The 57,485-nt window shown below is 31.2% G+C and carries 60 protein-coding genes (2 of these 60 only partly in view); 26 read left to right on the top strand and 34 right to left on the bottom strand.

Annotated elements, in window-relative coordinates; translation table 11 throughout:
- The 8 genes from ACTTBE_RS03525 to ACTTBE_RS03560 form a co-directional block, all read left to right on the top strand.
- On the top strand, positions 1-462 hold the final stretch of the coding sequence (locus tag ACTTBE_RS03525; protein WP_262590391.1) for an FMN-binding glutamate synthase family protein. 942 nt of this gene lie to the left of the window's left edge; 462 of the gene's 1,404 nt are visible here — the last part of the coding sequence; its start codon lies off the left edge, out of view; its stop codon occupies positions 460-462.
- Positions 463-471: 9 nt separating this feature from the next.
- Complete coding sequence (locus ACTTBE_RS03530; RefSeq protein ID WP_075506197.1) at positions 472-885, top strand: hypothetical protein; 414 nt, start codon at positions 472-474, stop codon at positions 883-885.
- Positions 886-1,012: 127 nt separating this feature from the next.
- On the top strand, positions 1,013-2,413 hold the full coding sequence (locus tag ACTTBE_RS03535; protein ID WP_440618157.1) for an ammonium transporter: 1,401 nt from the start codon (positions 1,013-1,015) through the stop codon (positions 2,411-2,413).
- Positions 2,414-2,424: 11 nt separating this feature from the next.
- The gene (locus ACTTBE_RS03540) at positions 2,425-2,655 is read left to right on the top strand and encodes a hypothetical protein (RefSeq protein ID WP_440614087.1); all 231 of its coding nucleotides are present in this window, start codon (positions 2,425-2,427) and stop codon (positions 2,653-2,655) included.
- Between the two features lie 59 nt (positions 2,656-2,714).
- Positions 2,715-2,864, top strand: a complete 150-nt coding sequence (locus tag ACTTBE_RS03545) for a hypothetical protein (protein ID WP_262590388.1) — start codon at positions 2,715-2,717, stop codon at positions 2,862-2,864.
- Positions 2,865-2,881: 17 nt separating this feature from the next.
- Positions 2,882-4,207 (top strand): type III glutamate--ammonia ligase, encoded by a 1,326-nt coding sequence (glnT, locus tag ACTTBE_RS03550; protein ID WP_440676517.1) that lies wholly within the window; start codon positions 2,882-2,884, stop codon positions 4,205-4,207.
- A gap of 3 nt (positions 4,208-4,210) precedes the next feature.
- A complete protein-coding gene (locus ACTTBE_RS03555) occupies positions 4,211-5,341 on the top strand; it encodes a diaminopropionate ammonia-lyase (protein ID WP_440676518.1) in 1,131 nt (376 codons plus the stop codon).
- A gap of 5 nt (positions 5,342-5,346) precedes the next feature.
- Positions 5,347-6,768: a cryptochrome/photolyase family protein gene (locus ACTTBE_RS03560; RefSeq protein WP_440677157.1), complete on the top strand. Its 1,422-nt coding sequence runs from the start codon at positions 5,347-5,349 to the stop codon at positions 6,766-6,768.
- A 1-nt stretch (position 6,769) separates the two neighbouring features.
- Here ACTTBE_RS03560 and ACTTBE_RS03565 read toward each other — a convergent pair whose 3' ends face one another.
- From ACTTBE_RS03565 to ACTTBE_RS03600, 8 genes are read right to left on the bottom strand one after another with little or no spacing between them, the layout of a single operon-like run.
- Entirely contained in the window at positions 6,770-7,189 is a 420-nt protein-coding gene (locus ACTTBE_RS03565) for a secondary thiamine-phosphate synthase enzyme YjbQ (RefSeq protein ID WP_440618148.1), read from the bottom strand.
- Positions 7,186-8,241, bottom strand: a complete 1,056-nt coding sequence (gene zapE / locus ACTTBE_RS03570; RefSeq protein ID WP_440677158.1) for a cell division protein ZapE — start codon at positions 8,239-8,241, stop codon at positions 7,186-7,188. The genes ACTTBE_RS03565 and zapE overlap by 4 nt, the downstream gene beginning before the upstream one ends.
- On the bottom strand, positions 8,241-8,672 hold the full coding sequence (locus tag ACTTBE_RS03575; RefSeq protein WP_440677159.1) for a hypothetical protein: 432 nt from the start codon (positions 8,670-8,672) through the stop codon (positions 8,241-8,243). The genes zapE and ACTTBE_RS03575 overlap by 1 nt, the downstream gene beginning before the upstream one ends.
- A gap of 2 nt (positions 8,673-8,674) precedes the next feature.
- Positions 8,675-9,973, bottom strand: a complete 1,299-nt coding sequence (locus tag ACTTBE_RS03580; protein WP_440677160.1) for a PQQ-binding-like beta-propeller repeat protein — start codon at positions 9,971-9,973, stop codon at positions 8,675-8,677.
- The gene (locus ACTTBE_RS03585) at positions 9,966-10,610 is read right to left on the bottom strand and encodes a tetratricopeptide repeat protein (RefSeq protein ID WP_440677161.1); all 645 of its coding nucleotides are present in this window, start codon (positions 10,608-10,610) and stop codon (positions 9,966-9,968) included. The genes ACTTBE_RS03580 and ACTTBE_RS03585 overlap by 8 nt, the downstream gene beginning before the upstream one ends.
- 1 nt (position 10,611) lies before the next feature.
- Positions 10,612-13,281 (bottom strand): aconitate hydratase AcnA, encoded by a 2,670-nt coding sequence (gene acnA / locus ACTTBE_RS03590; RefSeq protein ID WP_440677162.1) that lies wholly within the window; start codon positions 13,279-13,281, stop codon positions 10,612-10,614.
- 3 nt (positions 13,282-13,284) lie between these two features.
- Positions 13,285-13,878, bottom strand: coding sequence for a LysE family translocator (locus ACTTBE_RS03595; RefSeq protein WP_440614078.1), 594 nt, complete (start codon positions 13,876-13,878; stop codon positions 13,285-13,287).
- 2 nt (positions 13,879-13,880) lie between these two features.
- Positions 13,881-14,222 (bottom strand): tRNA-binding protein, encoded by a 342-nt coding sequence (locus tag ACTTBE_RS03600; protein ID WP_440677338.1) that lies wholly within the window; start codon positions 14,220-14,222, stop codon positions 13,881-13,883.
- Positions 14,223-14,249: 27 nt separating this feature from the next.
- Here ACTTBE_RS03600 and argE point away from each other — a divergent pair, with 27 nt between their 5' ends.
- Positions 14,250-15,428, top strand: coding sequence for an acetylornithine deacetylase (gene argE / locus ACTTBE_RS03605; RefSeq protein WP_440676525.1), 1,179 nt, complete (start codon positions 14,250-14,252; stop codon positions 15,426-15,428).
- Here the strand turns inward: argE and ACTTBE_RS03610 are convergent.
- Both ACTTBE_RS03610 and speB read right to left on the bottom strand, forming a co-directional pair.
- Entirely contained in the window at positions 15,425-16,858 is a 1,434-nt protein-coding gene (locus ACTTBE_RS03610; protein WP_440677163.1) for an aldehyde dehydrogenase family protein, read from the bottom strand. The genes argE and ACTTBE_RS03610 overlap by 4 nt on opposite strands.
- A 20-nt stretch (positions 16,859-16,878) precedes the next feature.
- The gene (gene speB / locus ACTTBE_RS03615; RefSeq protein ID WP_440618139.1) at positions 16,879-17,838 is read right to left on the bottom strand and encodes an agmatinase; all 960 of its coding nucleotides are present in this window, start codon (positions 17,836-17,838) and stop codon (positions 16,879-16,881) included.
- A gap of 53 nt (positions 17,839-17,891) precedes the next feature.
- Between speB and ACTTBE_RS03620 the strand changes: the two genes are divergently transcribed.
- Together ACTTBE_RS03620 and ACTTBE_RS03625 are read left to right on the top strand one after the other, a co-directional pair.
- On the top strand, positions 17,892-18,620 hold the full coding sequence (locus tag ACTTBE_RS03620; protein ID WP_440677164.1) for a putative zinc-binding metallopeptidase: 729 nt from the start codon (positions 17,892-17,894) through the stop codon (positions 18,618-18,620).
- The gene (locus ACTTBE_RS03625; RefSeq protein WP_440677165.1) at positions 18,617-19,267 is read left to right on the top strand and encodes a peptidylprolyl isomerase; all 651 of its coding nucleotides are present in this window, start codon (positions 18,617-18,619) and stop codon (positions 19,265-19,267) included. Before ACTTBE_RS03620 ends, ACTTBE_RS03625 begins: the two co-directional genes overlap by 4 nt.
- Here the strand turns inward: ACTTBE_RS03625 and ACTTBE_RS03630 are convergent.
- Positions 19,260-21,482 (bottom strand): 3-hydroxyacyl-CoA dehydrogenase NAD-binding domain-containing protein, encoded by a 2,223-nt coding sequence (locus ACTTBE_RS03630; protein WP_440677166.1) that lies wholly within the window; start codon positions 21,480-21,482, stop codon positions 19,260-19,262. The genes ACTTBE_RS03625 and ACTTBE_RS03630 overlap by 8 nt on opposite strands.
- Positions 21,483-21,587: 105 nt before the next feature.
- On the opposite strand from ACTTBE_RS03630, the gene ACTTBE_RS03635 reads away from it, so the two are divergent.
- Positions 21,588-22,715, top strand: a complete 1,128-nt coding sequence (locus ACTTBE_RS03635; protein ID WP_440677167.1) for a thiolase family protein — start codon at positions 21,588-21,590, stop codon at positions 22,713-22,715.
- Positions 22,716-22,717: 2 nt separating this feature from the next.
- On the opposite strand, the gene ACTTBE_RS03640 is transcribed toward ACTTBE_RS03635, so the two are convergent.
- The 6 genes from ACTTBE_RS03640 to ACTTBE_RS03665 form a co-directional block, all read right to left on the bottom strand.
- Positions 22,718-23,572 (bottom strand): ABC transporter permease, encoded by an 855-nt coding sequence (locus tag ACTTBE_RS03640; RefSeq protein ID WP_440614070.1) that lies wholly within the window; start codon positions 23,570-23,572, stop codon positions 22,718-22,720.
- 2 nt (positions 23,573-23,574) lie between these two features.
- On the bottom strand, positions 23,575-24,837 hold the full coding sequence (locus tag ACTTBE_RS03645; RefSeq protein ID WP_440677168.1) for an ABC transporter permease: 1,263 nt from the start codon (positions 24,835-24,837) through the stop codon (positions 23,575-23,577).
- A 69-nt stretch (positions 24,838-24,906) separates the two neighbouring features.
- Entirely contained in the window at positions 24,907-26,028 is a 1,122-nt protein-coding gene (locus ACTTBE_RS03650) for an extracellular solute-binding protein (RefSeq protein WP_440677169.1), read from the bottom strand.
- 116 nt (positions 26,029-26,144) lie between these two features.
- The gene (locus tag ACTTBE_RS03655) at positions 26,145-27,230 is read right to left on the bottom strand and encodes an ABC transporter ATP-binding protein (RefSeq protein ID WP_440618131.1); all 1,086 of its coding nucleotides are present in this window, start codon (positions 27,228-27,230) and stop codon (positions 26,145-26,147) included.
- Between the two features lie 45 nt (positions 27,231-27,275).
- Entirely contained in the window at positions 27,276-28,445 is a 1,170-nt protein-coding gene (locus ACTTBE_RS03660) for a M24 family metallopeptidase (protein WP_440677171.1), read from the bottom strand.
- Positions 28,445-29,191: a maleate cis-trans isomerase family protein gene (locus ACTTBE_RS03665; protein WP_440677173.1), complete on the bottom strand. Its 747-nt coding sequence runs from the start codon at positions 29,189-29,191 to the stop codon at positions 28,445-28,447. The genes ACTTBE_RS03660 and ACTTBE_RS03665 overlap by 1 nt, the downstream gene beginning before the upstream one ends.
- Before the next feature lie 59 nt (positions 29,192-29,250).
- Here ACTTBE_RS03665 and ACTTBE_RS03670 point away from each other — a divergent pair, with 59 nt between their 5' ends.
- From ACTTBE_RS03670 to ACTTBE_RS03680, 3 genes are read left to right on the top strand one after another with little or no spacing between them, the layout of a single operon-like run.
- The gene (locus tag ACTTBE_RS03670) at positions 29,251-30,120 is read left to right on the top strand and encodes a DMT family transporter (protein ID WP_440677174.1); all 870 of its coding nucleotides are present in this window, start codon (positions 29,251-29,253) and stop codon (positions 30,118-30,120) included.
- Entirely contained in the window at positions 30,120-31,061 is a 942-nt protein-coding gene (locus tag ACTTBE_RS03675) for an NAD(P)-dependent oxidoreductase (protein WP_440677175.1), read from the top strand. The genes ACTTBE_RS03670 and ACTTBE_RS03675 overlap by 1 nt, the downstream gene beginning before the upstream one ends.
- A gap of 21 nt (positions 31,062-31,082) precedes the next feature.
- Entirely contained in the window at positions 31,083-32,513 is a 1,431-nt protein-coding gene (locus ACTTBE_RS03680) for an aldehyde dehydrogenase family protein (protein ID WP_440677176.1), read from the top strand.
- On the opposite strand, the gene ACTTBE_RS03685 is transcribed toward ACTTBE_RS03680, so the two are convergent.
- Together ACTTBE_RS03685 and ACTTBE_RS03690 are read right to left on the bottom strand one after the other, a co-directional pair.
- Complete coding sequence (locus tag ACTTBE_RS03685) at positions 32,510-33,649, bottom strand: TauD/TfdA family dioxygenase (RefSeq protein ID WP_440677177.1); 1,140 nt, start codon at positions 33,647-33,649, stop codon at positions 32,510-32,512. The two genes, ACTTBE_RS03680 and ACTTBE_RS03685, sit on opposite strands and share 4 nt — an antisense overlap.
- Positions 33,649-34,380 carry a class II aldolase/adducin family protein gene (locus tag ACTTBE_RS03690; RefSeq protein WP_440647464.1) on the bottom strand — a complete coding sequence of 244 codons (732 nt, stop codon included), beginning with the start codon at positions 34,378-34,380 and terminating at the stop codon, positions 33,649-33,651. The genes ACTTBE_RS03685 and ACTTBE_RS03690 overlap by 1 nt, the downstream gene beginning before the upstream one ends.
- 120 nt (positions 34,381-34,500) lie before the next feature.
- Here ACTTBE_RS03690 and ACTTBE_RS03695 point away from each other — a divergent pair, with 120 nt between their 5' ends.
- Positions 34,501-35,526 carry a quaternary amine ABC transporter ATP-binding protein gene (locus ACTTBE_RS03695; protein WP_440677178.1) on the top strand — a complete coding sequence of 342 codons (1,026 nt, stop codon included), beginning with the start codon at positions 34,501-34,503 and terminating at the stop codon, positions 35,524-35,526.
- 7 nt (positions 35,527-35,533) lie between these two features.
- Here ACTTBE_RS03695 and ACTTBE_RS03700 read toward each other — a convergent pair whose 3' ends face one another.
- On the bottom strand, positions 35,534-35,932 hold the full coding sequence (locus ACTTBE_RS03700) for a GFA family protein (RefSeq protein ID WP_440614058.1): 399 nt from the start codon (positions 35,930-35,932) through the stop codon (positions 35,534-35,536).
- 42 nt (positions 35,933-35,974) lie between these two features.
- Here ACTTBE_RS03700 and ACTTBE_RS03705 point away from each other — a divergent pair, with 42 nt between their 5' ends.
- From ACTTBE_RS03705 to ACTTBE_RS03750, 10 genes are all read left to right on the top strand, one after another.
- Positions 35,975-36,442 (top strand): thioesterase family protein, encoded by a 468-nt coding sequence (locus ACTTBE_RS03705; protein ID WP_440677179.1) that lies wholly within the window; start codon positions 35,975-35,977, stop codon positions 36,440-36,442.
- Between the two features lie 40 nt (positions 36,443-36,482).
- Positions 36,483-37,436: a DMT family transporter gene (locus tag ACTTBE_RS03710; protein WP_440677180.1), complete on the top strand. Its 954-nt coding sequence runs from the start codon at positions 36,483-36,485 to the stop codon at positions 37,434-37,436.
- Complete coding sequence (locus ACTTBE_RS03715; protein ID WP_440677181.1) at positions 37,433-38,401, top strand: 2OG-Fe(II) oxygenase family protein; 969 nt, start codon at positions 37,433-37,435, stop codon at positions 38,399-38,401. Before ACTTBE_RS03710 ends, ACTTBE_RS03715 begins: the two co-directional genes overlap by 4 nt.
- 54 nt (positions 38,402-38,455) lie before the next feature.
- Positions 38,456-39,607 (top strand): glycerol-3-phosphate dehydrogenase, encoded by a 1,152-nt coding sequence (gene glpD / locus ACTTBE_RS03720; protein WP_440677182.1) that lies wholly within the window; start codon positions 38,456-38,458, stop codon positions 39,605-39,607.
- 123 nt (positions 39,608-39,730) lie between these two features.
- The gene (locus ACTTBE_RS03725; RefSeq protein WP_440647454.1) at positions 39,731-40,900 is read left to right on the top strand and encodes an LLM class flavin-dependent oxidoreductase; all 1,170 of its coding nucleotides are present in this window, start codon (positions 39,731-39,733) and stop codon (positions 40,898-40,900) included.
- Positions 40,897-42,600, top strand: coding sequence for a thiamine pyrophosphate-binding protein (locus ACTTBE_RS03730; RefSeq protein ID WP_440677183.1), 1,704 nt, complete (start codon positions 40,897-40,899; stop codon positions 42,598-42,600). Before ACTTBE_RS03725 ends, ACTTBE_RS03730 begins: the two co-directional genes overlap by 4 nt.
- On the top strand, positions 42,597-43,184 hold the full coding sequence (locus ACTTBE_RS03735) for an amino acid synthesis family protein (RefSeq protein ID WP_075506232.1): 588 nt from the start codon (positions 42,597-42,599) through the stop codon (positions 43,182-43,184). The genes ACTTBE_RS03730 and ACTTBE_RS03735 overlap by 4 nt, the downstream gene beginning before the upstream one ends.
- 6 nt (positions 43,185-43,190) lie before the next feature.
- Positions 43,191-43,973, top strand: coding sequence for an alpha/beta fold hydrolase (locus ACTTBE_RS03740; protein ID WP_440677184.1), 783 nt, complete (start codon positions 43,191-43,193; stop codon positions 43,971-43,973).
- The gene (locus ACTTBE_RS03745; protein WP_440677185.1) at positions 43,966-45,447 is read left to right on the top strand and encodes an aldehyde dehydrogenase; all 1,482 of its coding nucleotides are present in this window, start codon (positions 43,966-43,968) and stop codon (positions 45,445-45,447) included. The genes ACTTBE_RS03740 and ACTTBE_RS03745 overlap by 8 nt, the downstream gene beginning before the upstream one ends.
- A 92-nt stretch (positions 45,448-45,539) precedes the next feature.
- Positions 45,540-46,730: an ABC transporter substrate-binding protein gene (locus ACTTBE_RS03750; RefSeq protein ID WP_440618112.1), complete on the top strand. Its 1,191-nt coding sequence runs from the start codon at positions 45,540-45,542 to the stop codon at positions 46,728-46,730.
- Positions 46,731-46,761: 31 nt separating this feature from the next.
- On the opposite strand, the gene ACTTBE_RS03755 is transcribed toward ACTTBE_RS03750, so the two are convergent.
- The 14 genes from ACTTBE_RS03755 to ACTTBE_RS03820 form a co-directional block, all read right to left on the bottom strand.
- Positions 46,762-47,937, bottom strand: a complete 1,176-nt coding sequence (locus ACTTBE_RS03755) for an MFS transporter (protein ID WP_440677186.1) — start codon at positions 47,935-47,937, stop codon at positions 46,762-46,764.
- A gap of 74 nt (positions 47,938-48,011) precedes the next feature.
- Positions 48,012-49,343, bottom strand: a complete 1,332-nt coding sequence (locus tag ACTTBE_RS03760; RefSeq protein WP_440677340.1) for a branched-chain amino acid ABC transporter permease — start codon at positions 49,341-49,343, stop codon at positions 48,012-48,014.
- Positions 49,344-49,378: 35 nt separating this feature from the next.
- Complete coding sequence (locus ACTTBE_RS03765) at positions 49,379-50,389, bottom strand: branched-chain amino acid ABC transporter permease (protein ID WP_440677187.1); 1,011 nt, start codon at positions 50,387-50,389, stop codon at positions 49,379-49,381.
- 1 nt (position 50,390) lies between these two features.
- Complete coding sequence (locus ACTTBE_RS03770) at positions 50,391-51,098, bottom strand: ABC transporter ATP-binding protein (protein WP_440677188.1); 708 nt, start codon at positions 51,096-51,098, stop codon at positions 50,391-50,393.
- Positions 51,098-51,886 carry an ABC transporter ATP-binding protein gene (locus ACTTBE_RS03775; RefSeq protein ID WP_440651772.1) on the bottom strand — a complete coding sequence of 263 codons (789 nt, stop codon included), beginning with the start codon at positions 51,884-51,886 and terminating at the stop codon, positions 51,098-51,100. Before ACTTBE_RS03775 ends, ACTTBE_RS03770 begins: the two co-directional genes overlap by 1 nt.
- On the bottom strand, positions 51,887-52,654 hold the full coding sequence (locus ACTTBE_RS03780) for a pyrroline-5-carboxylate reductase (RefSeq protein WP_440677189.1): 768 nt from the start codon (positions 52,652-52,654) through the stop codon (positions 51,887-51,889).
- A gap of 34 nt (positions 52,655-52,688) precedes the next feature.
- Positions 52,689-53,600, bottom strand: a complete 912-nt coding sequence (gene glaH / locus ACTTBE_RS03785; RefSeq protein ID WP_075506239.1) for a glutarate dioxygenase GlaH — start codon at positions 53,598-53,600, stop codon at positions 52,689-52,691.
- Positions 53,601-53,640: 40 nt separating this feature from the next.
- A complete protein-coding gene (locus ACTTBE_RS03790) occupies positions 53,641-53,964 on the bottom strand; it encodes an AzlD domain-containing protein (protein ID WP_440677190.1) in 324 nt (107 codons plus the stop codon).
- A complete protein-coding gene (locus tag ACTTBE_RS03795; protein ID WP_075506241.1) occupies positions 53,954-54,658 on the bottom strand; it encodes an AzlC family ABC transporter permease in 705 nt (234 codons plus the stop codon). The genes ACTTBE_RS03790 and ACTTBE_RS03795 overlap by 11 nt, the downstream gene beginning before the upstream one ends.
- Positions 54,658-55,443 (bottom strand): ABC transporter ATP-binding protein, encoded by a 786-nt coding sequence (locus ACTTBE_RS03800; RefSeq protein ID WP_440677191.1) that lies wholly within the window; start codon positions 55,441-55,443, stop codon positions 54,658-54,660. The genes ACTTBE_RS03795 and ACTTBE_RS03800 overlap by 1 nt, the downstream gene beginning before the upstream one ends.
- Positions 55,443-56,183 (bottom strand): ABC transporter ATP-binding protein, encoded by a 741-nt coding sequence (locus ACTTBE_RS03805; protein ID WP_440677192.1) that lies wholly within the window; start codon positions 56,181-56,183, stop codon positions 55,443-55,445. The genes ACTTBE_RS03800 and ACTTBE_RS03805 overlap by 1 nt, the downstream gene beginning before the upstream one ends.
- Positions 56,180-57,232, bottom strand: a complete 1,053-nt coding sequence (locus ACTTBE_RS03810) for a branched-chain amino acid ABC transporter permease (RefSeq protein WP_440677193.1) — start codon at positions 57,230-57,232, stop codon at positions 56,180-56,182. Before ACTTBE_RS03810 ends, ACTTBE_RS03805 begins: the two co-directional genes overlap by 4 nt.
- Positions 57,219-57,401 carry a hypothetical protein gene (locus tag ACTTBE_RS03815; protein ID WP_075506245.1) on the bottom strand — a complete coding sequence of 61 codons (183 nt, stop codon included), beginning with the start codon at positions 57,399-57,401 and terminating at the stop codon, positions 57,219-57,221. Before ACTTBE_RS03815 ends, ACTTBE_RS03810 begins: the two co-directional genes overlap by 14 nt.
- Positions 57,398-57,485, bottom strand: partial view of a branched-chain amino acid ABC transporter permease gene (locus ACTTBE_RS03820; RefSeq protein ID WP_075506246.1) — the 3' portion only. The gene runs 806 nt beyond the window's last position; only the last 88 of its 894 coding nucleotides appear in the window; the start codon falls outside the window, past its right edge; it ends in the stop codon at positions 57,398-57,400. The genes ACTTBE_RS03815 and ACTTBE_RS03820 overlap by 4 nt, the downstream gene beginning before the upstream one ends.

The raw sequence follows: 57,485 nt of genomic DNA on the forward strand, positions 1-57,485 counted from the left end.
GGAAAAGTAACGTTAATCTACGCAGGTGGTGTAAGAGATGGTGCTGATATGGCTAAAGCTTTAGCTCTTGGAGCTGATGCAATTGCTATAGGTACCGGATCAATGATTGCACTTAACTGCAACAAAGATATTCCAGAAGCTGATTTCGAAAAAGAAATGGGTGTAAAAGCTGGGGAGTGTTATCACTGCCATACTGGAAGATGTCCAGTTGGTGTTGCTACTCAGGATCCAAAATTAAGAGCAAGATTAAATCCTGATGATGCAGCGTTGAGAGTATATAACTATCTACACTCAATGACTTTGGAAGCTCAATTATTAGCTAGAGCTTGTGGTAAGACGAATATTCATTCGTTAGAACCAGAAGATTTAGCAGCTTTAACTTCTGAAGCTTCTGCATTAGCGAAAGTTCCACTTGCAGGTACAAACTACACTGTTGGTGTTGATAACTATCACAAAATATAAGGGGTAACGATGGCTAAAAAGAAAACTAAAAAAACTAAATCGAAAGCTAAAGTTTCAAAAGTTAAGTTTGGAGTAAAAAAACAAACTGCTAGAGAAAAAATGATAGGCCAGTCGATTGGTTATAGATACGACGTTAACCTGTTGCCTGATTATAAAAAAATAACTCCATTCTTAAAAAAATATATTGAGGCAATGGGATGGGATGATTTAAATTGGTTGGAAGATGTTCACATGGGTTACGAAGAAGGAAGACCTGCAGTGTTTTGTAGAAATGCAAATGGATGGGTAACAATTCCAAAATCAATTAAACTTCCTAACAATCAACAAGACAGAGACATGATTGCAAGAGAGCTTCTGGTTAAGTTTCAAATGTCTCCAAAACATCCTCTTGTTGATTTGAAAAAGGCATATCTAAAATTTTAAATAACAATCAATAGTTGATTTCAATTCTAAAAACCTAGTGACCACACTAGGTTTTTAGTCTCTCTTTATATTTGTAACTAAGCTAATAATTTTATAGGGTTTAGAATAACAAATATGGGGAGAGAATATGACTGATCAGTTAGCTGCTCTTACTACCATATTTACAGAGTTCTACTACTGGGTAACAGTGGTGCTGATGTTTTTAATTCACGTTGGATTCTGTATGTATGAAGTTGGAGCTTCTCGATACAAACACCATCAACATACTCTTATGAAAAACACAATGCTGATACCTTTGGTAACAGTAACTTGGTTTTTATTTGGTTGGTGGATTTACTGGGCTTTTCCAACAGGACCTGGATTGGCACCTTCAATAATGAATGAAAGTACTGCTCTAATCACAGATGAGTCTGCGTTTAGTGCTACTTGGTATACAGCTACAAGTGAACTTATGGCGATCAATCTAGGAGATCACATTTCTGGTGTCTTCTGGGCTGCATTCCTGCTTTTCTCTTGGACAGCTGCTTCTATCGTTTCAGGAGCAATCATTGAAAGAATTACAACATTTGCATTTGGTATTTTAGCAATTGCAATTGGATCTGTATTTTGGACAATTGATGCTGCTTGGGGATGGCACTTTGATGGATGGATGTTAAAACTTTTAGGGTATCATGATGCATATGCATCAGGAGTAATTCACGCAATTGCAGGTGGATTTGCTTTAGGTGTTCTTGTGGTTTTAGGTCCAAGAATTGGAAAATTCTCATCAAGTGGTGAACCTAGAAACATAGGGCCTAGAAATCCTTGGTTAGTAACAGTTGGATTATTTTTAATTTATACTGGTTTCTGGGGATTTTATGCTGCATGCAACATTCCAATTTTCGACTTAGGTCCAGAATATGGAATGGAAGGTATATCTTATTGGACAGCTACAAACATTTACGTAACTCCTACTACACTTAGTGGTATTACCTTTAACTTCTTGATGTCGTTATCAGGAGGATTATTGGCCGGATATTGGATTGCTAAAGGTGATCCTTTCTGGACATACTCTAGTGGACTAGCAGGTGTTATCTGTGCTTCAGCTGGAAATGACTTATATCATCCAATTCAATCAATGATCATCGGTATGATCGGTGTTGTGATTGCATACAAACTACATTACTGGGTTGAACGAAAGTTCAAAATCGATGATGCAGTTGGTGCAGTAGCAGTTCACGGTTATGCAGGATTTGTTGGTCTTGTAATTTGTGGTTTTGTTTTATGGGGCTACCCTTCATCTGGTTATAGTGTGGGTGCTATGTGGGATGGAACTACTTATGCAACAATCAATCCTGTAGGACAGTTCATCGGAGCAATAATTATGTTTGTTGTTCTTGGACTAATACCAGGCTATGTCATAGCTAAAGTACTTCACGGTATGGGTAAATTAAGAATCCCTCGAGAGGTAGAAATAGCTGGACTAGATTATGAAATGATGGAAGCTGCTAAAGAAGATGAAAAAGCAGTTTCATCTGCAACCAGGTAAAGGAGAAATATATGGCTACAGTAACAAACTGGATAGATCACCTTAACAAGCCGGCTGAGGAAGTAGTTGGCGCTGTTTACCCTGGTGCTGGATCTAGTGAAGGTATACTGGTAATCATTGCTATAATTTTATGGATTGGTTGGCACGTCTTAACTGCGAAATCTGAAAGTGATGAACTTTCAAGATTAGCAAAGAAAAGACATGGTGCTAATGATCATAAAAGCAATATTACCGATTGGTAATTAAACTAAAAATTTGGGCGCTGTTTTAATTAATAGCGCCCTTTTTAATTTAAATTTTTATGACAGATGAAAATGAAGAATTAAGACCCTCAAAAATGAGAGGAGTTGCATTTCCAAAGGCTAAATACGGTGTAATTTTAGCAATAATAATTATTATAGTTGTCAATCTAATTTATTATAAAGAAACTATCTTATCTTTTTTTAAATAATTATGTTAAGCTAAGTAATGGCTAAAGACTTATTTAAAATTGCAAAACAAAAAAAAATTAAATATTTTTTAATCAGTTTTGTCGATCTTTTTGGAGTTTTAAGATCAAAACTTGTTCCAGCTCATGCAATCAAAGAAATGCAAACTGCGGGTGCTGGTTTTGCTGGATTTGCAGCATGGCTAGATATGACACCAGCAGATTCTGATATGTTTGGGATCCCTGATCCTGATAGCTTAATTCAATTGCCTTGGAACAAAGAAGTTGGATGGTTAGCATCTGATTTATGGATGAACGGTAAACCGGTGGAAGCCTCGCCAAGAGTAATGTTAAAAAATCAAATTAAAAAACTTAAGAAACAAAATTTAACGATGAAGTCAGGTGTTGAATGTGAATATTTTTTAATATCACCTGATGGAGAATCAATTGCAGATCCAAGAGATACTCAATCAAAACCTTGTTATGATCAATCTGCATTGATGAGAAGATATGATTTAATTAAAGAAATTTGTGACTGCATGATTGAAATGGGATGGGGTCCCTATCAAAATGACCATGAAGACGCAAACGGACAGTTTGAAATGAATTGGGATTACTCTGACTGCTTAGAAACTGCAGACAGACATACCTTTTTTAAATACATGGTAAAAACAATTGCTGAAAAACATGGATTAAGAGCAACATTCATGCCTAAACCATTTAATAATTTAACAGGTAATGGATGTCATGCTCATGTATCAGTTTGGCAAAGTAAGAAAAATAAGTTTCTAGATAAGTCTGATAAACTTGGATTGAGTAAAATTGCATATAATTTCTTAGGTGGGGTAATTAAAAACGCATCATCGTTGTCAGCATTTTTTAATCCAACAATTAATAGCTACCGAAGAATTAATGCACCACCTACAAAATCTGGAGCATCATGGTCACCAAGTAGTATTTCTTACACTGGAAACAACCGAACACATATGATTAGAATTCCTGATCCAGGAAGGTTTGAATTAAGATTAATGGATGGATCTGCTAATCCATATTTATTACAAGCTAGTATTTTGGCTGCTGGCTTAGATGGTATCAAAAATAAAATCGATCCTGGCAATCCTTTGCATTGCAATATGTACGAAGACTTTGCAAAATATCCTGACTTACCAAAATTACCAGATGAGTTAGATCAATCACTTTCTCAATTAAAAGATAATAAAAGAATGAATGAAGCTTTTGGATCAGATGTTATTTCAAGTTATATAAAATTAAGAGATACAGAAATTAAAGAATTTAAATCAAAAGAAAGTTTTGATAAAACCAAAGCAGTCACTAAGTGGGAAAAAGATAATACATTAGATTGTTAGTTTATGAGTATTTTATCTAACGGTCATCAATGGAAATTAACTGAATTTGTAGATAATAAAAAATATTCATTTGATAAAGATCAAATATTTAGCTCATTAACCTCAACAGATATAGATGATGCTTACAACTCTATTTCAAAATGGGAAGGATACTCCCCTACACCACTAATTAAATTAAACAAATTATCTAAAGAATTAAATTTAAAAAATATTTTTTATAAAGATGAAAATAAAAGATTTAATTTAAAATCCTTCAAAGCCCTAGGAGGAGCTTATGCAGTTGAAAAAGTTACTAAAGGAAATAAAGAAATAGTTGTAGCGACCGCTACAGCTGGAAACCATGGTAGATCTGTTGCTTGGGGTGCAAAAAGATTAGGTTTAAAATGTAAAATTTTTATAAGTGAATTTGTAAGTGATGCAAGAGGCAAAGCTATGGAAGCACTTGGTGCAGAAGTTATAAAAGTAAAAGGTAACTACGAAAATTCTTTGATTGAATGCATAAAACAATCTACAGAAAATAATTGGCAAATTGTTCAGGATGTTGCTTGGAAAGATTATATGCTGGTTCCTAAATATACAATGGCTGGTTATTCAGTAATGATGAAAGAAATAGCTGAACAAATTAGTGATGAAAAAATTTCTCATATTATTCTACAAGCTGGAGTCGGTGGTATGGCTGGTGCAATGGTAGCTGGGATAGCGAGATACCTAGATAATATTCCTAAGATAATTGTCGTAGAACCAGATAGTGCAGCTTGCGTAATGGAAAGTATTAAAACTGGAAAAATAGAAAAAATTGATATTAAACGAGAAAGTTTAATGGGCGGGATGTCGTGTGGAGAAGTGTCACTTGTGCCATGGGAAATCTTAAAAAACTCAGTTAAACACTGTATAAGTTTACCGGATGATGATATCGCTAAAACTATGAAATTACTTGGAAATGCAAGCTTTAGTGAAGAGAGTATAATTGCAGGTGAAAATGCTGCACCAGGTGTAATTAGTTTAATTGCAAGCTGTGAAGATGAAACAATTAAGACAAAAATTGATCTTAATGAAAATTCTAATGTATTAATTTTTGGTTGTGAGGGTGATACCGATCAAGAAATGTATCAAAAATTAGTAAATCAAAAATAATTATAATGAAAAGCACTGGAATATTTTGGATTAGAGAAGATTTTAGAATTGATAATAATCCAGCTCTTTCCTTTGCAACTAATAATCATGATAACGTGATTGCGTTATATATTTATAACAATAATGAATTTGACAACAAAAGAGAAGCTCAGAAATGGTGGTTATTTAAATCATTAGAGTCAATAAAAACAGAACTTTCAAAATTTAAAATCAATCTAGAAATTTTAAAAGGTGATGAGTTAGATATTTTTTCAAAGCTTAAAAAAAAAGATAATGTATGTATCTATTGGAATAAAATTTATGAACCAGATGTTATATCTAAAGGAAAAAAAATAAGAGATCTATTCATAAAAAACGAAATAGAATACAAATATTTTAAAGGTAATATTTTAAATGAATTTCAAGAAGTAACCAAAAATGATGGTACACCATTTAAAGTATTTACACCTTTCTGGAGAACTGCTGAACAAATTTATCTAAATCAACCTCCAAGTAAAAATTACACTGTAAAAAAGAAAACTAAAGCCATCAATTTTTTTAAAAATTCTCTAGATCTCAAAAATATTTTACCCAATAAAAAATGGTATGAAAAATTTGATAAATATTGGAAAGTTTCAGAAAATGATTCTCAAAAGATTCTAAAAGATTTATTAGAAAATAAAATTAAAGATTATGGGACTAATAGAGATATCCCTTCTGTAAATGGTACTTCTAGGTTATCCCCATATTTAAAATTTGGTCAAATTCATGTGAATACAATTTGGAAAAAGTGTAGTGAGCTAAAATCAAAAGGAATAGGATATAGAAAATATATAAACGAACTTGGTTGGAGAGAATTTTCTCATAGTCTAATTAATTACTTTCCTGAATTCTTGAAAGGCAACTTTCGAAAAGAGTTTGACAAATTCCCGTGGGCTAAAAATGAAAAGTTTTTAAAAGCATGGAAAAAAGGTATGACAGGGTATCCAATAGTTGATGCCGGTATGAGAGAGTTATACGAAACTGGATGGATGCATAATAGAATTAGAATGGTTGTTGGATCCTTTTTAGTAAAACATTTGAGAATTAATTGGGTAGAGGGAGAGAAGCATTTTAGAAACTGCTTACTTGATTTTAATAAAGCTAATAATGTAGCACAATGGCAATGGGTGGCAGGTTGTGGAGCAGATGCTGCACCATACTTTAGAATTTTTAATCCTATTCTTCAGGGTGAAAAATTTGATAAGGAAGGAATTTATGTAAAAAAATGGGTTCCTGAATTAAATAAAGTTCCTGCAAAATTTATCCACAAACCTTGGGAAATGGAAATCAAATATCAAGAGGCGATTAAAACAATTATAGGTAAAGACTATCCACAACCAATAGTTATTCATGAAAAAGCAAGAGCTGCTGCATTGGATGCATTTCAATCTCTGAAGAAAAAATAACTTATTCTCCCAAAAAATGATGAATTATAGATCTTTTTTGAGACTCTAATCTATGTTCAAACAGATAGAGACCTTGCCAAGTTCCCAGTAGTAATTCTTTATTTTTAATACTAAGAGAAATTTGATTATTCGTTAATGCGGATTTTATATGAGCTGGCATATCATCTTTACCCTCAGTTGTATGAACATAAAGCGAATTATCCATTGGTGCTAACTTATCAAAATATTTAATCAAATCAGTTTGTACATCTGGGTCGGCATTCTCCTGTACAATTAAAGACGCACTTGTATGCTGAATACTTAAATTTAAAATTCCATTCTTAAAATTATTTTCATTTATCCAATTAAGAGTTTGATCTGTAAATTCATATAACTTTTGACCATTTGTGTTTATTTGAAGATTAAAAAATTCTTGTTTCATAAATTCATCACTTTAGATGTTAATTCGTATAATCTACTGATTGTTCTTTCAAATGGTTTTTCTAATAGTTTTGATGATGTAAATTTATCCAAACTTTGATTAGCTGTTACTGCAATTGGAACACTATTATCATAAATTATATCTAATAAAGTTATAAATCTTTGCTGTTGGTTAGAATTAAAATTATTAAACTGTGGTATTTGATCTATTACTATAAAAACACAATTTTTAATAATTTCTAAATAATCTTCTGCACCTAAATTCTGATCACATAATGTTTTAAAATCAAATCTAGCCACCCCTTCATAAAAATTTTCTATTTTAAAATTTCTTCCTTTTACATTAATTATTTTCTCAGTTTTAACTTTATCTTTAGTAATAGTTCTAAAAAATTTATTTATTTTAAAATTAGTTTCTTCATCAAGTGGAAAAAAGTATCTATCTTGAGAATTATTAGATTTTCTATAGTCATCTTCAATTACAAGTTCGTATTGAAAAGATTGATCCTCCATTATTTTTATAAATGGTTTGAACTGATCTCTTTGAAGACCATCTTTGTAAAGCTCAGAGATTTTAGTATTGGAAGTTACAATTATTTTTATATCTTCTTTGAAGATTTGATCAAATAATTTTCCTAAAATCATAGCATCAACAATGTTGGTTACTTGAAACTCATCAAAGTAAATTATCAATGCTTTTGATTTTAAATCTTTAACAAATTCATTAATAATATTTTCTTGATTACTACCTTTTCTTTCGTGAACAAAATTATGAAAACTCAACATAAACTCATTAAAATGTGACCTTAGTTTCTTATGATCTAATTGATCAAAAAAGAAATCTAAAATCATTGTTTTACCTACACCAACATCACCATATAAATAAAATCCTTTTTTAGAAGATTGGCTTTGAAAAATTTTTGATATTAATGATTGGAAATTACCCTCGTAGTATTCTTGTAATTTTTTTACTAAATCTATCTGACTAGGATTAATTTCTAAATTTTGTTTTTTACAGTGAGATATAAATTTTTTTTCTAAAGATAAGGCCATTAACTTCTTTTAGTTTTAAAATCGATACCATATTCTGATCGTGGTCCTTTTCGTAAACCAAATGGTCCTGGAATGAATATTGTCATTGGTTTAGTGCCTGGTTCTAAATCAACTCTATGAAAAGCATTTGCAGATCTGAAACCAATATATCCAGGATTTCTCCAAAACCTTCCATTTTTTGTTGTTTCCCAGTACCCTCCTCTTAAAATTATTGTAATATATGGGCATAAATGGTTATGAACCCCATCACCATGATCATCATCTAACATTTCATGAATTAATATATTAAATGGAAACCATTTAGGTCTATTTCTGAATATCACATAATATCTATTCATCCACGGTTTCGCTTCTTCAAATTTTGGGTGTGATGGTCCTCTATCTAGAACTACTTTTTTTCTTCCGATCTTTTCTAAAAGTTTCAAGATCATATTTAATTGTATTGTACGATAGAACCGTTTCTAACTACATACAAATTATTATTAAATATAAATGGTTCTGAAACAATGTCTCCAGAGATTTTTTCTACGTTTAAAACTTTTCCTTCACTTAAATCAGCAATTATTATTTTTCCGTCAGTATTTGTTAAATACAAATTAGTATTACCTATCACAAAACCAACTGGTTCAATTTCTTTTCTTTTTTTAATTTTATAGTTATTAAAAAGATCTGTAATTCTAAGAATGTTGCCTTTATTTTTTTCAACAACATACAAATATCCATCATTAGAAACTGTAAAAATCAAATTGCCAGTAATTATTGGAGTAATATTTGAATTTAAATCATTTATCCAATTAACTACTCCTGTTTTAACATCTACAGAATAAAATTCATTTTTATTATTTGAAAAATAGACAGATTTTCCATCTGATACTAGTTTTGATATTTTGAAATTATAAGTTTCATTAATAATACTGCTGCTTTGAGTTGGTAACTGCCAAGTGATTAATCCAGTCTCAATATCAACTGCTGTGATATCTCCAATTGAGTTACTAAACACCACCATTTCGTCAATTAAAATTAATGAATATTTTGCATTTGATATAGTAAAAGAATCTTCTGTTTGCAAATTCCAACATTCAGATCCGTCTTCAATTTTATAGCATCTCAAAGTATTTTTATAATCAACTACAAAAATTTTGTTTTTGTCACTTTTGATATCTGAATTAAATGGATAGGTATTATTTTTTGACCAATTCAATTCACCAGTTTCAAGATTAATCAAATAATATTTGGCAATACTGTCTGTAACGAATATATTGTTTTCTTTAATTGCAAAATTTAACTTTGGTCTTAATTTTTTTTCTGACTTGGTGTAATGATTTTTTTTCCATAACACTTTTTTATTATTATCGTATCTAATAATTGTACCTTTTTTATCAAAAAAAATTAATCCATCTGATAGGAAAATTGGTTTGTAATTAAGATTATTTATTTCATCTAACTTTGAAAATTTAAAATTACCTATTTTTTGTAATTGGCCTTCATAACTTTGGGCACCATAGTTATTGGTATTATCTATTATTTTATTGGATGTTCTTAATCCAGATAAATCAAGTTTAACTTCTTGATTAAATTCAGAAGCTTTTACCTCTTCCTCTGCAAATATTTTTTTTACATTTTCTTTTTCTGATAAATCTTTTTCCTTATCTTTCCAAATTCTTGAATTTTCATTGAAAGAACAATTATTTAGAAGAAAAAATGTAATAAATAATGCTAATAGTCTAATCACTCAAATCTCTGTTTAATCTTTTCTCTGATTCTATTCTTATATCTGGATTTGGATTTTCTGAGGTCGTTATTTGTTGAAAAAATTCTTTTGCTTTTTGTTTTTGATCTTGTGCATAAAAATATTCGGCCATTAAATATAATGCGTGTGATTTCCATACACTTTCTGAATTAATTAATGGATTTAGCATATTTAGTAAATCAGCTTCATTTGCCTGATCTGCATTAAATAGTGCTTTTTTATAGATAACTAAATTTTTAATTTCTTTATCTAGTGATGTTTCATCGATTATGACATCAAATAATTTATTAACCTCGCTTTGATCAGAAAGGAGATTGTTATCAATTATAAAATAAAGAGAGAGTGGAGAATAAGTTGGATCTTTTTGATTAATTATCTTCAATAATTTATTTAAAGTTGTCTCTTTAGCACTTTCAGAATGATCAATAGTAATTGCATTAAAATTGTCAGATATCTGTCTTTTTTTATCAGTTGTGTATTTATCGTAACTGTAAACACCTATTACAACCAAAACTAAAACAATAACTGAAGAAATTAGAACCTTTTTGTTATTAACAAAAAAGTTCTTAATTTTTTCGTTTCTAGTATTTGCATTTATTATTGATAAATCTTCATCCATATCAAATCATGTTCCTTAGCACATATTGGAGAATTCCTCCATTTTTATAATACTCAAGCTCATTTTTAGTATCTATTCTAGATAAAGTCTTCACTTTTTTAATTTCTCCAGAGATATATTTGATCTCTATAACAACTTCATCAGAAGGATTTATGCCTTTTTCAATATCAACTACACTTATTAGTTCTGAGCCAACTAAATTTAAGCTTTTTCTATTTTCTCCATCTTTAAATTGCAGTGGTAAAATTCCCATTCCAATTAAATTTGATCTATGAATTCTTTCAAAACTTTCAGCAATAACAGCTTTTACTCCTAAAAGTTTAGTTCCTTTAGCAGCCCAATCTCTCGAAGAGCCAGTTCCATATTCTTTACCACCTATTACTACTAAATCAGTTCCTCTTTTTTTATACTCAACAACTGCATCATAAACGGGCATTACTTTTTCTTCAGGATATAATTTTGTAAATCCACCTTCGGTTCCTGGTGCCATTTCATTTCTAATTCTAATATTTGCGAAAGTTCCTCTCATCATAACTTCATGATTCCCTCTTCTTGAGCCATAAGAATTATAATCTTTAGGTAAAATTTGATGTTCCATAAAATATTCTCCAGTCGGACTATCTTTTTGTATGCTTCCAGCTGGTGAAATGTGATCTGTTGTTATCATATCACCCAATATTAATAACGGTCTTGCATCTTTAATTTCTTTAAATCCTTCTGGCTCATCAGACAAACCTTCAAAGAATGGAGGTTTTTTTACATAAGTTGAACCTTCATCCCATTTATAAATACTGCTTTTTTCAGTTTTAATTTGTTGCCATTGAGTAGGACCGTCGGAAACATTTGAGTATCTTTGGATAAACATATCAGCATTCAAAGATTGTTTTAAAGTATCCTCTATTTCTTGATTTGATGGCCAAATATCTTTCAAAAATATATCTTTCCCATCTTTACTTTTTCCTAGAGGGTCTTTGTATAAATCAAACTCCATATGTCCAGCTATTGCGTAAGCAACCACCAATGGTGGAGAAGCTAAATAGTTTGCTTTAATATGTGGAGAAATTCTTCCTTCAAAATTTCTATTTCCTGATAGTACAGAAACAGCGTGAATATTTTCTTTTTGAATCGATTCTACTATATTTTCAGGTAATGGTCCTGAGTTTCCAATACAAGTAGTGCATCCGTATCCAACTAAATTAAAACCTAATTGATTTAAATAAGTATTTAAACCAGCTTTTTCTAAATAGTCAGTTACTACTTGAGATCCAGGTGCTAATGATGTTTTAACCCATGGTTTAACTTCTAATCCATACTCAACAGCTTTTTTTGCAAGCAAACCTGCTCCAATTAAAACATTTGGATTTGAAGTATTGGTACATGAAGTTATAGCAGCAATTAAAATTGAACCATCTTGAATTTCATAATCAGTATTTGAAACTTTTGATATTGATTTTTTATCTTTATTAGTTGCTTCAGATAAAACTTTTTTAAATGAAGTTGGTGCATCAGTTAACAAAACTTTATCTTGAGGTCTTTTTGGCCCAGAAATAGTTGGTACAACCGTAGACATGTCTAATGAAATTACATCAGTAAATTCTAAATCATTACTTGCCCATAACCCTTGTTCTTTTGCATATTTTTCAACTACTTCAACAGTGTGCTGATCTCTTCCTGAAAATTTTAGATATTTTAAAGTTTCATCATCTATTGGAAAAAAACCACAAGTAGCACCGTATTCTGGAGCCATATTTGCAATAGTTGCTCTATCTGCAAGAGTTAGATTTTTTAATCCATCTCCATAAAATTCTACAAATTTTCCAACAACACCTTTGTCTCTTAACATTTTAACCACTGTTAAAACAAGATCTGTTGCCGTCGTACCTTCAGGCATTTTATTTTTAACTTCAAAACCAATCACTTCTGGTATCAACATAGATATAGGTTGGCCTAACATTCCTGCTTCTGCTTCAATACCTCCTACTCCCCAGCCTAAAACAGAAAGTCCATTAACCATCGTTGTATGGCTGTCTGTGCCAACAAGTGTATCTGGAAATATATATTTCTCACCTTTAAATTCTTCAGACCAAACTACTTTAGATAAGTATTCTAAATTTACTTGATGACAAATTCCTGTTCCTGGAGGGACAATTCTAAAATTATCAAAAGCTTGTTGTCCCCATTTTAAAAATGAATATCTCTCACTATTTCTATTGAATTCAATATCTACGTTTTTTTCAAATGAATCTGCTTTTGCAGATTGATCAACTTGAACAGAATGATCAATTACAAGATCAACTGCTGATAATGGATTGATTGTATTGGGATCTTTATTTTTTTCTTTAACAGCCTCTCTCATTGCAGCTAAATCTGCAACAGCAGGAATTCCTGTGTAATCTTGAAGCAAAACTCTAGCAGGTCTATATGCAATTTCAGTTTTTGATTTTTTTGTTTTCAGCCAATTTTTAATTGCTTCTATTTGAGATTTTGTAACACTCAAATCATCTTCGTATCTTAATAAATTTTCTAATAAAACTTTTAGAGATTTTGGAAGTTTATTAATTCCATCTAGCCCATTTTTTTCTGCTTCGCTTAATGAATAATAATTATACTCTTTGTTGTTGATATTAATTTTTTTAAGAGAATTATAAGAATTTTTGTTTCCTGGTGTCATATTTTATAAATAAAAAGTTATTATGCTTGTTAAAAGAAGCAGTGACATAGCATAATTAAAATAATTAATAAATTTCTGATTTGTCGCAAATTTCCTAAAGAATTTACCCAAAAATGTCCAAAGAGTTATACTTGTTACCGAGACCAGTAAAGCCATAACAAGAATTTGAGTCGTGTAACTTACAAATGTTTCTCCTGGGTTTATGTAAGTAGATACAAGAATTATAGATGCAATTACACCTTTTGGATTTAGAAATTGAAAGATAAAGGTTTCATGAAATTTAATCGGATTTTTATTTTTATTTTCTTGATTTGATGGACCTGAAAAAGAAATTTTATAAGCTAAATAAATCAAAAATAGCGTTCCTAAATATTTTAATATTTCTTGAATTAAAGGATAAAGCTTAAATATATTTATCAAACCTAAAGCTAAGCATAATAATAAAAATGGAAAACCTAGGGTAACCCCGATTATATGTGGAAGTGTTCTAACTATACCAAAGTTAAAACCAGAATAAAAAGCTACAAAGTTATTAGGACCAGGTGTAAATGCAGCAACAATTCCAAATAAAGTTATCGAAAGAATTTCAGGATGCATTGCTAAGCAATTGTTAAACCATTCTCAGCTTTTTGTGACGGGTGTACTAAAGTAACTTTCCCTTCAGCATCTATTGCTCCTAAAACTAATACTTGTGAAACTACACCAGCAATATTTTTCTCAGGAAAATTACAAACTGCAATGACTTGCTTTCCTTTTAAATTCTCCTCATTATAATAATGAGTAATTTGAGCTGATGATTGTTTGACGCCAATTTCACTCCCAAAATCTACTTCAACTACTAAAGATGGCTTTCTAGCCTTTTCATTTTTTTTAACTGAAATAACAGTGCCAACTCTAATATCTACTTTGTCAAAAGTGTCATAGGTAATTTGCTCTTTAATCATAATATAATATAGTGTTTTAAGTATATGAGTATAGATAACAATTTATATGAAAAATCAATCAAGATTTTAACTGACTTAATTGCATTTAAAACTATCTCAGGCCAAGATAATAGTAATTTGATTGATTATTGTGAAAACATTTTAAATAACATCGGAATAGATACTTTCAAAGTTTACGATGACGATAAAAAAAGAGTTAATCTATTTGGAACTTTAAAAGCAAAAAATCAAAGCACAAAAAAACCAATCATTTTATCAGGACACACTGATGTGGTTCCAGTTTCTAAAGGTTGGAGCACCGATCCATTTGTTGCAACAATTAAAAAAGATAAACTTTATGGAAGAGGCTCATGTGACATGAAAGGTTTTATTGCATGTACACTTGCTTATGCACCAATCTTTAAAGAAAGTAATTTGGATAGAGACTTACATTTCTGTTACACTTTTGATGAAGAGACTGCATGTATTGGTGCTCCTCTGTTGATAGAGGAATTGAAAAAAAGAGATATCAAAAATGGAATTTGTATAATTGGAGAACCAACTACAATGAAAATAATAGATGCTCACAAAGGTATGAATGAATACACAGTTCACTTTGGAGGACTAGCAGGACATAGTTCAAAGCCACATTTAGGAGTAAATGCTGCAGAATATGCTACTAGGTATGTTGGAAAACTTTTAGAAATAAGAGAACAGTTAAAAAAACGAGTTAAAGAAAATAGTATCTTTGATCCTCCACATTCAACCTTATCAATTGGGGGCATTAAAGGTGGTATTGCTCATAATGTTATTGCAGACAAATGTAGTGTTGAATGGGAAACAAGGCCAGTTGTTAAAGAGGATGGGGAATTTGTAACAAATGAAATTGATAAATATGCAAATGAAGTACTTTTACCAGAAATGAAAAAAGTATTTCCAGATTCTTATATAAAAAAAGAAACGATTGGTGAAGTGGTTGGGTTTAACAGATTAGATGAATCTGAAGCATGTGAATTTGTATCAAATATAACTGGTGATAATTCAAGGGAAGTGGTTTCTTTTGGAACAGAGGCTGGTTTATTTCAAGAACTAGGTATTAGTACAGTTGTTTGTGGACCTGGATCTATAGAGCAAGCTCATAAAATTGATGAGTTCATAGAATTAAATGAAATGAAAAAATGCCTTAAATTTTTAGAAGGTGTAAAAGATAAATCAGTAAATTAACTCCAACCACCCACAGCTTTTACTTCTAAAAATTCCTCTAAGCCGTGTTCACCTGCTTCTCTACCAATACCAGAGTGTTTAAAACCTCCAAAGGGTGCATCAACTGCAATACCAGCTCCATTAACATCCACCATTCCAGATCTTAATTTTCTAGCAACTCTTTGAACTTTTTCAGAGTCTTGAGTTTGAATATAGTTCGTTAATCCATAAGAAGTATCATTTGCAATTTTAATTGCCTCTTCTTCTGTTTCAAATGGGATAACAGATAGAACAGGTCCAAAAATTTCAGTTCTTGCAACATCCATATCGTTATTTACGTCTGCAAAAACAGTTGGTTTAACAAAGTAACCTTTATCTAATCCATCAGGTTTGCCTGTTCCTCCAGCAACTAATTTTGCTCCTTCATCAATACCTTTTTGGATTAAAGTTTGAATTTTATTATATTGAGTTTCTGAAATAACTGGACCTATGTGCTCTCCCTCTTTTTTAGGATCACCAACTTCAAAGTTTTCAGTATATTTTTTTAATCTCTCAATAGCTTCATCATACATTGATTTTTCAACCAACATTCTTGTTGGGGCATTACAAGATTGTCCAGAATTTCTAAAGCATCTTAAAGCGCCTCTTTCAATTGCTTCTGGATCAGCATCTTTAAAAACTATATTTGCCCCTTTACCACCTAGCTCTAAGCTTACTCTTTTAAAATCTTTAGCAGCATTTTGAGAAATCAAAGCTCCAGCTCTTGTTGAACCTGTAAAAGAAATCATATTAATATCTGGATGGCTTGTAAGGGCATCGCCTGTTGTTGCTCCATCACCATTAACCAAATTAAACACACCTTTTGGAAATTTTACTTCATCAATAATTTCAGCAAGTATCATTGAGGAAAGTGGTGCCAATTCTGATGGTTTTAAAACCATAGTGCAACCTGCAGCAATTGCTGGCATTACTTTTAAACAAACTTGGTTCATTGGCCAGTTCCATGGTGTTATTAATGCACAAACACCTTTCGGTTCATAAATTAATCTTTGATTTGGAGCGTGTTCACCTAATGGTTTTTCAAATTCGAAATTTTTTAAATATCTGATGAATGATTTAATATGACTTGCTCCTGTTCCTGCCTGTAATTTTGTAGCAAAATCTTTTGGAGCACCCATTTCAAGAGTTATAGCTTCTGCAATATCTGCCCATCTTTTTTTATAATTTTCATAGAGCTTTTCTAATAATGTGATCCTTTCTTCTTTAGAAGAAAAAGCCCAAGACTCGTATGCATCTTTTGCTGCACTAACTGCTAAATCAACATCTACTTTATTTCCTAAAGTAATTACAGCACAGTTTTCTTCTGTTGCTGGATCGATTACTTTAATTTCTTCAGCACTATTTGGTTTAACCCATGCTCCATTAATATAAAAATTTTTTTTGTCTAACATGATTTAAAATTATCCTTTCCTTATGATTTTGCAAATAAATTTGTTAATTCGTAAACTATTGTTGCAGCTGCAAGAGACGTAACTTCAGCATGATCATATGCTGGTGAAACCTCTACAACATCAGCTGAAACTAAATTTAATCCAGACAACCCCCTCAATACATTTACCATTTCTCGTGTAGTCATTCCCGCAATTTCTGGTGTACCTGTACCAGGTGCAAAAGCTGGATCCAAAACATCGATATCTATAGATAGATAAAGTGGATTATCTCCTACTCTTTTTCTAATCCTTTCTGCAATTTTATCTATTCCTTCAGTTTGAAATTCATCACAGTGAATTATTTTAAAACCAAAACTTTCATCATTTTTAATATCATCTCTACTATAAAGAGGTCCCCTTATACCAACATGCATTGAAGCATCATCTAAAAATAAACCTTCTTCTCTTGCTCTTCTAAAAGGAGTTCCATGTGTATATGGAGCGCCGAAATAAGTATCCCAAGTATCTAAATGAGCATCAAAATGAACTAAAGAAACTGGTCCTTTATTTTTTTTATTAATTGCTCTTAGCAGTGGCACTGCAATTGTATGATCACCACCTAAGCTAATTATTCCACCTACTTTATTTAATAAATCAGTTGCTCCCTCTTCTATTTGTTTAATAGCTTCATCAATACTAAATGGATTGCATGAAATATCGCCAGCATCAGCAACTTGTTGAATTTTAAAAGGCTCCACATCATAACTTGGATGATAATTTGTTCTTAGATGTCTAGATGCTTGTCTTATACTCTGAGGACCAAATCTCGCCCCTGGTCTATAACTGGTTCCAGCATCAAACGGAACACCAACAATCGCTACATCGCAGCTCTCAACATCTCTCAATTCTGGTAATCTTGCAAAAGTACTTGGGCCAGCATATCGAGGTACTTTTGTTCCACTTACCGGTTGAATAGGGTTTTTGTTTCTTTCTTTTGTCATTTTTTAATAATCTAAGATAATATTATCTAATCTAATTCGTCTATAATAAATTAATGAAAATTATTATTTTATTCATCTTAATATTTCAGTTTTCACATGTAAATGCTGATGAAATATACAATCTAATCAAAATTCCGAACTTACAAATCTATAAACTAAAAAATGAGAACAATATCCGTTATTTAAATGCAAAAGGAGATTTTAAAATAGGAGTAGATGACAACATTGCCTGCAATAAGACAAATCAAGAAAATCTTAATACAAAATTTCCAATCATTGAAAGAAATATTAAAAGATATAATTCTAAATTTCTTAAAAAAATAGATTTAAAATATGTTGTATTTTGTGAAGGTTTATTTATTTCGAACATCAATACTGGTGGAATACCAGATAACAAAAATAGAACTTTAATATTAGATATAAACTTTAACGAAAAATATTTTGAAAGAATGATTCATCATGAAATTTTTCACATGATTCAAAATAGTTATGAGAATGATTTTAATGATAAAAAATTTTCTTTATTTAATAATTCTGATTTTAAATACGCTGAATGCTCCACTTGCTCAGATAGATTAAATTTAGATTTATATAAAAATACCAATGGTTTTTTAACAGAATATTCCAAATCAATTCCATCAGAAGATATGGCTGAAATCTTTTCTTTTTTAATGGTTAATAAAAATTTAATTGAAGAGAAAATAAAAAACGACCCTATATTAAACAAAAAGGTTAATTTTATTAAATTAAATATATCTAAAATAGATGAAAATATTTTATGATTAAAACAATTAAGGCATCAAAATCAGAAAAAATTTTATTTATTTTTTTAATAGTCTTAGCCGTTTCTGCTTTTTCATCTTTTTTTTTATTAAAAAATAAATGTCTATTTATAGACAACAATGATTTAAAAAAATTAAACTTTAAGAACCCAAATAATATCGCTGTAATGAATTTAGAATGTGGAAACGTTATTATTGAGTTATATCCTGACATTTCTCCAAAAGCTGTCGAAAGATTTAAAACGCTAATTGAAAAAAAAATGTATGATGGTTCAGCATTCTATAAAGTTGTTGAAAATACTTTAGTTCAAGCTGGTGATATTGAATTTGGGAATATTAAATATTTAGATTACTCAAAAATTGGAAGTGGAAAATCAGGATTGGGATTATTGAAATCAGAACTTAGTGACGATTTTGAATTTACTGATGGTAGTGTCGGTTTTGCAAGATCAACAGAATTTGACTCTGAAGATAGTGAATTTTTTATTACCTTGAAAGATATCCCAATTTATCAAGGAGAATACACCCCACTTGGAAAAGTAAAGTTTGGTCTAGATATTCTTAAGAAAATTAAAACAGGTAATAAAGCAATCTATGTACTAAGACCTGATTATGTAAACACTTTTAGAATGTTAGAGACTAATTAACTAAAGGTTTTCCAGTTGAAAGAGTGTGTTTAATTCTTTCTTGAGTTTGCTTGGTTTCTATCAATCTCATAAAAGAATCTAACTCTAATTTATATAGATCATCTTCTGATAAAGTTTTATCTAAATTTGTATCACCACCACTTAAAACATTTGCAAGTTCAGTTCCAACATGCATTCCATGATCTAATATTATTTTATCATTATATAATTTCTCTAAAACTTTAATCATCTTTTCTTTCAAAGGTTTTCCAGATAAATTAAATTTACACTCTTCTGGAGGAACAAAATCGTTATTTTGATGAATAAGTTTTTTCGCCTCTTCAAAAAGACTGTTTCTATTCATGATTTTTTTATCCTCAGGTTTTAAGTATTTTAAAGGCTCAGCTTCTACAGGAGAAGTTGCCGTTTTTGCGTATCCAATAATATCAAATACTTTTAAAGGAGCATAATCAGGATCAGATTTTGCTTCTTCCGTTTGTGACCATCTCCATAACATTTCTTTACATCCACCTCCTGCTGGCACTAATCCAACAATTGTTTCTACAAGACCAACCACAATATTTGTGTGTGATGCAACAAAGTTACTTTGAACTAAAACTTCAAAACCACCGCCTAAAGTAAGACCTGAAGGTGCAGAAACTACTGGGTACTTAGAATATTTTAATGTTTTGCAAGTATCTTGAAAATATTTAATAAATTTTTCTATAGATTTGAAATCATTCTTGTCTGCAAAATTCATCGTATAACTCAAATTCACACCTGCAGAAAATTGCATACTTTCATTCATAACAATAAGCGGTTTGTCAGTTGCATTTTTTAATGCATCCATTGAGTCGTAATCTAATGCACAAGCTTTTGTAGTAAATTCGACAATATTAAAATCTTTAAAACGATGAATTTCAGCGGAATTATTTTTATCTACTTTTATTGCTGTTGGTCTAATTTTTCCTAGTGTTTCAATATCAGTATATAATTGTCTTTCTCCATAAAAGTTTTCATCTTTTGACTTAGATAAATTTTCTAAAAATTTATTATTTTCAAAATTATCTATCCTTGAAAAAAAGTTTTTAACTCCAATTGATTTTAACATTTCAAAAGGACCCGTTGCCCAATTGAAACCAAGTCTCATTGCTTCATCTATATCGTTGAATTTGTCTGTAATTCCTGGAACTAAAGAAGACGCGTATTTAATTATTTTAGAAACTACTTCCCAAGCATATTCTCCATATTTATCTTTTCGATTAATTAAATTATTTATATCTACTGTTTCAACTCCTAAATCTATTTTTTTTGAGGTTGTATATTCACCTGTTTCTAAATTGATAGCTTCTAATACTTTTTGGTTTCCACTTTTATTCATTCTGTAAAAACCACCTTTTCCTTTTCGTCCAGTGTAACCAGTATCAATCAATTTTTTTACAAGTGGAATTTCTTTTGCAACAATTTGAAATTCATCATTATCAGAAAGTTCTTTAATAAAGCTTTTTAAAACATCAGCCATCAAATCAATTCCAATTAGATCATATAAGCCAAAAACTCCTGTTTTAGGTATACCCATTGGTCTTCCAAACACTGCATCAGCTTCTTCAATTGATAATTTCATTCTAAATGCTTCTGTCATTGCTACCTGCATTGCATAAACACCTATTCTATTTCCTAAGAAACCAGGTGTATCATTACAAACGATAGCACCTTTACCTAATTCAATTTCACAAAATTTTTTAAGAGAATTGATTTTATTTAAATCATTATTCTCATTCTTAACAATTTCTAACAATCCCATGTATCTTACTGGATTAAAGAAATGAGTAATGCAAAAATCTTTTTTTTCTTCTTCAGTTAATTTTTCTGACAAAACTTTAATTGGGATAGATGATGTGTTTGATGAAACAATTGCTCCCTGTTTTCTATTCTTAAATATTTTTTCATAAATATTGTGCTTTATATCAATTCTTTCAACAACAGCCTCAACAACCCAATCAGCTTCTTTTACTACATCAAAATTATCATTAATGTTACCAACTTTAATATTTTCAATTTTAGTTTTGTCTAAAAGTAATGGTGGTCTTGATTTATGAATTCTGTCTCTAGCTTTTTCTGAAATTTCTGTTGTTAAATCTAAAAGAGTTACTGGTACATTTGCATTACACAGGTGTGCTGCAATTCCACTACCCATCGTACCAGATCCAATAACAACTACTTTTTTTATTTCCATAAATAATAAACTTTTATTGAATTAATCAAAAACTTGAAATAAGACAAATTTCCTGATTAATTAAAATGATAAGCTATATAAATTAACACAATATTAAAGAGAAAAATGTATAATTCAGTAATAGCTGGTTACTCCAGATCACCTTTTGCAATGGCAAATAAAGGAAAATTAATAGATGTAAAACCAGTTAATCTGCTAGCTGAAGTAATAAAAAATCTTGTTTCACAATCAAAAATTAATCCAAAAGAAATTGATGATGTTGTTATTGGTTGCGCTTTTCAGGTTGGTGAACAATGCTTTAATATTGGAAGATTAGTAACTTTTTTATCAGATCTAGATATGAGAGTTCCTGGTATGTCTGTAGATAGATGGTGTGGATCTTCAATGGAGGCAATTCATATTGCTGCAGGAAAAATAGCAATGGGGTCAGGCAAGATATTTATTTGTGGAGGTGTTGAAAGCATGACAAGAGTTAGAACTGGCTTTGATCCTTTACCCTACCCTTATTCTAATGAAGAAAAACAAAATCCACATTTATATTTATCAATGGGAATTACTGCTGAGAATGTTGCAAAAAAATATAATATTTCAAGAACAGAGCAACAAGAGTTCTCTTTAGAAAGTCATAGAAAAGCAAATGAAGCCCAACAAAAAAATAAATTTAAAGATGAAATTACTAAGATAGGTGATTGTGAGACTGATGAAAATATTAGACCTAATAGCACAATGGAAAAACTAGATAGTTTAAAGTTAGTATTTGATCAAAATGGAACGGTAACAGCTGCAACTTCATCTCCTCTAACTGATGGAGCTGCTGCAACACTGATATGTGAAGAAAATTTTGCTAAAGAGAATGATTTAGAAATTCTTGGTAGAATAAAATCCACTGCTGTTGAAGGATGTGATCCAAACTATATGGGCTTAGGACCAATTTCAGCAACTAAAAAAGCTTTGGATAGAGCTAAAATTTCAATAAAAGACATTGATATTGTGGAGTTAAATGAAGCTTTCGCATCTCAATCACTAGCTTGTATCAAAGATTTAGAAATAGATATTAATAAAGTAAATTTAGATGGTGGTGCAATTGCACTAGGACATCCTTTGGGAGCGACAGGTGCTAGGATAACAGGAAAAGCTGCACAACTTTTAAAAAGAGAAAATAAAAAATACGCTCTTGCCACTCAATGTATTGGTTTAGGAATGGGAATTGCAACAATAATTGAAGCAATTTAATTTTATCTATTAATTCCTCTTAATCTTTCAGATCTTCTTCTTAATAATTCTGCACTAATTAAAATTAAAGTTGAAAGAATAATTAAACATGTTGCAACAGCTAAAATTGTTGGACTAAGCTGCTCTCTTAAACCAGTCCACATTTGTACTGGAATTGTAGTATTTTCTAAACCAGCAAGAAATAAAACTACAACCACTTCATCAAATGAAGTTACAAATGCAAATAAACCTCCTGAAATTACACCTGGTAATATCAATGGAAGAGTAATTTTCATAAAAGTGTTTACAGGGTTACTACCTAAGCTAGCAGCAGCTCTTGTTACACTATGATCAAATCCTGATAATGTTGCTGTTACAGTAATTACAACAAATGGAGTTCCTAGGATTATATGAGCAAAAACTATTCCTGTATGTGTTGCTGCTAAACCAACTTTTGCCATGAAAAAGAATATTGCAACACCTGATATAATTAACGGAACAATCATTGGTGAAATTAAAGTAGCCATTATAATTCCCTTATAAGGCATGTGCCTACTGCTTAAACCTAATGCAGCCAATGTACCAAGTATTATCGATCCTATCGTTGCAAATATTGCAATTATAAAACTATTTTTTGCAGCTAGTCCCCATGGGTTTTTAGTTCCATAGACCATATCTTTATACCATCTTAGAGAAAAGGCATCAGGATCAAGATTTTTCATTCCTTCAGAAAAAACTAAAAATTCTTCAGCATTAAATGATAATGGAAATATTACGAATAAAGGCGCAACTAAAAAGAAAAACACAAATGCACAAATAGCTAAATAAACATAATGCCAAATTCTATAACGAGTTTCTGTATAACTTGGTAATGCCATCTTTATCCTAATTTAATATTATCAACTCCAACTAATTTGTTATAAATCCAATACACAACTAAAACTCCAGTTAACAACATCAATCCCATTGCAGATGCAAAGCTCCAGTCTAAAGTTGTTTTCATATGGTATGCAATCTGGTTACTTATCAATGTTCCAGAGGCGCCTCCTACTAATGCTGGAGTAATGTAATATCCAATTGCCAATATAAATACTAATAAACATCCCGCTCCTATACCTGGAATAGTTAATGGGAAATAAACTTTCCAAAATGCAACAAAAGGTGTTCCTCCTAAAGATTTTCCAGCTCTCATTAAGCTTGGAGAAATTGTTTTCATAACACTGTAAAGTGGAAGAACCATAAATGGTAATAATATTTGTGTCATCGCCACATATGTTCCAACTTTATTGTACATCATTTCAGGCCTGTTATCGTCAGCAACTAATCCTATCATCACAAAGAAGTCATTAACGACTCCTTGTTGTTGTAATAAAATCATCCAACTTGCAGTTCTGACCAATAATGAAGTCCAAAATGGGAGAAGAACACAAATCATTAATAGATTTGAGTACTTCATTGGCAATGTAGCTAATAAATGAGCAATAGGATAACCCATTGCAAAGCAAAATAGGGTTACAAAAAATGCAATTTCAAGCGTTCTTAACCATAAAATTCTATGAATTCGTCTATCTTCATCTACTTGAGCGATACTTCCATCAGCAGCATAATACATATCCATACCTTTTAGATATTTAGCTAATGTATATGGTGGTGCTGTCCTTTTTATAGCTTGCCAGTACTCAACTTTTCCCCAATTTTTATGAACCTTAATCATCTGTTCTTTGAAACTAGCGTTTTCGTCTATCTTTTTTCTTTTAATATTTCTAAACAATCTTTTGGTTGTTGAATTAAAACCATTTTTTTCTTTATTTAATCTTTGACCAAGTTTTCCGTGTTCTTGTTTTTCAACAAGAGCTTTGTAGTCATAATAAAAAGCAGAAAAAACTTCTTCAGGAGGTAGTTCTTGTCCATCCCAATTTTCCATTTCCTTAAATGTTTTAGGAAGCATGTTGGTTATCATCTTGTCATCAATACTTCTCGTAAACATTTCTCCAATTGGAAATATATAAGTGATTACTAAAAATAATAATAAAGGAGCAACTAGAAGAAAGGCTTTAATCTTATTCTTCCGTTCGGCTTTCTTCAAACTGACTTCTAATGGTATTCCGTCAGTTGTTAAAATTTGTTTTGTTTCAGAGCTCATAAAAAAATAGGGCGGTTAATTAATAACCGCCCTAAATATATTATATAAATTCAGTGATTAAAACTGAAATTATAGGCCTGCTTTGAAAGCTTCCCACTTCTCACCAATCTCTGTTCCATAGTCAGCCCAGAAGAATGGGTCTACTAAGAAATAGTTTTTAGTGTTAGCAGGAGCAGTTGGCATTTGAGGCATCATTTCTGTTTTGCCATCTTTGTACCATGGCTCACCAGCAGTGATTACATCAAGAGAAGATTTTCTCCATGGAGCGTATGCAATGTACTTCGCGCTACCAGCTAACATCTCAGTGTTAGTCATCATAGCTAAAGCTTTTTTAGCATTCGCTTCATCTGGACCACCCTTAACTAAAGCAAAGTATTCGTAGTCAAGACCTTGACCATCCCATACTTGTTTAATTGGAGCACCTTCACCAACTTCAGCATTGAAGAATCTTCCGTTCCAACCAGTTGCCATAACAACTTCACCAGCAACTAATAATTCAGGTGGTTGAGCACCTGCAGACCAGAATACACATCCACCATTTGGATCTGTACATAATTCTCTAATTTTGTTTAATGCTCTGTCGATTCCACCGTCTTCTAAAAGTTTTCTGTAAACTCTAGTTCCGCCGTCACCTAACTTCACACCATCCGCAGCTAAAGCAATTTCTAAATTAGTTAAAGCACTAGTGTAGATTGCTCTTTTGCCTGGGAATTTTTTAGTGTTAAAGAAGTCCTTAATTTTTGTAGGAGCTTTTGAACCACTAAATTTTCTTGTGTCATAAGCATAGTTCCAAGAATACAAGATGTTTCCTACAGCACATTCACTAGGCATGCCTGTGAAGAAGTCTTCACTTGCAGGAGTTCCATCTGGTGCAGCTGGGAAGTCTTTGTCAAAATCAAATTTAACAAATAAACCTTCATCACATCCATTAATTGTATCAAATGCAAATAAGTCAATGATATCCCAAGTAATAGCACCTGCTTCTTTTTGCGCTTTAATTTCTGATAAACCACCAGAGTAATCAACCCAGTTGATTTCTACTCCAAGTGCTTTCGCAGTCGGATCACCATACCCTAACTTTTGAGACTCTGTATAAGCTCCACCCCAAGATGCAACAGTTACTGCAAATGCTGATGAAGTTATTGAAAGAGCAAAAGAAAGAGCAAGTAATAATTTACTTAATTTTTTCATTATTCCTCCGTTTAAACGTTAATATAAATTAATTTATATAATGAAAGTACACCAAAATGAGCAAGTGAAGTCAACAGCTCATTTTATCTAATATTATTTTGAATTTTTAATAGAAACTATTTAGGATCTAAAGCTCTAGCATCAACACTGTTCCAACCGATGTTGATATCTTCTTTTACTTTTAGCTCAAGGTTAGAGGTACTGTTTGGTACTTTTAAAATGAACTCAGAACTGCCAAGTAAGTCTAATCTAACTCTTGTGTGGTCACCATGGTAAATTACTTCCTCAATTTTTCCAGTGAACATATTATCCATTTTATCAGTTGGATTTATCAATGCTCTTTCTGGTCTTAAAGATACTGTAGTTTTTTCACCTTTTGATTTTACCGAAATAGGGTTAGCTAATATTTCTGCATTACCTAATTTAACTTTACATTTATCTTTATCTATATCAGAGACCTCGCCATTAAATGTATTATTTTCACCAATAAATTCAGCAACAAAAGAGTTTACTGGTTTCTCATATAGTTCTGCTGGATCTGATAACTGCTGAACTTTACCATCATTAAATACAGCTATTCTGTTTGACATAGTAAGAGCCTCACTTTGATCATGAGTAACATATACAACAGTGACACCAATGCTTTCATGAATATGTTTAATTTCATACTGCATGCTCTCTCTTAAATTTTTATCTAATGCACCAAGTGGTTCATCCATTAAGACAACAGCTGGATCAAATACTAATGCTCTTGCAACCGCAACCCTTTGTTGTTGCCCTCCAGAAAGTTGTGCTGGCATTCTAGATTCAAATCCATTTAAAGAAACCATCGATAAAGCTTTATCTACTTTTTTATCAATTTCATCTTTTTCAACTTTTCTTACTCTTAAAGGAAAGGCTAAATTTTCATAAACTGTCATATGTGGAAACAGTGCATAATTTTGGAACACCATTCCAATTCCTCTTTTGTGAGGAGGAATGTTTGAAATAATATTTCCGTCTAATAAAATTTCTCCATTAGTTGGAGTTTCAAATCCAGCTAACATCATTAGACAAGTTGTTTTACCTGAACCAGATGGTCCAAGCATCGTTATAAATTCACCTTCAGCAATATCTAATTGTAGGTCTTTAACGACAAGTACTTTCCCGTCATAACTTTTATCTACTTTATCAAATTTTACGAATTCTGGATTTTTAGACATAAAATTGATTATTAAACATTTGTGAAAGTAGATTTCAATAGTAAATTAACTCTTGATATGAAGCTCTTTTGGAAAATTACAAAATAACTCTGACCCGTTTTCTGTAACCCTAATAGCCTCAGACGCCTCAACACCCCAGTCACCAAACTGCATCACAGCAATCATATGAAAACAAACATTAGGCTGAAGAACTGTCTTGTCTCCCTTATATATATTAAGAGTATGCTCTCCCCAATCAGGAGGGTAACCAATTCCTATTGAATAACCAGTTCTTGATCTTTTTTCGATACCGTATTTATCAAGTATTTTCCAAAAAGCTTGAGCAACATCATCTACGGTATTTCCTGCTTTGATTGCACTAATACCAGAGTTTAAGGCTTCAATAGTTTTATTCATCGTATCAATTTTTAATTGATTGGGTTTTCCAAGTAATACCGTTCTAGCCATTGGCGCATGATATCTTTTATAAACTCCAGAAAGCTCAATAATTGTTGCTTCTCCATCAACAAATTTATCTTGAGTAGCAGTCAAATGTGAAGCAGAAGTACCTTTTCCTGTTGGAAGAAGAGTTGCAATACTTGAATATTCACCACCAAATTCCTCTGTTCCATAAAAAAGTGCTTTTTGAATTTCACCAACTGCATCACACTGCCTTGCACCAGGTTTAATAACTTCCATTGCAGTTTTCATTCCTTGTTCTGAAATTTTTGCTGCAGACTTCATATAATTTATTTCTGCGTCAGATTTTGTAAATCTTGCCCAATTCACCAATCGATCACTGTCTTTGATTTTGGCATTTGGCAAACCTTGTTTTATTTTTTCATAACAAAAAGCAGTAAAATAGTGAGCATCCATCTCTAACCCGATTGATAGATTGTCCCATTTTCTCTCTTTAATTATTTCAACTAATCTATCGTAAGGATGTTTTGGCCAAGTATGAATGTACTCCTCATCATAAACTAAAATATTTTCATCTTTCAAATAAGTTTTTATATAAGCCCCACCTGCATCCTGAGCTCTTACAAAACATAATGGTTCATCAGCATTTACATGAACGATTGCACATTGAGCATAATAGAATGACCAGGCGTCATAACCAGTTAGATAATATAAATTATTTGTGTCATGAGAAATTAAAAGTTCGATGCCTTTTTCTTGCATCATTTTTTGAACTTTTTTTAATCTTTGTTTGTATTCTTCTTTAGTAAATGACATTAGTTTGCCTCAAATAGTTTTCCAAATCCCTCAACAGAGTTATTTTTATTTATTTTTACAAGTGTATCCCAAATTAATGCTTGATTACTAGATAAAACTATTGTGTTCAATTTTTTTTCAAGTTTATCAATAATTGGCAACACGGGCAATGCTGTACATGAAACAAACAAAGCTTCTGCTCCATTTAAATCAATTTTAGATAATACTTCATATAAATAATCTTGGTCTACTTTGCCAATGTCGTAATCAGCTTCGATATCAAAGTAAGAATTAGAGGTAATTTCAAATCCCTCTGTTTTAAAATAATCTAAAACCTCATCATTTAGTTTTTTACTATAAGGTGTGAACAATGAAATTTTTTTTATATTCAATTTTTTTAAAGCTTTAATTGCTGCAGTGCTTGGTGTTGTAACATCAGCCATTGGTTTTGCTGCTTTTACTTTTTGTTCAATAGAATTATATCCAGCTGCAATGGTCCCAGAGGTACAACCATAAACAACACAATCAATATCTTGATCTGGTAAAATATCTTTTGTAACCTCAGTTACTTTATTAGACATTTTAATCAGGTTTTCTCGAGTTAATGGATTGTAACACTCGATACGGTTTACAAAAAAATCAATTTCTCTGTCTTTTATGACATTGATGAAATCTCTCTCAATCATAAAATCACTTGCAAGAGCTATTAAACCAACTCTTGGATTTGATTTACTAATATATTTTGGATCTATTTTTGTTGAATTCATATTTTAAAAGATGAATATATCAGAAGTTCTTTAATAATCATTAATATTAAATTAACGAAATGAATTTAAAAGATACCTTCATTGCATCACTGGTTCCAATTTTTTTAGGCTTTGGTTTTGTCATTGCAAAACCAGCATTCGAATCTTTTCCACCAATTTTATTAATGGGTTTAAGATTTGTATTTGCAGCATCAATTTTAGTCTGGTGGTTTCCAATACCTAGAGGATATTTATTAAAAATATTCATAGCATCTTTAATAGCTAATACTTTGCAGTACAGTATTACTTACTCAGGTTTAGACTTGATTGATGCATCTTCAGCAGTTTTGTTGGTACAAATGGAGGTGCCGTTTGGAGTTATTTTTGCTTACTTTATGCTTAAAGAGAAACCAACAGTTAGGGCTTTAATTGGTATTGGTATAGCGTTTATCGGTGTTTATGTTTTAACTGGCTCACCAAATTTAGACGGAAAAATTATTGGTATTGGATTGACGATATTAGGTTCTGCTATTTGGGCTCTTGGGCAAGTAATGGTGAAACCTTTAAGTAAAGAAATTAACCCATTAGCATTAGTTGCTTGGATGGCATTATTTTCTGGTCCAATTTTAATATTACTATCAGCAATCATTGATGGAAATACTATAAATTATATTTCTAATGCAAAAATTGATCATTGGATTATTGCAATCTACATTGGTTTTATAATGCAGCCTGTAACATATGGTTGCTTTTATTATGTCATAAAAAATAATCCAATTTATAAAGTTCTACCAATTGTAACTATGGGAATTCCTCCAACAGGATTGTTGGCTGCAATCTTTCTTTTAGGAGAAGAGCCAACAAAAGAATTATTCATTGGTGGAGCAATAATAATAGTTGGTGTCATATTGATAGTTTTTACAAAAAATAAAAAAGAAGAGGTAAAATAATGAAGATAGGTTTTATAGGTCTAGGAAATGTAGGTGCTAAACTTGCAGGAAGTTTACTGAGAAATGGATTTGATTTAACTGTAAGAGATTTAGATCAAAATTTAACAGATCAATTTAAAAGTTCTGGTGCAAAAGTTGCAAACTCTGGAAAAGAACTTACAGAACAAGTTGATCTTATAATTACTTCTTTACCATCAATAAAAGTAAGTGCAGAAGTTATGGAAGCTGAAGATGGAGTGCTTCAAGGCCTTTCTGAAAATAAAATCTGGCTTGAAATGAGTACTACCGATGAAGCTGAAGTTAAGAGAATTGGGGAAAAAGTAATTGCAAAAAATGCTATACCTTTAGATGGTCCTGTAAGTGGTGGATGTCATAGAGCTGCAACAGGAAATATTGCAATTTTTGTAGGTGGTGAGAGAAAAGCATTTGAAAAAATTTTACCTGTCTTAACAGTCATGGGTAGAAAGGTTTTACATACTGGTGAATTAGGTACAGCAAGTACACTTAAAGTAATTACAAATTATTTAGCTTCAGTACATTTGGTTGCTTTAGGAGAAGCTTGGACAGTTGCTAAAAAATCTAATCTAGATCTTGAAAAAACATTCAAAGGAATTGCTGCATCATCAGGAAATTCATTTGTTCACGAAACAGAAAGTCAGGTAATTTTAAATGGATCTTATAATATAAATTTTACAATGGATTTAGTTTTAAAAGATACAGGTTTATTCGATGATCTAGCGAAGAAGTTAAATGCTCCACTAGAGATATCTCCAAAAGTTGTTGAAATATTTAAAGATGGACAAAAAAAATATGGGTCTAGAGCGTGGTCTTCTATGATTGTAAAAAGAATGGAAGATTTGAATAACATTGATTTTAGAGCTAAAGGGTTTCCAGATGAATTGATTGATAATGAGCCTGAGGAAAAAGGATATGAAATCTAAATTTTATGCTAAAATAATATCATGCTAGATAAAAGAAAATTTTATATTGATGGTGAATGGGTAGATCCAATTAAAAAAAATGACTTTGATGTTATCAATCCATGTAATGAAGATTCTTGCGCTATAATTTCTCTAGGATCCACTGAAGATACAAATAGAGCTGTAAAAGCTGCAAAAACAGCATTTGAAACTTGGAAAGAAACCTCAAAAGAAGAACGAATTAAATTATTAGAAAAATTATTAACTATTTATAAAAAAAGATTTAATGAAATGGCAGAAGCTATTTCATTAGAAATGGGTGCTCCAATGGATTGGTCGACTGATGTTCAAACCGCATCAGGAAGAGATCATTTAGAAGATTTTATATTAAGACTTAAAAATTTTAACTTTGAAGAACATTTTGATGAAAAATCAAATAACCATATTTGTTATGAACCAATTGGAGTTTGTGGATTAATTACTCCTTGGAATTGGCCAATAAATCAAATCGCTCTTAAAGTTGCTCCAGCATTTGCAACTGGTTGCACAATGATTTTAAAACCCTCAGAAATTGCTCCTATATCGGGAATGTTGTTTGCTGAAATGATCCATGAAGCTGGATTTCCAAAAGGAGTTTTTAATTTAGTAAATGGTGATGGTGCTGGAGTTGGAACAGATATTTCAAGCCATCCTGATATTGATATGGTTTCTTTTACAGGCTCAACAAGAGCTGGAAAGTTAATTTCTAAAAATGCCGCTGACACAATTAAAAGAGTTTGTCTTGAACTCGGTGGCAAAGGTGGAAATATTGTTTTTGCTGATAGTTATAAAGATGCGGTAAGAGATGGTATCAGAAATGTAATGAGTAATTCAGGTCAATCTTGTGATGCACCTACAAGAATGTTGGTTGAAAAATCTATTTATGAAAGAGCAGTAAAAGAAGCAGTTGAGGAAGCAAACAAAATTAAAGTAGATCAAGCGACTAAAAAAGGAGATCACATTGGTCCTGTAATTTCAAAAGTTCAGTACGATAAAATTATAAATCTTATTGAAAGTGGAATTTCTGAGGGAGCAACTTTGGCAGCTGGAGGACCAGAATTGCCAAATGGTTTAAATAAAGGATATTTTATTAAACCAACTATTTTCACAGATGTTACTAATGAGATGAGAATCGCAAAGGAAGAAATCTTTGGCCCTGTTTTATCAATTATTCCGTTTGATACTGAAGACGAAGCAGTGAAAATTGTAAACGATACTTCTTATGGTTTAGGAAATTATCTTCAAACTGATGATAAAGAAAAAGCACATAGAGTTGCAAAAAAATTAAGATCAGGATGTGTCTACATAAACGGTAATGCAGCTGATGTTGGAACTCCTTTTGGTGGTTATAGACAATCTGGAAATGGTAGAGAAGGAGGAGTTTGGGGATTGGAAGAATTTTTAGAAGTAAAAAATGTAACTGGATGGAATTAATTTGAATTTCTTAAATACCTCAATCTTCCAATAATTTCATCACGATCCATGTAATATCCTTGAAGGTGCCTATGACCTGAATTTGGATCAAATTCAGTTCTCCCATGAAGCAATCTTCTATTGTTGAAAGTAAATATATCTCCTGGCCCTAATCTAAATTTAATTTGAAATTTATCATCGTGTAATAAATTTCCAAATCGATGATGAGCTTTGTAAACTTTGTCCATTAAATCAGGATGGCAATCTAGGGCATCCATAGTTGCAACACTAAATCTAATGTCATGATAATCATTATCTTTAGTCAAAGAAATTGCTGGTGCATAATAACTTCTTACCGATTCTTGAGTATAGTCCATGTCTCTAAATTTAAGGTGAACATTAACTAGTGTATCAAAAATTTCCTTTTCATTTTTTCTTAAATAATCTGCTACTGCAAATCCATCTACAGCTGAGGAATCTCCTCCACTTGCAGAATTAACTAAACAGTGAAGAAATTGATATCCTGGAGGTGTTTCAAACCAAGGTAAATCCATATGATTTCTAAGAGCATGAGCTGTGTAAGCAGAATTATTTGGTTTTGGAATATTAATTACCTCAAATGGAGTTTTAAAAAAAGTTTCTCTAGTATGACTAATTCTATTTAAAACTTTAAACCCAGAGTTCTCATCTGTCGGTGCATTTTTTACAATTGCAATTCCAGTATGATGCAAAAGTTCCAACCATTTTATTAATCCTTCATCTGAATTAATAATCTCATCATGATCAATCTCTACAGTTTTTAAGTGATCCTGGAGAGAATTATCCCAAAGCTTGTAGGGTGATATGTATTCTAAATTGTTTTTAATTGTATAACAATTATCTCTCAGCCATTTTTGATCAAAATAACTAACATGATCTCCTTCACTCCACTCAATTTGGAGTTTACCATCATTGTTCAAAGAAAATTTTTTAGGATTTATATCTTTAGATACTTTGAGAATGTTAAACATTCTATGACGAGAATCTTTATCGTGTGCTGTAGGACAATTATCTCTTAACCACAAATAATTAAACTTACTTTTTTTTCCATCACTCCAATCAACTTCTAAATTAGTAGAATTTTTAGTTATATTTTCAATTTTATAATTTTGTTCCATCAACTTTTATAATTTGAATTTTCACGATCTAATTTTCTTAATAATGCAGCCCACTCTGTTTTTCCATCATAATTATAATCATCTGAACTACTCATATTGTCCCAAAAATAAGCAGCTTTTTGTTTGTCTATTTCATGTTTACTTAATCCCATTGATAAATTTTTAACTTGAACAGTACATGCTTGCTCTAAATAATAAGCTCTAAAAAAAGCTTCTGCAGCAGTTTTACCTACGGTATAGTATCCATGATTTCTTGTAATTAAAATATCGTGCTTACCTATAAGGTTTTCGAATTTTTTTCCAAAATCTTTATCCTCAACAAATTCATAATCAATATATCCAATTAAATGATTTAAATAGACTGCTGCTTGTGAAAGGCACATCAAACCTTCTTTTGTCCCTCCAACTGCCATAACATCGTTGGCGTGTCCGTGAACATAAAAGTTAACATCAGAACGTGAATTAAAAATCCATTGTGCAAGATTAATACAACCATCATTTAACCATGGTCCATCTGAATTTATCTTTCTTCCATCTTTATCAATCTTTATTAAAGATGACGCTGTAATCTCTTCATAAAACATTCCATAAGGATGAACAAAAGAACAATCTTTATCCTCGGCTGATCTAGCTCCTGCACATTGATTGGCTAAATCAGTCATCCCATACATATGTAAAATTCTATAAAGAGCCGATAGTTCGCAACGAACATCTTGATCTGATTTGGTCATTAGTTAAATGATTATTTAAATGACTACTAAAATCAAATAAAATCGAATTAATAAAAATCAATTAATAGTTGTATATAAATTGTTTTACATTGTACTCAATGAACTGTTAGAACTTAACTGATGTCAAAAATCGAAATTAACAACGTATACAAAATCTTTGGTAATAATCCAAAATCAGTACTTCCAATGGTGAAGGAAGGTTCAACTAAAGATGAAATATTAGAAAAAACTGGGCACACTGTTGGATTAGATAATGTTTCTCTTAAAATTGAAGAAGGTGAAACGTTTGTTTGCATGGGTCTTTCGGGCTCAGGAAAATCTACATTAATTAGACATTTAAATAGACTTATAGATCCAACTGATGGTGAAATTTTGGTTGAGGGCACAAATGTGATGTCGCTTGATAAAGAAAAGCTAATTGAGTTTAGAAGACACAAAATGAGTATGGTCTTCCAAAGGTTTGGTTTGTTCCCACATAAAACAGTTTTACAAAATGTTGGATATGGTTTGGAAATGCAAGGCAAAGCAGAAGATGAGAGAAATAAAATCTCAATGGAAAAAATTGATGCTGTTGGATTAAATGGATTTGAAAATCAATATCCAAATCAATTATCTGGTGGAATGCAGCAGCGTGTTGGTTTAGCAAGAGCATTAGCAACAGATACAGACATAATGTTAATGGATGAAGCTTTTAGTGCTCTAGATCCACTAATAAGAAGTGATATGCAAAAACAACTTATTGATCTTCAATCAGAATTAAAAAAAACAATTGTATTTATTACTCATGATCTTGATGAATCATTGAGACTAGGTGACCATATTGGAATTTTAAATTCAGGAAAATTGGTACAAGTCGGAACTCCAGAAGAAATTATAATGCACCCTGCAGATGATTATGTAAAAGCTTTTGTTAAAGATGTTAATAGAGCAAAAGTAATCAAAGCAAAAATAATTATGAAAAATTTAAATGAGTCTGAAAATATCGATAAATCAAACGTCATTAAAGTAAATGAGGATCAATTTATTGAGGAATTTTTACCTCAAATAGTTTGTTCAGATTCAAATTGTGAAGTGGTTGATAAGAATGGTAATATCAAGGGCTATATTACTAATCAAGAACTACAATCTTCTTTAACTAAATCTTAAAATAATATTATTTAGCAAACCTTTTATATTTCGGAAGTTTGTCATTAATTTGATAAAAATCCGACTTTGAACCAACAAATATATTTCTAAAAGTTTTTAGTTTTGTTTTACCATCAAGCATTCCTGCAGAAATTGAAACATTGTCAGATTTGTCAACTTTAAAAAATATACTTGCTCCACATTTATTACAAAAACCTCTCTTAGAATTCTTAGACGACTTAAACCACTTTAAGGTAGTTTTATTTAAAAATTTAATTTCTTTGTCTTTAATATTTGTATAGGCACCAAATATACCATGAGTTTTTCTGCATTGAACACAATGGCAATTTGATACACTTCTAAGTTTATTAAGTGTTTTAAACTTTACACCTTTACATAAACAACTAGCTGTTAATACTTTTTTCATAAAACTTTAATATATGATATTAATATTAAATTAAATTATTAAATGTCTGTTTTTCTTAAAAGCTTCACTATCACAAATAATTGGGTTGATTATAACAATCACATGAACATGGCTTACTATGTTTTAATATTTGATAAAGCATGGGAAGTGGCGCTTGAAAAGTTTAAAATGGGAGCAAGTGCAGCAAAAAATCTAAATAGAAGCACGATGGTAGTAGAGACTAATACTAAATATCTTAATGAGGTCAAAGAAGGTGAAACTGTTGATATAAACCTAACTTATTTTGACCATGATAAAAAACGATTACATTTAAAAATGGAAATGATTGCAAAAGAGACTAAAAAAATTTCAGCATCGATGGAATGGATATCTCTATATATTGACCTTAGCAAAAGAAAGGTAACAGAATTTGAAGAAGAAAAGTTGAAGTTGATGGCTTCTTTTATAGAGGAAAATGAAGCTGAATTTTCAAGTGAAAATCTTTTGTTCTCTTCAAAACTGAAGAAATAATTAAATATTATTCATTATCTTATTTTGGTATAGGTGCGAAATGAGTACCGATAATAACTCTAAAGGAATTGTTCTTATTATTATTGCAATGACTTTATTTGCAATGCAGGACTCATTAATCAAATTTATATTTGAAAAAGCAGCATTATATGAAATTTTTTTTGGCAGATACTTGGTTGCTGCAATTTTATTGTTTTGCTACATCAAATTTAAAAAGCAAAAGGTTAGTTTAAAAACGCATTATCCAATATTAACTTTGGTAAGAGTAATTTTACATTTTTTAGCTTTTTCTGCATTTTTTATTTCTCTAACTTACATGCCATTAGCAACAGCTAATGCGCTTTTTTTCTCCTGCCCTTTTTTTGTATCAATCTTTGCTAAATTTTTTTTAAAGGAATTTATTGGAATTAGAAGATGGTCTGCAATTGTATTTGGTTTTATTGGTGTGTTTATAGTTTTAGATCCAAATTTTTCAGATTTTGAATACAAAAGTCTACTTCCTGTCGGATGTGCATTTTTTTATGCAGCCTCTATGACAATTACAAAATATACCTCCGACAAAGATGATGTAAATACTCAACTATTTTATTTCTATTTAATTGCGCTCATATTATGTGGAGCTATTTATCTGTTTATGGGCAATGGTCAGTTTAACAATTCTAATTTTGACCCAACAACTCAATTTATTTTTAGAGAATGGTTTTCTAACTTTGATTACACATGGAAATTTATATTATTTTTTGGTGTAGCAGCATCAATTGCTTTTCTTTGTATATTTTCTGCATACATAGTTGCATCTCCATCAGTTGTTTCTTTATTTGAATACTCTCTAATTATAATGTCGATGATACCAGGGTATTTCCTATTTAACGAGATTCCATCTGGAAGAACATTTCTAGGTGTTGCATGTATAATAGCAGCTGGAATATACATATATTTAAGAGAGAAAGTCAGAGAGCAATACATTGCTACAGAAACACCTGTTAGAAGATGACCAAAAATTATATACCCACAATTAACATATCATCACTTATCAAAAATAATTTTGAGACCCGGAGTGCGTTAAAAACAATTAAAGAAATTGAGAAAGCTTGTGTAAATATAGGTTTTTTTCAAGTGATTGGACATGGTCTCAATTTGAAAGAAATTAATAAAATATGTGGAATAGGAAACAAGTTCTTCAATTTGTCAGACAGTAAAAAAAGGAAATTATCACCAAAAAAATGGAATAAAAAAAATAACAATCTTTACAGAGGTTATTTTCCAAATGATGTAAATGGAAAAGAGGGTTTGGATATAGGAGATTTAAAAATTACTAAGAAATATTCTTCAAAAACTAGAAACCAATACATTGAATATTTAGATCTAAATAAATGTTTTAACAAAACTTCTATTGAGGTCTTGAATAAATATTTTGAAAATATTTACAATTTAAGTGAAACTTTGTTTAAAAGTGTAATTAAATTAAATAAACTTGATCCAAATATTTCAAACAAAGCTTTTTCAAGGTTAAAAACTTTAAGTACTTTAAGATTTAATTATTATCCAAATCAAACAAGGCCAGTGGAGATATCAAAACAAGATGGAGTTGCACTTGGATGTGAAACGCATGTAGATAGTGGAATATTTACAGTTCTATATCAAGATAAAAAAGGTGGTCTTCAAGTACAGAATAGAAAAACGAAAAAATGGTATGATGTACCATTTAATAAAAAAGCTTTGGTAGTAAATACAGGAAGAGCTTTAGAGTTTTTAAGTAAAGGTAAATTTAAAGCTACAAATCACAGAGTACTATGGAATAAAAGCAAGAGACTTTCCGTTCCATTCTTCTTTGAGCCTTCTTATGACTTTAAAATGAATAAATCTTTCCTTAATTCAAAAAAATATTCTAACACAGGTCAGATTTACGAAAAATTTCTAAATCAATCTTTAAAAAAATTTATTGAATATCAGCGTTAAAATAATTTAAGTCGTTGAAAATTTATTATTACATTTTATAAACAATTCAGTTTGATGGCTAAAGTATTTGATTTGTTCATAATAGGTGGCGGTATAAATGGAGCTGGTATAGCAAGAGATGCCGCTGGTAGAGGTATGTCGGTATGTTTAGCTGACAAAGGTGAAATAGGAGGTGCAACCTCTTCTTGGTCAACAAAATTAATTCATGGTGGTCTTCGTTATCTAGAAAATTACGAATTTAAATTAGTAAGAGATTCACTTAAAGAAAGAGAAATTGTTTACAAAATTGCAAAAAACATCTCAAAGCCAATTCCATTTATTATTCCTCATACTGATAAAATTAGACCAGCATGGTTAGTTAAATTTGGTTTACTTTTGTATGATAATTTGGGTGGGAAAACTAGCATTCCAAAATCAAAAAGATTAGATCTTAATAAAAAATTTCCAAATATTCTTAAAGAAAAATACAAAACAGGTTTTCAATATTATGATATTCAAATTGATGATAAAAAATTAACAAAATTAAATGCTAAAGATGCAAAAAGAAATAAAGCCAAAATACTAGAATACAACAAAGTTAAAAAAGCTGAAATTATTAACAATGAATGGGTCATTAGTCTTCAAAATAGAAAAAAAATAAAATCGAAAGTTTTAATCAATGCATCTGGACCATGGATAAATGAAACTTTACATAAAAATATAAAAATAAAATCTAAAAATAAAATAAGATTAGTTAAAGGAAGTCACATCATTACAAAGAAATTGTATAAAGAAGATGTTGCATTTACATTTCAAAACACAGATAAAAGAATAATATTTGTAATTCCCTACAAAAAAAAATTTTCATTAATTGGAACAACTGAGGTGGAAGTTAAATCGCCAGAAAATACTGTAATATCAAAACAAGAAACTCAATATTTAATTCGATCAGTAAATAATTATTTAAAAAAACAAATTAGCAAAAAAGATATAGTTGATACTTATTCAGGAATAAGACCTCTAATAGAGGATTTTAAAGAGGCCTCAAAAGTTACAAGAGATTATGTTTTTGATTTAAATATTGTAAAAAAATTACCCCTTTTAAACATTTATGGAGGAAAACTTACTACATACAGAAAGTTGTCTGAAAAAGTCCTATTAGATCTTAAAAAGTTTTTACCCAAAACAAAAAAAGGCCAATGGACAGACAAAAAGAAGCTTTTTTAGATTTCCACTACTATTAAAAAGTGATATCGTTACTTTATAAAGCGATACATAACTCGTCGTTAAAATCAAAGATTTACGAAAGTGGGATCGGTCGTCTTTAAATTAACTTTTAAAGGAGGCTTTATGAAATTTGGTTATTTTTGCAATACCACTAACTGGACACACAAACCATATCATCAATTATTAGACGAAACTAAAGAAATCACAGAATATTGTGATCAAAGTAATTGGAACTCTATTTGGTTTACTGAACACCACTTTAATCATGAAGGAATGGAGTCATGCACTAACCCAATAATGATGGGGGTAGATGCAGCTGCAAGAACAAAAAATATTAGAATCGGACAAGCTGCAAATGTAATTACATTTCACAATCCTATAAGATTGGCAGAAGATATTGCTACACTAGATCAACTTTCAAAAGGAAGAGTTGAAGTAGGTGTTGCTAGAGGAATTTATGGTAGAGAAGCAATCAATTTGAACAAAGAAGCTGATCTTAAAGACCAGGCAAAAAACTTCAGATTGTTTGCTGAAACACTTGAAGTGCTAAAAAAAGCATGGAGTGAAAAGTTTTTTAGTCATCAAGGTGAGTTTTATACATATCCCTCTCCAAATTATGTTTGGCAACATGATATGAGTCCACCAAGTGAAGAATTTATGAATATGGAAGATAACACGATGAAAAAAATTAGTGTATTGCCACAACCTTTTCAGAAACCTTATCCTCCTATTCATCAAGTAGTTGATGGAATTAGATCAATTGAGTGGGCAGCTGAGAATAATATTAATATTATAATGTGGATACCAACAGTAAAAGCTCTAAAGGCAAAATTTGAAGCTTACAAAAATAAAAGATCTGAGGTAACCAAAAAAAATATTCCTTTAGGTGAAGGTGTATCTCTTGTTAGAGATATGTTTGTAGCTGATACAATGGAAGAAGCTAAAGAAAAAGCTGGCGAGCACATGGTAAATTATATGCGTTGGGTTTGTCATTGGCGTGGTCTAGGCAATCATATGGATCCAGGTGAAGAACTTCCAGAAACTAAAGGTAAGCTGGATTTATTGAATTATGAATTTTTACACAAAAGAAATATGTTATTTGGAACACCTGAATATGTGATTGATAAAATTCATGAATTAAAATCTGAATTAAATTTACAAAACCTGCAAGTTTGGTCAAACTTTCCTGGAGTAAAACATAAAGATTGCATGAAAAGTATTAAACTTTTTACAGAAAAAGTTATGCCTCATTTTCAAGATGATTTAGGAACTGAAGTTAAAAAAGTTTCGTGATCAATTCCAAAAAAAAAATAAGCGGTGGTCAAGCTGCCGTTAGAGCTCTTAAGAGAGAAAAAACTAAACACGTTTTTGGTTTAATTGGTTCTGCAACAATGGAAATGTTTGATGCTCTTTATCATGAAAAAAGTATAAAATTTATTGGAGTTAGAGACGAAAGAACAGGCACTCATATGGCTGATGGATATGCAAGAGCATCAAATAAGCATGGTGTAATTATTGCAGGTCAAAATGGACCGGGTGCAACAAATTTAGTAACTGGAGTAGCTCAAGCAAAAGCTGCTTTCTCTCCCGTAGTTGCAATAGCAGGTTCTTACTCAACAAAAGATAAAATGGAAGATGCTTTTCAGGGGTTAGATCAACAATCCTTATTTGCTCCAATTACAAAAAAGACTTGGACTGTAAAAAATTCTAAGATTGTTCCTAAAGTAATTGGCGATGCATTTCATTTATCAATGAAACCAAGAAGAGGGCCTGTTTGTATCAATCTTCCAAGAAACATATTGGCGGAAAAAAATACTTACAATATTAATTTAAATAAACCTTCGTTCTCAAGTGAAAGTAATCTTAAAGGAAATAAAGAGAGAATAAATAAAGCAACTAAATTGCTACTGAAATCAAAAAATCCAACAATAATTGTTGGGGCTGGAATTAAATATAACTCAAAATATAGAGAAGTTATTAAATTAGCAGAATTGCTTAATGTTCCAATTGTTACAGCCGCAGGTCATGGAGATGCCATACCATTTAATCATAAATTAAATGCAGGGCAAATGGGACCTAGAGGCAATCCTGTTGCATCAAGATTAGTCAAAGAAGCAGATATTATTTTGGCTATCGGTACACGACTAGGATTTAATTCAACATTTTACTCTTATGAAAATATAAATAAAAAAGCAAAAATAATTCAAATTGAATTAGAAAAAAAAATGATTGGAAAGTATTTTCCAGTATCAATAGGAATTCATGCAGATGCTGCAACAGCAACTGTTCAATTATATAAAGAAATTAAAAAAGAAAAAATCAAATTAGATGTAAAAAAATGGACTGATCTGTATTTAAAAGAAAGAGAAGAATTTTTAAATAATAGAGAAAATGAAAATTTAGGAAAAAATTTTCCAATCCAACCAAAAGGTTTGTTTAAACAACTAAGAAAAGTTTTACCTAAAGACTCAGCGATCACTTTAGATGCAGGAACCTTGTGCTTACAAGCAACAGACGCTTTAGAATACTATGATCCCCCTTCTTTATTTACACCTCTAGATTTTGGCTTAGTTGGTTTTTCATTCGCTTGTGGACTTGGAGTTAAAGTTGCAAAACCCAAAAAAACAGTTGTAAGTTTGATGGGCGATGGCGGTTTTGGAATGACTATTTCTGAATTAAGCACAGCTGTTGAATATGGAATAAATACAACAACTATAGTGATGAATAATCAAAGTTGGGGAGCCGAAAAAGCTTATCAAAAAGATTTTTTTGGTAAAAGATATTTAGGTGCTGATATAACAAGTCCATCTTTTGATAAAGTTGCTGAATTATATGGGGCAAAAGGATTTAAAGTTAAAAAAGTTTCTGAAATAAATGAAGCAGTTAGAGCTGCAATAAAAAGTAATAAACCTGCTGTGATAGATGTTGATGTAGATCCGAAAGCATTATACAGTTTTAGAAGAGATAGTTTTCAACATAGAATTAAAAAATGAAATTAGAGCTAAGAAAATTTTCAAAATTTGTAGACAAAACTTTTATTGAAGGAGGCAAGGAAGCAAAAGAGCCTGTATTATTAGTATCTGTTGCTGCAGTTTTTAAAAATCCATGGCATGGTCAAGGATTTGTTGAGGACTTAAGACCAACAATTTTAGATCTGGCTCCTAAGTTAGGTGATTTACTTGTTCCAGAATTAATAAAAGAAATAGGATCTCCAGAAAAAATATTAGCATATGGTAAAGCAGGAGTAGTTGGACTGGATGGAGAAATAGAGCATGCATCAGCTTTTATTCACACTTTGAGATTTGGAAATAAATTTAGAGACGCTGTGGGAGGCACATCTTATTTAAGTTTTACAAATACAAGGGGACCAGCTGGATCAAAAATTTCTATTCCAATGATGCATAAAACTGACTCTGGGTTAAGACCTTATTATCTAACACATGAATTTACTATACATGATGCACCATTTAATGATGAGGTGGTAATTGCAATAGGTGGAGCGTCTAGTGGAAGAGCACATGCTAGAACAGGTGATCGATATCAAGATATGAAAGAAATGGGAATTGAACCCAAATAAATCTTGATGACCACTGGAACTACTGCTTCTGGAACTTTTTACTCATACATAAAAAAAGACCAAGAAATTCCAATTGTATTTGTTCATGGTGTAGGTTTAACCCACGAGATTTGGAAACCTCAATTAGATTTTTTTAATGATTATAGTACTCTTGCATATGATATTCTTGGTCATGGAAAATCATCTTTAGATAAGGAAATAATTTCGTTTGATGACTTTTCGGATCAATTAATTGATTTAATTAACCACCTTAATATAAAAAAAATTCATTTGGTTGGTTTTTCAATAGGTTCTTTGATAGCGAGGAATTTTGCTATCAATCACAGTTCACATTTACAATCACTAACTCTTTTATGCTCAATATATAAAAGAACCGAAGAGCAACAAAAAATTGTAAATCAAAGATTTGAACAAGCAAAGAAAGATCTTAAACTGTCAAGACAAGCTCTTAAAAGATGGTTTACAGACAAGTATATTGAAAACCATCCAAGTATTTATGATAAAATTAGCTCTATTTTAGCAGCTAATAATATGGAGCATTTTCTGAAAGTTTATGAGCTGTTTGTAAAACATCAAAATGATGAGGATTTTAATAAAATTCAAAATCACACTTTAATTATGACTGGAGAATATGACATAGGCTCTACAGTTAAAATGTCTCAAGAATTAAATGCTTTAATACCAAAAAGCCAATTAAAGATAATCAAGGATGGAAAACATCTTTGTGGTATTGAGTGTGCCGATGATGTAAATTCATTTCTAAACAATTTTATCAAAGAAAATGAGTAAACTTAAAAAATATCAAATGTATATTGATGGACAGTGGGTCGATGCTGAAAACAATAAAACATTTGAAACTTTAAACCCTGAAAATAATGAACCTTGGGCAATTGTTCCAGAAGCAAGTGCTAAAGATACTGATAAAGCAATTAAAGCTGCGCAAAAAGCTTTTGAAGGTGAATGGCCTAAATTACTTCCTAAGGAAAGAGCAAAATTTTTAAGAGCTATTGGGGATCAGTTAAGAGAAAATGCAGAGATGCTTGGGGAAATAGAAACAATAGATACAGGAAAATTGTTTAGAGAAACAAAAAAACAAGCAATCTATATTGCAGAATACTATGATTACTACGCAGGTTTAGCTGATAAAGTTGAGGGTACAGTTTTGCCAATTGATAAACCAAATATTCAAGCAATAACCACTAGAATACCAATAGGTGTGGTAGCAGCCATTATCCCTTGGAACTCTCAAATGTTTTTAACTGCTACTAAATTGGCTCCAGCACTTGCAATGGGAAATACTGTTGTAATTAAATCATCAGAGCTAGCACCTGCGGTATTATTTGAATTTGCCAAATTAATTGAAAAAACTGGGATACCCAAAGGAGTAGTAAATGTCATAACTGGATTTGGAGACCCATGTGGAAAAACTTTAACAACACATGATTTAGTTGAAAAAATTGCTTTCACAGGTGGACCAGAAACCGCAAGACATATAATTAAAAATTCAGCAGAAAATCTTTCTGAAGTGAGTTTAGAACTTGGAGGAAAAAGTCCAGTGGCTGTTTTTGATGATGCCGAGCAAGAAAATGCAATTAATGGAATTACAGCAGGAATTTTTGGAGCAAGTGGTCAAAGTTGTATAGCTGGTTCAAGACTTTATATTCAAAAAGGTATCTATGCAGAATTTTTAAACAAACTTTCTGAAAGAGCTTCTAAAATAAAAATAGGAGCACCTATGGATCCTGAAACTGAAATGGGTCCTTTAAGTAATTTTAAACAATTAGAAACAATAGAAAAAAATATTAAAGAAACTATTGATCAAGGTGGAAAAATTAAATGTGGTGGTGAGAGACATTCTTTTTCAAATAAAGGTTATTACTTTCCGCCAACTATAATTGAATGTGATAATCATAATTTACCTGTTGCAGAAAATGAATTATTTGGACCTGTTTTATCTGTAATGAAATTTGATACTGAAGAAGAGGTTATCTCAAAAATGAATGACAATCAGTATGGATTATCTTCTGGAGTATATACCAGCAATTTATCTAGAGGTATGAGAGTATCAAAAGCAATTAGAGCTGGAATAACATTTGTTAATACTTACAGATTAATTTCACCGTCAGCTCCATTTGGAGGTATCAAGGATAGTGGATACGGTAAAGAGGCAGGAATTGACTCAATTAAAGATTATACAAGAGTAAAAACAACTTGGTTCTACACATCAGATGAACCATCTTTAGACCCGTTCTCTATTAGATAATAGTTTAAAATAAGCCAATTTTGTCATTGAATATTCAAATTATTCATACTTAAATTAGATTTTATAAATTGTTAACAATAATGAGGAAGATAATGAGAAAACTATTTATCGCTGCATTTATGTTTGTATCAAGCTTTGGTTCAAACGTTATGGCAGACGGACATTCGATCAAAATGGGAATCATTTTAGGATTTACAGGTCCTATTGAATCTCTTACTCCGGCTATGGCTGCATCTGCAGAGCTTGCATTTAAAGAAGCTTCAGATTCAGGTTCATTGCTTGGTGGAAAAAAAATTGAAGCAATGAGAGCAGACTCAACTTGTGTTGACTCAGCAGCAGCAACAGCAGCAGCTGAAGGTTTAATTTCAGGTGGTGTAGCTGCAATTATGGGAGCTGACTGTTCAGGTGTAACAGGTGCTATTGCAACAAATGTTGCTGTACCAAACGGTGTAGTAATGATTTCACCTTCAGCAACTTCTCCAGGATTAACTACTCTAGATGATAATGGATATTTCTTTAGAACTGCTCCATCAGATGCTAGAGGTGGTCAAATCTTAGCTGACATTACTAAAGACAGAAAAGTAAAAAGCATTGCAATCACTTATACTAACAATGACTATGGAAAAGGTTTAGCTGATGTTTACAAAGCAGCAGTTGAAGCTCATGGTATTAAAGTTACAACTGTAACTGCTCATGAAGATGGTAAAGCTGATTACTCATCAGAAGTAGCAACTCTTGCTTCTGCTGGTGGTGATGCTGTAGCAGTTATTGGTTATCTTGACCAAGGAGGAAAAGGAATTATTCAGGCTTCTTTAGACTCTGGTGCATTTGATACTTTCGTTTTATCAGATGGTATGATTGGTCAATCATTAGTTGATGCATTCGGTAAAGACTTGAGCAAATCATTTGGATCTCTACCAGGTTCTACTGGTAAAGGTGCTGGTGTATTTGCAGAAGTTGCAAAAGCTGGTGGTATAGATTCATCTGGTCCTTACACTGGAGAATCTTACGATGCAGCTGCTTTAATCGTTCTTGCAATGCAAGCGGGTAATTCTGCTGACAGAGCATCTATTGCAAAAAATGTAATGGATGTCGCTAACGCTCCTGGTACTAAAATCTACCCAGGTGAATTAAAGAAAGGTTTGGACTTACTAGCAAAAGGTAAAAAGATAAATTACGAAGGTGCTACTGGAGTATCTTTTACTGAAGTTGGTGAAGCTGAAGGTTCTTTCTTAGAGCAAGAAGTTAAAGGCGGAAAATTCAAAACTAAAAAACAAAGATAATTTAAATCTTATTTTAAAAAGCCCTGGTAAATTAGTTTACTGGGGCTTTTTTTATATCTGCTCTCAAAATTACAAATAAAATAATTATCAAAAAAGGAATACACATAAAATTTACTATTTTCCAACTCAACAATGAAATTAAAATTCCTGCTGATAAACTTCCAATTGCTGTAGCAGAAAAAACTATTAGATCATTAAATCCTTGGGCTTTAAATTTTTCTTGCTCATTGTAGGTGGTAACTAACAAGCTAGTTCCTGAGATATATAGAAAATTCCATCCTATACCTAAAAATATCAATGAAGCAAAGTAATTTATAAAAGTTGGTTCAAATAAGCTTAATGATATTGTCAAAGCATAAAAAAAAACTCCCATGTACATTATATTTGAAAAACCAAATCTCTTTATTAGGTTGCCCGTGAACAATGATGGAAGAAACATTCCAAGTACGTGAAATTGGATAACCAGTCCAACTTTGTCTACACTTAATTTATGGACATAATGCATACTAATTGGAGTAGCTGTCATTAAAAATGCCATAACCACATAACCAAAAGTAGCAGCTACCATTGCTTGTAAAAATTTTGGATCAGAAACAAATTCTTTGTAAGTCCTAACATTGGAATATATTGAATTATTTTTATTAGTAATTTTTGAATTTTTATAAAAACTTAAAAAAATTGCAGGCATAATAGTAAGACATGATAATGCGATATACGATCCAACATAAACATGATCACTAATTAAATCTTTTGTTTTATTTGCTAAAGTAATTCCTATAAATGCAGAGACAATTCCTGCTAACAAAAGCATAGAAACTGCCTTGGGTGCTTTATCTTTTTCAACTGTTTCAGCTGCTGCAAATCTATACTGATGAATGAAAGCCATTCCAGTACCAAGTAAAAAACAAGAAAATGAAAATATTACGAAGCTATTAATAAAGATTGAGTAAGCAGCAAGTAAACAAGCTAAAGAGCTACCTATAGATGCCAAAACAAAACCTAAACGTCTGCCAATAATTGACATAACTTTTGCAGCAAAAATTGTAGAGATTGCTATACCAACTACATAAATTGAAGGAGGAAAAGTAGCTAGTGATTTAATAGTTGAAAGCTGACTTCCGATTATTCCACTTAAAAAAACTGTTACATTGGCTGCTGTGAAACCAAAAACCTGACTTGAAATAAGTAGCGAAAGATTTCTGTTCATTAAAACATATACTTGTCAGCCATATACATGGCCCAAGCAATTGCAGCACCTAGAATAATATATTTCATTTTTAATTATTTTATTTCTATTTTTTCTGGAAGTATACCTTTAGGTCGGTATCTCATTATGAATAACAAACCTAAACCCATCAATAAAAATCTAAAATAAGGAACACTTTCAATAAGATGAGCTTTGATAGCGTTTGTTTCAGGAATACCTGCTGTAAAGAAGTTAATTAAGAACATTGAAATTGGTGCTGCTTCAATCCATAAAAACCATACAACAAAGCCACCTAAAATTGCACCAAAGTTGTTTCCACTTCCTCCAACTATGACCATTACCCAAATTAAAAATGTATATCTCATTGGTCTATAACTTCCTGGAGTAAATAATCCATCCTGAGTTACTAGCATTGCTCCTGCAATTCCAACAATTGCTGAACCTAAAATAAATATTAGCAAATGTTGTTTCACAACATTTTTACCCATAGCATTTGCTGCTTCTTCATTATCTCTTATTGCTCTCATCATTCTTCCCCATGGAGAATAAAGAGCTTTCTGAGTAAGAATTAAAAGTATTATAACAACAGCTAAAAACAAACCTGAGTAGCATAGTTTAACAAATATTGAAGAGCCTTCGATTACAAATTGATTTAACGCTGCTTGTCTTTCGGATAAATCAGTAATTAGATCTAACTTACTAGATTTAAATTTTTCTACTAAATTTATAAACCAATCTGTGGTCTGTAGATCAACTTCATATGGAGCAGGTCTCTTTAAGCCGATTACATTTTTAACACCTCTGGTTAACCAGTCTTCATGCTTTATTATTGCTATTACAATTTCTGAAATCAATAGTGTTGCAATTGCTAGATAATCAGCTCTTAAACCTAAAGCAACTTTTCCAACTATAAAGGCTAAACCTCCAGCAAATAATGCACCTACGATCCAGGAGAAAATGATAGGTAAACCAAACCCACCAAGAAAACCAGTTGTTGCAGGATTTACAGCTTCAATTTTTTCAATACCCGGTTCTGCTGTAACTCTAATAATTATGATTGCTGCAATAATTAGAGCTGCAATGCTGTATGTTCTTAATTTTGATTTTTCAAAATTTTTCAAAATAAACCTGATGACTAAAACCATTACAATGATGAGCCATAAGCACATTAAAATATCAAATCCACCAGCTCTCCATGCTTCTTGAACTGGATCGACTGAAATTATAACTGCGGCAAGACCCCCTAAAGCAGTGTATCCCATTATTCCAAAATTAATTAAACCAGCATAACCCCATTGTATGTTTGCACCCATGGTCATGACTGCTGAAATTAAGCAAAGATTAAATATTGATAATGCAATATTCCATGATTGAAAAATTCCAACTAATAGAATTAGAACCATCATGATACTATATGCTGCAATAACGTTTAGATTTTTTCTCACAATACTTTCCCTTTGAATATCCCTGATGGTCTATAAAGTAATACAATCACCAAGATTGAAAATGAAACTGCAAATTTGTAATCGGTCGAAAGTAATTGAACTAAGCCTTCTGGCTCCATACTTTCAGGTAATATATACATAAAAAATTTCTTATATGCATATGTTAATAAAATTTCTGAAAAAGCAATCACATAGCCACCTAAAAATGCACCGAAAGGATTTCCAATTCCTCCAACGATTGCTGCAGCAAAAATAGGAAGCATATTATTAAAGTAAGTGAAAGGTTTAAAACTTTTATCTAAACCGTACAGAGCTCCTCCAATAGTAGCTAAAATTCCTGCAATTACCCAAGTAACCAATACTATTTTTTTAGGATCTATACCTGAAAGCAAAGCAAGATCTTCGTTATCAGAGTAAGCTTTCATGCTTTTTCCTGTTTTAGTTTTATTTAAAAACCAGAATAATAAAGAGACTAAGATTATCGTGACAAAAATCGTTAGGACCTGAGTAGATTTAAGTGCAAGTCCTTCATTTAAACCTGTCATTTCTTTAAATTCTCTAGCCTTGAAAATAAATTTTTCTCCATCAAAAAACCTTCTATCTCCTGGACCTATTATAATTCTAACAACTGCTTGGGTCACAAACATCACACCGATACTAACCATAGCAAACTGAACTGGAGGACTTTTTTGAGTTCTGTAATACTTAAAAACAAATTTATCGATTGTAAGCATGTATAAAATCAAAAAAAAAATACCAAATGGAAGTGCAATTAAAGCTGTAGGCAGAACTCCAAGAGAAATACCTAAAGATTGAAAATACCAAGTGAATAAAATTGTCATCATGGTTCCAAATGACATCATGTCTCCAGTTGCAAAATTAGCAAATCTCAGAATTCCATAAATTAAAGTAACAAAAATTGCACCCAAAGCTAATTGAGAACCATAAGTAAGTCCTGGAATAAAAATATAATTTAGTAAAAGAATTATTGCATTAATAAGATCCATATTATCCTCCTAAGAAAGAGCTTCTTACTCTTGGATCGTTCAATAATTCTTTGCCTGTTCCTGAATAACGATTTTCTCCAGTAACTAATACGTAGCCTCTATCAGAAATATTTAATGCTTGTTTAGCATTTTGTTCTACCATTAAAATAGCAACATTAGTTCTTTTTACTTTAACGATATGATCAAACAATTCATCCATAACAATTGGTGATACCCCTGCAGTTGGTTCATCTAACATTAGTACTGTCGGTTTAATCATTAACGCTCTTCCAAGTGCTACTTGTTGTCTTTGACCACCAGATAATTCACCTACCATTTGGTTTCTTTTTTCTCTAAGGATTGGAAATAGTTCGTAAATTTCCTCAATAATATTTTTTATCTCAGAGTTTACTAAAAAGGCGCCCATTTCTAAATTTTCCTCAACCGTCATTCCCGCAAAAACATTTTTTGTTTGAGGAACAAATGAAATTCCTTGTTTAACTCGATCCTGTGGAGAAAGTTTTGAAATATCCTTACCATTAATTTTAACTGATCCAGATTTTAAATTTAATAAACCTAACATTGCTTTCATAGCTGTAGATTTTCCAGCACCATTAGGTCCTAGAATAGAAACAATTTCTCCTTTGTTTACTTCAACAGAACAAGAATTAATTATATCTGGTCCATTTCCATAACCACCAGTCATCTCTATTCCCTCAAAATATGCCATTAAACTTCATCCTTTAATTTTGATCCTCTGCCAAGATAACTTTCTATTACCTTTTCATCTTTTTTAGCTTCATCAACCGTACCCTCAAATAAAACCGAACCTTCAGCCATAACAATCACAGGATCACATAATCTCCCTATAAAATCCATATCATGCTCAATCATACAAAAAGTATAACCTTTTTCTTTATTTAGCTTTTCGATTGCAGTGCCGAGATCTTTTAATAAAGTTCTATTTACTCCTGCCCCTACTTCATCCAGTAATACTAATTTTGCATCAACCATCATAGTTCTACCAAGTTCTAACAATTTTTTTTGACCTCCAGAAAGATTTCCTGCAAGCTCATTTGACAAATGCCCTAGATTTAAGAATTCAACTACTTCTTTTGCTTTTTCTTTAACTTCTGCTTCCTCTTTTGCAACTAACCCTGGCTTGAATAAAGCTGTCATTAGCTTTTCACCTGATTGATTTCCTGGAACCATCATCAAGTTTTCTAGAACAGACAAATTTGAAAACTCATGAGCTATTTGAAAAGTTCTAAGTAATCCTTTTGAAAATAATTCATAAGATGGAACATCTGTGATATTTTCTTCATCAAATGTTACACTCCCACCTGAAGATTTTAAATTTCCTGCAATTAAATTAAATAAAGTTGTTTTGCCAGATCCGTTTGGTCCAATTATACCTGTGATAGTTCCTCTTTTAACTTTTATAGAGCAATCAGAAACTGCAGCAAGTCCTCCAAAATACTTTGATAAATTATTTATCTCTAAAATATTATCAGACATTTATTTATCTAATCTTTTGTAAATGCTATTTAAAGTTTTCTCTAATGATTTATAAAAACCAGATTTTGACAATTCATTTACACCCTGCTCATTTAATCCCTTAGGTGTTTGCGACTCTTTAACTAACTCTCTTAAGTTTTCTTTAGAATGTATAACTGCATCTTCTGACAAAGCTAAAAACAAAGAAGTTATATATTTTTGAGCATTATTTCTTTTTACTCCTTTTTTAACTAACCAATCAGACATTACTCTTTGCATTTCATAAAAAGGTGCCATCATTCCAGAAGTAGACCAAAAGTTTATTGAAGATTTTTCATTTTTGATTTCTACAGTAGTTCCTAAATGATTAAAAAAAGCTTTCACTTTTGGATTTGGAGGACAAATTGGAACTGGTCCTTTCTTTAATGATATTGGTGGCAAAGGAATTGCTCTTACTATTTTTGCTTTTACTTTAATGGCTTTTTTTAACTGTGATAGAGTTATTGTAGATATAAAGCTAACAATTGTTTGACTAGACTTAAATTTTAAATCTTTAATTATCTTCTCTCCCACCGTAGGTGTAATAGATAAAAATACCCAAGTAGATTGATCAACAATTTGTTGATTATCTTTAGCAATAACTATTTTTTTGAACTTTTTTTTTAAACTTTTGGCAATCTGCTTATTCCTTGGAGAAATTATTATTTTTTTATATTTAAGGTTAGATTTACATATTCCAGTTATTACTGAAGATGCAATTTTACCCGTACCAATAAAACCTAAAATCATAATATTTTGGTTACTTTATATTGATTATATTGAATTAATTAACAAAAAAAGATCCTCTAATTCTCAACAATTCTCTGCTTAATTCTTTATTTTCTTTGAAAGGTTTTCTTCCATGAAGCCAAAAATAATTATTTGCAATTATAGAGCAACCAACCGGTAACTTTGTAATTACTTTATTTTCACTTCCTTCCAGAGCATCAGATAATCTCTGTAAAAAATTGCCTTGTTCCATGTTTTTTGGTTCAGGAAATTGGTCAATATATGAAATATGTGGTCTTCCTTTATCATCTGAAGAAAAAACTGGATGCTCAACTTTATAATCTACATTTTTACTCTTAGGTGAGCTCCAAAGAAAATCTTGTTTACCCACAGGATCATTTGATAGTTCTTTGCAATGTTCCCAATCATCTAAATGCAACATCGCAGTCTCTCCACCCTCTACATTTTCTTCTTCTAACTTTGTCATAATTAACCAATCAGTAATTTCTTTAACATAAGTTCCATCTGTATGAAGATCCATATTACGGTAAGCTTTTCTTAAATAAGAGTCACTCGCGTCTTCGTGTTTAACATGAAAACGAGCATAGTATTTTCCTGCCATTGAATCATGGTTAGGATTTCCAATTAAATAGGCAATAGCTGTTGATAATTTTACTAAAAATTTATCATTAATTTTTGGTGAAATATTTTTTGGTCCAATTATAAAACAACCAGTTGAACGATCTCTAATTATTGAGTTCATTAATTTACTAAGTTTATTTTCTGTTAAATCATCTAAACTTTTTGCTATTGTAAACCTTGTAAAAGGCTTTAGTTCTAAAGCTGTTAAGTCAAATTTATTAAATGGAAAAACTAATTTCTTAATAATCTCATCAGTAATTTTAATATTCAAAATTCTTTTTGATTTATCATGTTCTTGAATTTCTAAACCAGGTATTTTTTCCATAAGAAACCTTAAGTTAAGTTTTTTAATAAATCAATTTTATTTAGAAATAATTAACTAATATTGCCATACTTATGGCAGAGAAAATTGTGGGATAAACATAATTTTTTTTAGAAATAAAAAAAACAGTTAAGGATAGTACAACAACAACAAATCTTACTAAGTAGCTTGAGTCATCCATTACACCAACTGGAAAAATTATTGTTCTTACAATTAGGGCTGCTAAAGTTGCATAAGCTAAACAGTTAAACCATTTAAATATCTTAGAAGTTTCTTTTATACCTTCTGAGCTTATTGCTCCAAGAAATCTTGATAAGAAAGTTGCAAGGGATGTCACCAAAATTGCTAAAACGATACTAGTTGACATTTTTTTCTCCTATTAAGTAAGCAATAGTGCCACCAACTACTCCACCTAATAAAATAGACCATTCAGGTGAAAAAAAATAAAAAACAGGTCCCAAAATAATTCCAAGTAAAACTGATAAAGTTACTTGTCTTGTTTTTGACGCTCCTACCATCATGCATAAAAAATATACAGGATTTAAAATAGCTAAACCCATCATCATTTCTTTGTTTAAATATTCTGAAAAATAAAAACCTATTAAAGTCCCAATTACAGCAACACTCCAAGTAGCGCTTCCAATCCCTATCCAATAATCAATTCTATATTTTTCTGGAATAGTCTTATAATTACTCTTCATAATCAACCAAGCTGATACAGCTATGAAATGGCATGAAAAATAATATTTCCACTTTGGTTGATCTTCGTGCATCATTAATGGAAACAAAGAAACAGCCATTGGATATAAACGAGCATTAACAAACCAAACTGCTAAAAAAATATTTAACAAAGAAGCGCCAACCAATAAAGACTCTGCCATAACTAGAGATCCTGGCAATGCATAAGTCAGCATGGTAGAAAAAATGCTTTCTTGAATATTGAAGCCAAGATTTTTTAAAAGAGCTCCTATAGCAATAAAACAACAACCTAAAGCTATTGCCGGACTATCGTGAGCTAGTATTGATTTATAGCCTTTAAAAAAGAAATCTTTATTTATCATTAGCCACCAAGGAATAGTCTACCAACATCAGGGTTTTGCAATAACTCATCCCCTTTGCCAGCAATTGCAGTTTGTCCAGATACTAATACATATCCAATGTCTGCAAATTCTAGTCCTTTTTTGGCATTTTGTTCAACTAATATAATAGTTTTCTTTTCATTTTGTTGAAGATCTCTCAAAATTTCAAAAACCATATCAATATATCTAGGTTCTAAACCAATTGATGGTTCATCAACTAATAGAACGGATGGTTTCATAACTAAAGCTCTAGAGATTTCTAACAATCTTCTTTCACCACCTGATAAAACTTTAGCAGGCTGATTTCTTCTATTTCTTAATCTCTCGTATTTTTCTAAAATTCTTTCAGCTTCGTCAAAAGACTCTTCAGTTTTATCTTTAATATATCCACCCATTAATAAGTTTTCTTCAACTGTCATATCTGGGAATACAGAATTGTCTTGTAAGATATATGCAATTCCAACTGATTTTAATTTTTCAGCTGGTGTAAGATTTGTAATTTCTTTTCCTTCTATTTCAATTTGACCAGAGAAGATGTTTGTAAATCCATAAATTGAGTGAAGAATTGTAGATTTACCAGCTCCGTTTGGTCCAATCAAACACAATGATTGTGCTTTGTTCACGAATAAATCAAAATTATGTAAAATTTCCATTTTACCATACCCAGCATTTAAATTTTTAATTGTAAGATGTATTTCATTTGGAGATAGTTTTTTTAAATCTTCTGGTGTTGGAGCTTTTCCTAAAACTTCATATTGATTTGACATTATTGGGCTCCTAGATATGCATCGATAACACGCTTATCGTTTTTAATTTCATCTGGTGAACCATTTGCTAACATTTTACCGTGAGCTAAACAAAATATATTCTCCGCTAATTGCATAATCACTCTCATATTGTGTTCAATAACCAAAAGAGTGATACCAAAATCTTGATTTACTTTTATCAATCTATCAATAATTCCATTGATTAAAGTTGGATTTATTCCTGCTGTTGGTTCATCTAGTAAAAGCATTTCCGGTTCATTCATTAATGCCATAGCAAGTTCTAAAAGTTTTTGTTGTCCAAAAGATAAATCACCTGCTCTAAGTTTTCTCTTTTGATATAAACCTACAAAATTTAGTAAATTTTCTGCTTTTTCTGTAAGCTCTTGAGGTATTTTTGAAAACAGTTTTAATATATTTTCATCACTACCCTTATGGCTAATTAGCATATTATCAATGCAGTTCAGTTTTCCATATATTCTTGTTTGTTGAAATGTTCTTAATAAACCTAGTTTTGCTATTACTGGAACAGGAAGTTCAGAAACTTCTTTTCCATTAAATTTAATTGAACCTTGGTCAATTGGATAAGTGCCTACAATAGAATTGAACAAAGTGGTTTTTCCTGATCCATTAGGGCCAATCAATCCTACAATTTTACCTTTTTCAACTGACATTGAGATATCAACATTAGCTTTTACTCCCCCAAAAGATTTACTAACGTTACTAACTTCTAAAATACTCATTTTATCTCTACCTGAGCCTTTCGATCAGCTTCATCAACTACTTCTCCAAATCTGTGAGGATATTTTTCTCTCAACCAACCCATTAATCCTTCAGGGAAATAAATCACAATCACCACAATTAAAACTCCCAAGGCTACATACTGCCAGCCTAGGAAGAATGTCCAAAATCCTTCTTTAAAAATATGAAATATTGTTGCACCGATAACTGGTCCCCAAAGAGTACCTTTACCACCTAATATTGCCATTAAAACCATGAACACTCCCATTTCTCTTCCATCAAAAGCAACATCTGTTGAGTCAATATATCCGACTAGTCCACCCATTATTCCTCCTGCAAGACCACAGAAAAATGCAGAAATCATCCAACCAATAATTTTATATTTCATTGTTGCAATTCCCATAGCTTCAGCCTTGTCTTCATTGTCTCTGATTGCATTAAGGATTAACTTAAATCTAGTAGAGTAAATCGCTTTCACAGTTATAAATGTCAAAACTAAAACTATAAAACTTAAAAAGTAAAAGAATTCTCCTCTAGCTTCTAAGCCTCCTACATTAGGAAAAGGTGGAGTAGTAAAACCTTGTCCTGCTCCAATAATTTCAATTCCTCCAGAAATTTCACCAGCAGCTACTCCTAATCCTAGAGTGCAAATAGCAAAGTAGTGACCTCTCAATCCTAAAATTGCATAACCAATTAAACCAGCAACAATAGTTGGAACTACTGCAGCAACAATAAGTCCCATCGCCATACCTTGGAAAAATTGGGTAGGAGTATGTACAAATGTTTTTTCACCACCACTTTCTGTCCATTCTGCTAATGGAAAAAACATTCCAACCTGAACTGAAGCACACAAATACATACCCAGTCCATAAAACAAAATATTTCCAAATGTATTGTAGCCCATTTCTCCTCCTTGAATATTCCAAGTAGTTGCAAGAACAATTAGAATGCAAAGAATTGATAATTGTACTTTAAATGCTGGAAATATAAATGGTGCTGCTAAACCAAATATTAAAATTCCTATATAAAGTATTAAATTATTTTTGTTCATATAGACTATTAATTTTTTCTCTGAAATTTTGATCTACTGTAAAATAATGACCATCTTCATCATGTACACTTGAGCCTGATGAATGATATTCATCTAAGTGTTTTTTAAATTTATCTATGTCAACTTCAACTGTTTGACCTTGATTATCATTGATTTTAACTTTCCTCATTTTAAGTACTCTCTCTTTCTTGAAAGTTTAAATCTTCGATAAACTAAAATTAATACTAGTAATAAAAATACTGATCCAATTCTA

The organism is Candidatus Pelagibacter sp. HIMB1587 (assembly GCF_052047775.1).
GTDB lineage: Bacteria > Pseudomonadota > Alphaproteobacteria > Pelagibacterales > Pelagibacteraceae > Pelagibacter.

What these genes read in the sequence shown, in the direction of transcription:
- ACTTBE_RS03530 (WP_075506197.1), top strand. Translation starts at nt 472, where the DNA reads ATGGCTAAAAAGAAAACTAAAAAAACTAAATCGAAAGCTAAAGTTTCA.
- ACTTBE_RS03535 (WP_440618157.1), top strand. Translation starts at nt 1,013, where the DNA reads ATGACTGATCAGTTAGCTGCTCTTACTACCATATTTACAGAGTTCTAC.
- ACTTBE_RS03540 (WP_440614087.1), top strand. Translation starts at nt 2,425, where the DNA reads ATGGCTACAGTAACAAACTGGATAGATCACCTTAACAAGCCGGCTGAG.
- ACTTBE_RS03545 (WP_262590388.1), top strand. Translation starts at nt 2,715, where the DNA reads ATGACAGATGAAAATGAAGAATTAAGACCCTCAAAAATGAGAGGAGTT.
- glnT (WP_440676517.1), top strand. Translation starts at nt 2,882, where the DNA reads ATGGCTAAAGACTTATTTAAAATTGCAAAACAAAAAAAAATTAAATAT.
- ACTTBE_RS03555 (WP_440676518.1), top strand. Translation starts at nt 4,211, where the DNA reads ATGAGTATTTTATCTAACGGTCATCAATGGAAATTAACTGAATTTGTA.
- ACTTBE_RS03560 (WP_440677157.1), top strand. Translation starts at nt 5,347, where the DNA reads ATGAAAAGCACTGGAATATTTTGGATTAGAGAAGATTTTAGAATTGAT.
- ACTTBE_RS03565 (WP_440618148.1), bottom strand. Translation starts at nt 7,189, where the DNA reads ATGAAACAAGAATTTTTTAATCTTCAAATAAACACAAATGGTCAAAAG.
- zapE (WP_440677158.1), bottom strand. Translation starts at nt 8,241, where the DNA reads ATGGCCTTATCTTTAGAAAAAAAATTTATATCTCACTGTAAAAAACAA.
- ACTTBE_RS03575 (WP_440677159.1), bottom strand. Translation starts at nt 8,672, where the DNA reads ATGATCTTGAAACTTTTAGAAAAGATCGGAAGAAAAAAAGTAGTTCTA.
- ACTTBE_RS03585 (WP_440677161.1), bottom strand. Translation starts at nt 10,610, where the DNA reads ATGGATGAAGATTTATCAATAATAAATGCAAATACTAGAAACGAAAAA.
- acnA (WP_440677162.1), bottom strand. Translation starts at nt 13,281, where the DNA reads ATGACACCAGGAAACAAAAATTCTTATAATTCTCTTAAAAAAATTAAT.
- ACTTBE_RS03595 (WP_440614078.1), bottom strand. Translation starts at nt 13,878, where the DNA reads ATGCATCCTGAAATTCTTTCGATAACTTTATTTGGAATTGTTGCTGCA.
- argE (WP_440676525.1), top strand. Translation starts at nt 14,250, where the DNA reads ATGAGTATAGATAACAATTTATATGAAAAATCAATCAAGATTTTAACT.
- ACTTBE_RS03610 (WP_440677163.1), bottom strand. Translation starts at nt 16,858, where the DNA reads ATGTTAGACAAAAAAAATTTTTATATTAATGGAGCATGGGTTAAACCA.
- speB (WP_440618139.1), bottom strand. Translation starts at nt 17,838, where the DNA reads ATGACAAAAGAAAGAAACAAAAACCCTATTCAACCGGTAAGTGGAACA.
- ACTTBE_RS03620 (WP_440677164.1), top strand. Translation starts at nt 17,892, where the DNA reads ATGAAAATTATTATTTTATTCATCTTAATATTTCAGTTTTCACATGTA.
- ACTTBE_RS03625 (WP_440677165.1), top strand. Translation starts at nt 18,617, where the DNA reads ATGATTAAAACAATTAAGGCATCAAAATCAGAAAAAATTTTATTTATT.
- ACTTBE_RS03630 (WP_440677166.1), bottom strand. Translation starts at nt 21,482, where the DNA reads ATGGAAATAAAAAAAGTAGTTGTTATTGGATCTGGTACGATGGGTAGT.
- ACTTBE_RS03635 (WP_440677167.1), top strand. Translation starts at nt 21,588, where the DNA reads ATGTATAATTCAGTAATAGCTGGTTACTCCAGATCACCTTTTGCAATG.
- ACTTBE_RS03640 (WP_440614070.1), bottom strand. Translation starts at nt 23,572, where the DNA reads ATGGCATTACCAAGTTATACAGAAACTCGTTATAGAATTTGGCATTAT.
- ACTTBE_RS03645 (WP_440677168.1), bottom strand. Translation starts at nt 24,837, where the DNA reads ATGAGCTCTGAAACAAAACAAATTTTAACAACTGACGGAATACCATTA.
- ACTTBE_RS03650 (WP_440677169.1), bottom strand. Translation starts at nt 26,028, where the DNA reads ATGAAAAAATTAAGTAAATTATTACTTGCTCTTTCTTTTGCTCTTTCA.
- ACTTBE_RS03655 (WP_440618131.1), bottom strand. Translation starts at nt 27,230, where the DNA reads ATGTCTAAAAATCCAGAATTCGTAAAATTTGATAAAGTAGATAAAAGT.
- ACTTBE_RS03660 (WP_440677171.1), bottom strand. Translation starts at nt 28,445, where the DNA reads ATGTCATTTACTAAAGAAGAATACAAACAAAGATTAAAAAAAGTTCAA.
- ACTTBE_RS03665 (WP_440677173.1), bottom strand. Translation starts at nt 29,191, where the DNA reads ATGAATTCAACAAAAATAGATCCAAAATATATTAGTAAATCAAATCCA.
- ACTTBE_RS03670 (WP_440677174.1), top strand. Translation starts at nt 29,251, where the DNA reads ATGAATTTAAAAGATACCTTCATTGCATCACTGGTTCCAATTTTTTTA.
- ACTTBE_RS03675 (WP_440677175.1), top strand. Translation starts at nt 30,120, where the DNA reads ATGAAGATAGGTTTTATAGGTCTAGGAAATGTAGGTGCTAAACTTGCA.
- ACTTBE_RS03680 (WP_440677176.1), top strand. Translation starts at nt 31,083, where the DNA reads ATGCTAGATAAAAGAAAATTTTATATTGATGGTGAATGGGTAGATCCA.
- ACTTBE_RS03685 (WP_440677177.1), bottom strand. Translation starts at nt 33,649, where the DNA reads ATGGAACAAAATTATAAAATTGAAAATATAACTAAAAATTCTACTAAT.
- ACTTBE_RS03690 (WP_440647464.1), bottom strand. Translation starts at nt 34,380, where the DNA reads ATGACCAAATCAGATCAAGATGTTCGTTGCGAACTATCGGCTCTTTAT.
- ACTTBE_RS03695 (WP_440677178.1), top strand. Translation starts at nt 34,501, where the DNA reads ATGTCAAAAATCGAAATTAACAACGTATACAAAATCTTTGGTAATAAT.
- ACTTBE_RS03700 (WP_440614058.1), bottom strand. Translation starts at nt 35,932, where the DNA reads ATGAAAAAAGTATTAACAGCTAGTTGTTTATGTAAAGGTGTAAAGTTT.
- ACTTBE_RS03705 (WP_440677179.1), top strand. Translation starts at nt 35,975, where the DNA reads ATGTCTGTTTTTCTTAAAAGCTTCACTATCACAAATAATTGGGTTGAT.
- ACTTBE_RS03710 (WP_440677180.1), top strand. Translation starts at nt 36,483, where the DNA reads ATGAGTACCGATAATAACTCTAAAGGAATTGTTCTTATTATTATTGCA.
- ACTTBE_RS03715 (WP_440677181.1), top strand. Translation starts at nt 37,433, where the DNA reads ATGACCAAAAATTATATACCCACAATTAACATATCATCACTTATCAAA.
- glpD (WP_440677182.1), top strand. Translation starts at nt 38,456, where the DNA reads ATGGCTAAAGTATTTGATTTGTTCATAATAGGTGGCGGTATAAATGGA.
- ACTTBE_RS03725 (WP_440647454.1), top strand. Translation starts at nt 39,731, where the DNA reads ATGAAATTTGGTTATTTTTGCAATACCACTAACTGGACACACAAACCA.
- ACTTBE_RS03735 (WP_075506232.1), top strand. Translation starts at nt 42,597, where the DNA reads ATGAAATTAGAGCTAAGAAAATTTTCAAAATTTGTAGACAAAACTTTT.
- ACTTBE_RS03740 (WP_440677184.1), top strand. Translation starts at nt 43,191, where the DNA reads ATGACCACTGGAACTACTGCTTCTGGAACTTTTTACTCATACATAAAA.
- ACTTBE_RS03745 (WP_440677185.1), top strand. Translation starts at nt 43,966, where the DNA reads ATGAGTAAACTTAAAAAATATCAAATGTATATTGATGGACAGTGGGTC.
- ACTTBE_RS03750 (WP_440618112.1), top strand. Translation starts at nt 45,540, where the DNA reads ATGAGAAAACTATTTATCGCTGCATTTATGTTTGTATCAAGCTTTGGT.
- ACTTBE_RS03755 (WP_440677186.1), bottom strand. Translation starts at nt 47,937, where the DNA reads ATGAACAGAAATCTTTCGCTACTTATTTCAAGTCAGGTTTTTGGTTTC.
- ACTTBE_RS03760 (WP_440677340.1), bottom strand. Translation starts at nt 49,343, where the DNA reads ATGATGGTTCTAATTCTATTAGTTGGAATTTTTCAATCATGGAATATT.
- ACTTBE_RS03765 (WP_440677187.1), bottom strand. Translation starts at nt 50,389, where the DNA reads ATGGATCTTATTAATGCAATAATTCTTTTACTAAATTATATTTTTATT.
- ACTTBE_RS03770 (WP_440677188.1), bottom strand. Translation starts at nt 51,098, where the DNA reads ATGGCATATTTTGAGGGAATAGAGATGACTGGTGGTTATGGAAATGGA.
- ACTTBE_RS03775 (WP_440651772.1), bottom strand. Translation starts at nt 51,886, where the DNA reads ATGTCTGATAATATTTTAGAGATAAATAATTTATCAAAGTATTTTGGA.
- ACTTBE_RS03780 (WP_440677189.1), bottom strand. Translation starts at nt 52,654, where the DNA reads ATGATTTTAGGTTTTATTGGTACGGGTAAAATTGCATCTTCAGTAATA.
- glaH (WP_075506239.1), bottom strand. Translation starts at nt 53,600, where the DNA reads ATGGAAAAAATACCTGGTTTAGAAATTCAAGAACATGATAAATCAAAA.
- ACTTBE_RS03790 (WP_440677190.1), bottom strand. Translation starts at nt 53,964, where the DNA reads ATGTCAACTAGTATCGTTTTAGCAATTTTGGTGACATCCCTTGCAACT.
- ACTTBE_RS03795 (WP_075506241.1), bottom strand. Translation starts at nt 54,658, where the DNA reads ATGATAAATAAAGATTTCTTTTTTAAAGGCTATAAATCAATACTAGCT.
- ACTTBE_RS03800 (WP_440677191.1), bottom strand. Translation starts at nt 55,443, where the DNA reads ATGTCAAATCAATATGAAGTTTTAGGAAAAGCTCCAACACCAGAAGAT.
- ACTTBE_RS03805 (WP_440677192.1), bottom strand. Translation starts at nt 56,183, where the DNA reads ATGAGTATTTTAGAAGTTAGTAACGTTAGTAAATCTTTTGGGGGAGTA.
- ACTTBE_RS03810 (WP_440677193.1), bottom strand. Translation starts at nt 57,232, where the DNA reads ATGAACAAAAATAATTTAATACTTTATATAGGAATTTTAATATTTGGT.
- ACTTBE_RS03815 (WP_075506245.1), bottom strand. Translation starts at nt 57,401, where the DNA reads ATGAGGAAAGTTAAAATCAATGATAATCAAGGTCAAACAGTTGAAGTT.